The following is a 55,981-nucleotide window of genomic DNA, read 5'->3' as shown; positions in this document are numbered from 1 at the left end:
CAACACGCTTGGCCTGATGAACGGCACGCTGTCGGCCGATTTCGAGAAGGGCGGCAAGACGCTGACGCGTTCGCTCAACAGCGACCGCAGCTACAAGACGCCGGATGGCAAGGGCGAAGTGAAACTGCACGGCCGCAGCCTGCTGCTGATGCGCAATTGCGGTCATCACATGTTCACCGACGCGGTGCTGGACGAGACCGGCGAAGAGATCCCGGAAGGCCTGCTCGATGCCGCCGTCTCGGGGCTTCTTGCGATTCACGATCTCAAAGGCAACTCCAAGGTCAAGAACAGCCGCACGGGATCTGCCTATATCGTCAAGCCGAAGATGCATGGCCCGGACGAGGTGTCGTTCACCTGCGAGATTTTTGACCACGTCGAGAAGATGCTCTCGCTGCCGGAGAACACGCTCAAGGTCGGCATCATGGACGAGGAACGGCGGACCACCGTCAACCTCAAGGCCTGCATCCAGCGCGCCTCCAAGCGCATCATGTTCATCAACACCGGCTTCCTCGACCGTACCGGCGACGAGATCCACACCTCGATGGAAGCGGGTCCGATGATCCGCAAGAACGAGATGAAAGCGCAGGCCTGGATCAAGGCCTATGAGGACTGGAACGTCGACATGGGCCTGACCTGTGGCCTGCCCGGCCATGCCCAGATCGGCAAGGGTATGTGGGCCGCGCCCGACAAGATGGCGGACATGCTTGCCCAGAAGCTCGCGCATCCGCAGGCCGGCGCCACCACCGCCTGGGTCCCCTCGCCGACCGCGGCGACCTTGCACGCCCTGCACTACCACCAGGTCAACGTCATCGCGCGCCAGCAGGAGCTGACCAAGGGCGGACCTCGTGCGAAGCTTTCCGACATCCTCACCATTCCGGTGTCGAAATCGAACTGGGCGCCTGATGACGTCAAGCAGGAGATCGACAACAATTGCCAGGGCATTCTGGGTTACGTCGTGCGCTGGATCGACCAGGGCGTCGGCTGCTCCAAGGTGCCCGACATCCACGACGTCGGCCTGATGGAAGACCGCGCCACCTTGCGCATCTCCAGCCAGCATCTCGCTAATTGGCTGCATCAGGGCGTGATCACCGAAGCGCAGGTGATGGAATCCTTGAAGCGCATGGCCGTCGTCGTCGACAAGCAGAATGCGGGCGACGCGATCTACAAGCCGATGGCGCCCGCCTTCGATGGCACAGCCTTCAAGGCGGCTAGCGACCTCATCTTCAAGGGCCGCGAGCAGCCGAACGGCTACACTGAATACATTCTCACTGCGCGCCGCCGCGAAGCGAAAGCGGCGGGCTGAGCCGGATTAGTCGAACATCGAAAGCCCCGGCTCACGCCGGGGCTTTTTGTTTCGGCAGCAACGACGCACGCCCGCTTTCCGTTCTCACGCGGCTAGGTAAAGACCTCCCGGCTAGAACACCGCCAGGTATTTCAAGAGCGAGACGATGCCGACTGATCCTGCAGCTGGTGCTGGTGCTCCTGGCCATCTGCCTCGCCGTCGGGCCGATGCTGGCTGTGAGCCGGCGGGTCATCAAGCCGCTGCATGACATGCGCGACGCCATGTTGAAGGTCGCGGGCGGCGATCTTTCCGTCGAGACTGGATGCGAAGGCAGGATGGATGAGATCGGCGCGCTGGCAGGCGCGCTAGAGACGTTTAAGCAGCAGGCGGCCGACAAGCTGAAGATCGAGGCCAAGGAACGCGAGCGCAATGCCGCGGCCGCGACGCGTCAGCGTGCTATGGAGGGCCACATCGGTGAATTCGAAGGGCTCGTGCGCAAGGCACTCGATGAGCTAAGCGAGGCCTCCGGCGGAATGCGAAAGACCTCATCCGATCTCTCGGCAGTGTCACGGCAGACCAATGATCGCGTTCGGTTCGCCGAAAAGGCCTCCGGAGATGCTTCCCTGAGCGTCGACAGTGTCGCTGCTGCATCCGAGGAGCTGAGCTGCTCCATCAACGACATCAGCCATCAAGCGGCGCATGCCGCCGGCATTGCCAGCCGGGCCGTGACTCAGGCGGGGCAGACCGATAGCACGGTGCAAGGACTTGCCCGATCGGCGAGCCGCATCGGCGAGGTCGTCGGCCTGATCAACACCATCGCACAGCAGACCAATCTGCTCGCGCTCAACGCGACGATCGAAGCCGCCCGCGCCGGCGAGGCCGGGCGCGGCTTTGCCGTTGTCGCCTCCGAGGTGAAATCGCTGGCAAGCCAGACCGCGAAGGCGACCGAAGAAATCTCCGAGCAGATCGCCGACATCCAGAAGGTCGCGGACGATGCCATCAACGCGATCCAGGCCATCGGCGGCATCATCGGCGAGGTCAACGAGGTCGCCACCGCGATTGCGGCTGCCGTGCAGGAGCAGGGTGCGGCGACGCAGGAAATCACCCGCAGCACCCAATATGCGGCGCAGGGCACCAAGAACGTCTCGGACAACATCACCGGCGTAAAAGCGGACGCGGACGCCGCGGCCGCAGCCGCTGACAACGTCAAGCAGGCCTCGCAGACGCTGGAGACTCAGAGCCGCCAGCTCGGCGACCAGGTCAGCGACTTCCTGGGCAAGATCCGCGCGGCGTAACGATCCGTTAACACCTGGCATTTCCCGCGGCGGGCGCGCCTGCACGCGCACGCCGCGGGCCTCGCCCGAAGCGAATTTCGCGCGTGTTACAACTCTGTTTATTCCTTTTTGCGAAAAAATGGGGGATTGGGGGATCCATCATGCTTCGACGTGTGACCGTTTCGGCGCTGCTGCAGTCCGTCATTGCTCTTCTGGCGGCCTGCGTGGTGGCGCTGCTGGTGACCACCGCCTGGCAGTCTTGGGAACGGCTGCGTGCCACCGCCCATATCGCTGCCGTGGCCGAGGCCTCATCGAACGCCTTCAAGGCGATGCACAATCTTCGCACCGATCGCTCTTCGACGCCGCGTGTGCTGAACGGCGAAGCGCCGGTGTCGCCGGAGATCGAGAAATTCCTCCGCGGCATTCATGACGCCGAGATGCCGGCGATCCGCGCCACCGCCGCGCTGCTGCCCACGATTCCCTTTGCCGAGCAGGCCACCCTGCTCGGCAACCTGAACCGGCAGGTCGACAGGCTGGTGACGCTCCAGAGCGAAGCCTGGGACGAGATGCGCAAGCCGAAGAAGGCCCGGCGGGCCGCGCTCTCGAAGGACTATACGGACCAGACGGGCGCACTGCTGGCGACGCTGGAGGAGATCTCCGCACGCCTGACCGGCGTCATCAATCACAACGATCCCCTGATCGACCAATTGCTGTCGATCAAGCAGGCCGCCTGGCTGTTGCGCAATACCGCGGGCGAAGCCTCCGACTTAGTCGCGACCGGACTGGTCGCCACCGGGAGCCTCCCACTGGAGGCACAGCAGACCTACACCAAATTCGTCGGCGCCATCGAGAACGCCTGGAGCGGCCTCGATTCCGCAACGCTCGGCATGAAACTGTCGCCGGAGCTCGCGGGCGCGATGAATGCGGCCAAGTCCGCCTATTTCAACGCGGACTATCTGGCGCTGCGCGACCGGCTGATCGACCAGATCATGGTGGGGTCGAAGACCGACATGACGGCCGACCAGTGGACGCCGCAGACGTCGCAGCGCATGGGAACGGCGGTCGCAGTGGCCGAGCGCGCGCTCGACGAGGCGCGCGACTACGCGGCGGGCCAATACGCCGCCGCGAGCCGCGCGCTCGCGATCCAGATCGCGATGCTGGTCCTCGCCACGCTTCTGACGGTCGGAGCGATGCTCACGGTCACGCGCCGGGTCATCCGCCCGTTGCACAATATCCGCGACGCCATGCTCAAGGTCGCCGGCGGCGACCTCACCGTCGACAGCGGCTATCTCGACCGCAGGGACGAGATCGGCGCACTCGCGGGCGCACTGGAAACCTTCAAGCAGCAGGCGGCCGACAAGCTGCAGATCGAGGCGCAGGAACGTGCGCACAATGCCGGCGCGGCGACGCGGCAGCGCACGATCGAGGCCTCGATCGGAGAATTCGAGGGCCTGGTGCATCACACCCTGGCACAATTGAGCCAAGCCTCCGGCGAGATGCGCAAGACGGCCTCGGAGCTCTCCGCGGTCTCGCGCCAGACCAATGAGCGGGTACAGATGGCGGGCAAGGCGTCGGGTGATGCCTCGGGCAGCGTCGATAGCGTTGCCGCGGCCGCCGAGGAGCTCTCGGCCTCGATCAACGACATCAGCCAGCAGGCCACCCACGCCGCTGGCATCGCCAGCCGCGCCGTCAGCCAGGCCCGCGACACCGACGGCACCGTGCAGGGCCTCGCCAACTCGGCCAACAGGATTGGCGAGGTAGTCGGCCTGATCAACACGATTGCGGCGCAGACCAATCTGCTCGCGCTGAACGCGACGATCGAAGCCGCGCGCGCGGGCGAGGCCGGACGTGGTTTCGCGGTCGTCGCATCCGAAGTGAAGTCGCTGGCAAGCCAGACAGCGAAGGCGACGGAGGATATTTCGGAGCAGATCGCCGATATCCAGAAGGTCGCAGGCGACGCCATCAACGCGATCCAGGCCATCGGCGGCATCATCGGCGAAGTCAACGAGGTCGCCACCGCAATCGCCGCAGCCGTCCAGGAGCAGGGCGCAGCGACGCAAGAGATCACCCGCAGCACGCAATATGCCGCGCAGGGGACCAAGAACGTCTCCGACAATATCACTGGCGTGAAGGCTGACGCCGACACCGCGGCCGATGCCGCTGACAACGTCAAGCACGCGTCTGAACTGCTGGAGACCCAGAGCCGTCAGCTCGGCGATCAGGTCAGCGATTTCCTCGGCAAAATCCGCGCGGCGTAAGCGCCCACTCGAAACCGCACCCTACTCCTTCGCGACCACCGGCACCTGACGGAACTTCGCGCGCATCGAGTTCGGCAGTGGCGAGAAATTCATCGCGACACCGCGGCGGTCGTTGGCATTGCGATTGGCGACAACGAGGCCGTTGCTACCTGCAACGATGTCGCCCTTGCGCAAGGTCGGATCGTCCTCGGCCTTGACCGGTGCAAGCCCGGCGGAATCCTTGCCGTTGCAGGTGCAGCCCGCGACGGTCTCATTGCGGTAGCGGAAGGCATTCGGCAGATCGGAATAGGACTTTCCGCCATCGGTCGTGGCCTCATCGATGTTGCTGCCATAGACCAGCGAGGTCTCTGAAGCCGGACAGAAGCTCTTGCAGGATTGCGCCTTGCTCTCGGCATCATTTCCTTGCGCAGGGAAGTAGCGGCCGTCGCAGCCCCGCACGCAATAGGCCGCGCCGCCGCCGTAGGACGCCCGCTGGCGCGGCGCGTCGTAGCGCGGCGCATCATCGTTGGCGAAAGGCATCTGGATTTGCGGCGGCGGCCGCCTGCCGAATCCACCGAACAGCGCCGAGAAGAAATCTTCCGCATGCGCGGGCGGCGTCAGCACGAGGCCGAGGGAAGCAACCGTGAGGAGCGTCGCCGCACCGCAAGCCAGTTTGCCGATCGAACGTCTACTCATGTGTCCTCACCTCAGTCTTTAGTCGACCGACGATGCCGGGATATTCAACGCCTGGCGGCCCGATGGCAGCGTCGTCACGGCCGGGCGCTTGCGCCAGGAATCACTCCCCTTGTCACCGCCCTTTGCCATCAGCGGCGCGTTCTTCGGCAGTACCACGACCTTGGCGCCGATATTGACACGGCTGAACAAGTCGCTGACGTCTTCATTGGTGAGGCGGATGCAACCGGAGGAGACGAACTTGCCTATCGTGGTGGGATCGTTGGTGCCGTGGATGCGGTATTCGCTGGAGCCGAGATACATCGCGCGCGCACCAAGCGGATTGCCGGGGCCGCCGGCGACGAAGCGCGGCAGATAAGGCTGGCGCGCGATCATCTCGGCTGGCGGATGCCAGTCCGGCCATTCCGCCTTGCGGGTGATGCTCTGCACGCCCGACCACGTAAAGCCTTCGCGGCCGACGCCGACGCCGTAGCGCATGGCGCGCCCGTTACCGAGCACATAGTAGAGATAGGTGTTGGCGGTATCGATGACGATGGTGCCGGCCGGCTCGTTGCGGTCGAAGCTTACGATCTGACGGCGCAGCCGATCGGGCAGCGCCGCGTCCTCGTCGGCGGCCTGCGGTGCCTCGATGGTGGTACCCTGCGAATAGGTCTGGTCCTGCGGATACGCCTGCAGCTGCATCGGCGAATAGCCGAGCGTTTGCGCCTGGGCCGCGAAGGGCACCGTCAGCAAGGCTGTCGCAAAGGCAAAGGCGGTGAGCGCGCGCGGCGAAAGCCGGCGGTGGACTGCAGAGAACTTGGTCATGTGCTGCCCCGTTGGATGTGTGCATCTTGAGTGATGCGGCTTCCCAACAAACGCCACCGGGCCGACTCAAGTTCCCTGCCGAAGTGCGGCTGAGACGTCACAGTCAAGCGAGCGCGACTTCACGAAGCCGCGATGGAACCGCAGCGCTGTCAAAGTGTTTTCCCGGTCATCAATGGACAATGGGCGTGCGGGTCGGGCCTCCGTGCGGGGAGAGAGATTGTGCATGTCCTTCCCAGTGAACGTTTGATTTCCGGCAGCAGCGAAGGCACACCACTTCCCGAAAGCCGGAGCGAGCTGCCGCCAGTCATCCGCCGCACCGAGTTCGTCGCCTTTGCGCTCGCGGGACTGCTTCTGATCGCCGCGGTCGCAGTGCTCTACGTGGCCAAGGCGTTCTTCTTACCCGTGGTGATGGCGATCGTCGCGGGCACCATGTTGTCGCCGGCCGCGACTTTCCTGGAAAAGCGTGGGGTTCCGCGCGCCCTCGGCGCCGTGCTGCTCGTGATCGCGGTGACGACGGTGGTCGCGTTCGTCGTCGCGCTGATCGCGGTGCCCGCGATGGAGTGGAGCTCACGCCTCCCGGAGCTGGGCGCGCAGCTGAGGGAGAAGGCGCATCTCTTCGACCGCCCGCTGGCGCTGTTGAAGGAGCTGCAAACCATAGTCGGCGGCTCGGACGGCCTGCCGAGTCTCCCCCTGCCGAGAGTCGAATGGGTGCAGCCGACGTTGGAATTCCTGTCGCCGACCTTCGCCGAATTCCTGCTGTTCTTCGCCACGCTGATTTTGTTCATCGCGAGCTGGCGCGACCTGCGGCGGGCATTGATCATGAATTTCGGCGAACGAGACGCACGGCTGCGCACGCTGCGGATCCTCAACGAGATCGAGGTCCATCTCGGCAATTACCTGCTGACCGTCACCGTCATCAATGTCGGTGTCGGCATCGCCACCGGTATCGTCTGCGCGATCACCGGAATGCCCAATCCGGCCGGGCTCGGCGCGCTCGCGGCAGCGCTCAACTTCATTCCGATCATCGGGCCGATTGCGATGTTCGTCGTGCTGGTCGTGGTCGGGCTGGTCGCCTTCCCGACCATCGGCGGCGGCCTGATGGCGGCGCTCGCCTTTGGCGGCATCACCTTCATAGAGGGGCACTTCGTCACGCCCACGATCATCGGCCGCAGGCTGGCGCTGAACGCGCTCGCCGTCTTCATCGCGCTGGCGTTCTGGACCTGGCTGTGGGGACCGATGGGCGCGTTCCTGTCGTCCCCGCTCCTGATCGTGGGGCTGATCCTGAAGGAGCATTTGATACCGGAGAATTCGCCGCAGCTTCCGCAGGAGTAAGCGATTTTCACGAGGGAACTTCCATCACAACGAAACGTTTTCCGCAGACCTTACCGCCAACAGTTCGGAGCCTGTGATGTCAATAGCCGACGGCGAAGCCAGGATGAGAGACCGGACCGACAAAGCCACAGCAGAACGCCTCGAGAAGGATGTAGCAGCCGTGAAAAACGATATCGCCGCCCTCACCGACCAGATCACCGACGCGCTCAATACCTTTGCCAACGCGACAGGCAAGCAGGCCCGGCGTGGCTACAAGCAGGCGCGCGACAACCGCGACAACATGGATTCGACGCTCGACGATTTCTCGGAGCGCGGCAGCGCGATGATGGGCGCCGCACAGGACGCCTATGGCTCGATCGAGGAGACGCTGGAAGACGCGATCACACAGCGGCCGCTCGCGACCGTCGGTATCGCACTCGGCATCGGCTTCCTGGTCGGCATCGCCTGGCGCCGGTAAGGCAGAGGACGAAACGGTTACGGCGGCGCGCCAGCTCCGCTGCGTCTGGCTTGTCGGGATCTGAGGAGCAAGGCCGTGTTTCAGCGCATCATCGACAGCATCAGCGCATCAACGGGCACGACCATGCGGCTGACCTCGCTTGCGGCGGGTGCGGCGCTCGCACTTTTCATCACCACATGCTTCCTCTGCGCGGCGGCCTTCATCTCGGTCCTCGAAAAATACGGCCCGGTGCAGGCCTGCCTCGCGGGCGCCGGCGTCTTCTTCCTGCTCACGCTTGCAGCAGCAGGAAGTTACTGGGCCTACAAGCGGGAGGTGCGGGCGCGCGCCCGCGTCGCCGCCGAGCGCGCCGCGAAGTCGGCCGCGTCGAGCATGCTCGCCGATCCGATGCTGCTCGCCACGGGCTTGCAGATCGTCCGCGCGATCGGGGTCAAGCGGCTCTTGCCGATCCTGGCGATCGGCGGCGTCGCGCTCGGAATCATGGCAAGTCGCGCCGGCGCAACGGATGAAGCATCAGTCGAGCCGGCCGAGTAAGGGCGAGACTGCATCAAGAAAGTTGCGCCGCCGACCAAAACAGCAGGGTCGCAGGACTCCGATGGCTGGCCTCTGCGCAATATTTCATCGGTCCTGGTGAATCCGCTCTCCTTCACGCAAACGCTACTCGGACAGGCAGACGGTTGCCGCTAAAAGCATCGCCCCTGATTCCAAAAGTCATTTTCTGCAATGAAACCGTCCGTCAAGGCGAACCTAACCGCATTCCATCACGACGCCAGGCTGTATTTGACGCTCGGCATTGCCAATTGGTCGGTCTTCGTCGATCACATCCCGAACAACGTGGTCAACCTGCTGACGCTGCGAAACTTCGGCTTCAGTGGCGCCGCCGACCTGTTCGTGTTCGTGGTGGGCTATGGCGTCGCCATCATCCACGGCAGGATGACGCTGGAGCGCGGCTATGTCGTCGCCGCGACGCGCATCTTCCGCCGCGTCTGGCGGCTCTATGCCGCCTATGTCGTGCTGTTCGTGATCTATATCGACGCCATCGCCTATGTCGCCTCGCAATCGATGGCGCCGGAGATCATCAGCGACTACAACATCTCCGGGATACTCGAGCATCCGCTGCGCATCCTGGTCCAGGGATTGGTGCTGCAAGAACAACCGCTCAACCTCGACCTCCTGCAGCTGATGATTCCGCTGATGGCGTTCTTCCCGTTCGCACTGTGGGGGCTGCTGCGACGCCCGAATCTGGCGCTGGCCGCATCGGTCGCGCTGTATCTTGCCGCGCGCCGGTTCGGCTGGAATTTTCACGCCTATCCCGACCAGGAATGGACGTTCAATCCGTACTGCTGGCAGATGCTGATGGTGCTGGGCGGCTGGTTTGCCGTCACCGGCGCGTCCGGACGCGCGCTGCACAACCTGTCCTGGCTTCGCGCGCTCGCGGGCGCCTATCTCGTGTCGGCGATGGCCATCACCCTGATGCGCCATTCGCCGGCGCTGTCCGTCTATTTGCCGGATGTCGTGCTCAACGGCATCGCGCCGACCGACAGGGAAAACCTCGCGCCCTATCGCGTGATGCATTTCCTCGCGCTTGCCTTCCTCGCGACCCATCTCATTCCGGCCGACCATCCGGGGCTGCAATGGAAGCCGCTCCGGATGGTGATCAAATGCGGCGAGGAATGGCTCGCCGTGTTCTGCGTCGGCGTATTCCTCTCCTTCGCCGGCCACCTCGTCCTGATCACGGGTGTCAATTTGGTCGTGATGCAGATCGGGGTGAGCCTCGCCGGTTTCGCGGCGATGACCGCCGTGGCCTATTATATTTCCTGGTCGAAGCGCCAGGACGAGCCGGCGGCTTTGCGGCAGCGGGCCTAGCCGATCGTCGCGCGATTTCGCTAGGCCGGAGACCGCGGCTACGCTATGCGGGACGAGGCAGCCCCGCGGGAATGGCGGCCTCTACGCAAGGAGAGACCGGCTTGGTCATGGCGAAAGGCACGAGCGATGCGGCCGAGGGCGCCCCCCGGCGCGGCAGGCCACGCTCGATCGAGACCACCAACGCCATCCTCGAAAGCGCCTATACGCTGATGGCCGCGACCGGCCTTGCCGCGACCACGATCGATGCGGTCGCGCGCCACTCCAACGTCTCCAAGATGACGATCTACAAATGGTGGCCTTCGCGGGAGGCACTGCTAATCGATGCCTTTCTTCATCACGCAGCCCAGATGCTGCCACTGCCGCCGGTGAGCGCAGGCACGCCTGCAGTCCGGGCGCGGCGCCATGCCGCGGCCTATGCCGAGGCCCTGCAAGGCGAGTTCGGCAAGGTGCAGCTTGCCGTGATCTCCGAATGCATCTCCAAGACCGGCTCGGCGGAGCTGTTCTACGCCCGCTATTTGCAATTCCGCCGCGACACGCTGGTGGAGATGATCGCCGCGGGCCAGAAGGACGGCAGCATTCTCGCCGAGGGACCGGCGGAGGATCTCTACGATGCCATCTATGGCAGCCTGTTCTACCGCTACGTCTTCGGCATCGCGCCGGTCACGCCGGCCTACGCGCGCAATCTGGTCGACCTGGTGTTGCGGCCTAAGGGCTAGACCAGGTCCTGAATGCACCAAAGCCCCACGTCCATTCTCACTGGAGTATCGGTCTCATCATGATCAAACGCATCTTGCCCTACGAAGGACTGCTCCACGAAGTGGTCGAGCATGGAGACGTGCTCTACATCGGTGGCATCGTCGCCGAAGAGACGAGCCTCGACATGTCCGGCCAGGCAAACGATGTGCTTGGCCAGCTGTCGCGTCTCCTGAAGACTCTCGGGTCCGACCTTGCCAACGTGTTGCAGGTGACCGTCTTCGTTACGAATCTGAGCGAGAAAGCTGATTTCAATGCGGCCTGGAAGGCGCACTTTACAGAAGCGAATCTGCCGGCGCGCGCCGTCGTCGGCGTGGCCGATCTCGGTCCGGGCGTTAAACTCGAGATGACCGCAATCGCGGCTCGATCGGCTTCGACTTGAAACCTGCTTGCTCGCAGCAGATCTACCGCGCCGGTTTGATCGGCTGCGACAGCTTTTCCGTGCGATCGCGCTCGGTCATGTCGACAACCGTTTCCATCGGCGCGGTCAGCTCGTAGACATAGGAGACGTCGGTGAAGTAGCGCTTGGCGGCGCCGCCGAGCGCTTCGGGCGCGACCCGGTCGAGCAGGATCAAGCCGAAATCCGAATCCGGGCGGCGCGTCGCCTCGCTGGTGTTGAACTCCTCCCAGCGGAACTGGAAGACTTCGGCGCCCGCTTCACCCGTCACCGTCCAGTTTGCGGTGATGTGCGGATGCTTGCCGACCAGCGACAGGCCTTCGTCCGAGTGCGAGGCAAGCTCGAAGAACAGCAGCGACAGGCTCTGCGCGGCACGCGCGCTGACCGCGATGTCGGGGCCGCTGACGGCGATGCGATCGGCATGCGGGATGGCACGTGCTTCGAACAGACCTTTCAGCTTGACGCCTTGCCATTGACTCTCGCTGAGCAGCGACACCACGTTGGACATGGCGTGGATGCGGCCGATCAGGAGCTCGCGCGCGACGTCAATGTCCGAGCCGTGGCGTAACGTGCGTGTCACGATCGACTGGATCACCGCGAGGATGTTCTTGACCCGGTGGTTGAGCTCGTCGATCACCGCCGTCAGTCGCCGCTCGAAGCCGATCCGCACCTGGATTTCGCGGCTGAGCCGCAGATTGTTGTAAGCGACGTAACCGAACAGGCCGCAGACCATCGCGGTGATGGCGAAGCCGATCGCCGCCACGATGATCGAGGTCTGCTCGGCGCGCCGCGCCGAATTGCTCTTGGCGTAATAGCCGAGCTGCCAGTCGCGGCCGCCGAAGCTCACGGTGCGCGTCGCCGATGGAGCCGGCCCATCCGGCGTCGTCATGCGGATAGAGACGATGCCTTGGTCGTTGGCAACGAGCTCGCTGTTTTGCTTGCGCGGGTCCCTGAGCGCGACCGAGAACAACGACAGATCGTCATTGGTCAGCATCAGCGAGGCGAGCTCGTAGGAAAACGTGATGAAGCCGGCCGGCTCGGCCGCGCCCTCGGGAATCACGGGAGCGGCCACGATGATGCCGATCGGCCCGCGCCCGCTCAAGAGCGGCACCGGGTCGGAGGCAACCGACCGCTTCTCGACCCTGGCACGCGTCAACATCGCGCTGCGGACCGGGTCGTCATCGTAGCTGCGACCCGGCAGCGCCTTGGTCTCGTCGCTGCGTGGCTCGAGGTCCATCAGCACGTCGATCGGCTGGGTGAGGCTCGCCGGATTGATCGGCTTGTCGCCGTAGTCGCGGATCTGCGGCTTCGGGAAGCCGGCGGCCGCGATCGCGATCTGTGCCGCGGCAAGCTCGCTCGGCTGCAGCCGGGCGACCCAACCGGCCACCACGAAATCAGTCTTGAAGGCGTAGATCGCCGAACGCAGGGGCTCCAGCATGTTCGGCTTCAGCACCGAGGGCGCGCGAAACAGGCCTGAGGCGACACGCGCCAGCAGCTCGCGCTCGGTCAACCGGTCCTGGACCAGGCTCGCGTGAACGTCGATCGCGCGCGCCAACGCAATCCGGTCCAGCGCCAGCTCCTGGTCGTGGACACGATAAGCCGCAAGCCCGGAGAGCAAGGCTCCGAGCAGAGCGATGAAGCCGATGATGAAACCCAGCCGGACCACGCGACTACTCAGCCGGAAGCAGAAGGTCGGCAATTAACACGGAGCATATGAACGCCGCTCGAACGGCCATGTGCCGAAACAGGGTGGACCCCAGTGGCAGAGATAATGACGGAGGAGGCATCTGTACGCAACTTGGGTCGCCCAAAAAGCTTAATCCGCCCGGCCGATGGTTTGACCGGGTCGGCATGCTCCGGGCACCGGAGGTAGACAATCGCCGTGTCCGAAATTTGTTCCGCAGGCCGGCTTTTGCCTCAGACGTTAACGGCGGAAAATACCTGCGCCATGTCGCCGCGGCCCGTCAGCCCGCCTGTTTCAATCCGCACGCTTCAGCCCACCTTTGGTCTCGATGAAGCCGACGATGCGGTCGAGCCCCTGGCTCTTCTTCAGGTTGGTCATGACAAAGGGGCGCTCGCCGCGCATACGCCTGGCATCAATGTCCATCTTTTCGAGGGAGGCACCGACATGGGGGGCGAGGTCGATCTTGTTGATGACCAGAAGGTCGGAGCGGGTGATTCCGGGGCCGCCCTTGGACGGGATCTTGTCGCCCGCCGCAACGTCGATGACATAGATGGTGAGGTCGGCGAGCTCCGGGGAAAAAGTGGCAGCGAGATTGTCACCACCCGATTCGATCAGCACGAGGTCAAGCCCGGGAAATTTGGCGCGCATGTCGGCCACTGCGGCGAGATTCATCGAAGCGTCCTCGCGGATCGCGGTGTGAGGGCAGCCGCCGGTCTCGACACCGGCGATGCGATCCGGCGTCAGCGAGCCCGAGCGCACCAGGAATTCCGCATCCCATTTGGTGTAGATGTCGTTGGTGATCGCAGCGATGTCGTAGCGCTCGCGCATGGTCTTGCAGAGCAGGTCCATCAGCGCGGTCTTGCCCGATCCGACCGGGCCACCGACGCCGACACGCAAGGGGCCGTGAGATTTCGACATGCTCTCTCCTAATGTCGTCCCGGCCTTCGCCGGGACGACGATCGGTTGGTCACCAAACAACTCACGACCTGAACAGCCGTGTGTATTGCGTCTCGTGCCGCAGGCTGGCGAGATCGGCGCGGAAGGTCGAACTGCCGAGATCGTCCAGTGTCGCGTTCAGCGCCCGCTTTGCGGTCACAGCGACGGCGGCTTCCAGCCTCACCAGAACGCGCTGGCTGTCGGTCTGGCCGAGCGGAACGAGCCGGCTCGCCGCCGAGATCCAGTTGGAGACCAGCGCATGCAGGAAGGCGTGCAGCGTCGGCGCCAGCGGCACGCCGTGCATCGCGGCAACCACGCCGATGGCAATCGGATAGACCAGTGGCGTGCGGCATGCCGCGACCATGGCATCCAGGCCCTCCGCATCCCACGCCGCGCGCGTGATGTCGATGAAGGCGCGGCCCTGCGAGGTCGTCTCGACCTGCCGTTCGCGCGACGGCACGAAGGCCGCGGCAAGCTCGGCGATATCGCTCAAAGAGGCTTTCTCGCCGGCCTCCGCGGCGCGGTAAGCGTGGACCAGAAAGGTCGCATCGCAAAAGCCGGAGCCGTCGCCGAGCATGGCATCGAGCCAGTCGGTGAGCGTCGCGACGTCCGTGATGTCACCCGCCTCGACCGCCCATTCGATGCCGCTGGAATACGAAAAGCCGCCGACCGGAAACGCCGGCGATAGCCACGTCATCAGCCGGTACAGCGCCGCCGCCTCGCGCCCGGCGAGGTCGCCGGCCGTGACCAGCTCATTTGTGGTCATGAGCATGGCCGTGGTGATGGTCGGGATGATCGCAATGCTCGTCGTGGTGATGATGATCGTGCCCATGGTCATGCGCGGCATGATCGTGGCCATGGTGATCATGACCGTGATGGTCATGGCCATGGTGGCCATGATGCCCGTGATCATGTTGCGCCTGGTCATCATGGCCATGCGCATGACCGGCGTCGGCGTAAGCGCCGCCTTCGGGATCGAACGGCGCCTCGATCTCGATCACGCGCGCGCCGAGCCCCTTCACCATCGCTTCGATGACGTGGTCGCGGCGAATACGCAAGGCTTTCGTCATCAGCTGCGTCGGCAGATGACGATTGCCGAGATGCCAGGCGACGCGGATGAGGTGGTGCGGATCGCGGCCGCGGATCTCAAGCAGCGGCTCGGGTGCCGCGACCACTTCGACCAGCCGGCCGTCCTCCAGCACCAGCGCGTCGCCGCCGCGCAAGGCGACGGCGTTCTCCAGGTCGAGCAGGAATTCGAGCCCCCGCGTCCCCGTCATCGCCATGCGGCGGCGGTGCCGATCATCGAAATCGAGCACCGCCGTATCCGCGGGCGTCTCCGTGAAGCGGTGCTGCCCTTTAACCTGCGTCGCCCGGATCATGCGCTTTTACCCCGTTACCGTACTTCGACCTTTTCGGGCGTGATCACTTCGATCTTCGGTGGCGCCGTAAAACACTTCACGGCGACGCGGCCGAACGTCTTCATGTGCTCCTGGCCGCGATGCGGCACCAGCGCCTCGGCGTTCTCCCATTGCTCGACGAACACCATTTTGCTGGGATCGGTGACGCTCTCATGCAGATCATAGGCGATATTGCCGGGTTCCTTCCGCGTCTCCTTGATGCAGGCGGTGGCAGCTGCAATGAATTCGGCGCGCGTTTCGGGCTTGATGGTCAAGGTGGCAACGACGTAAATCACGAGAAATCCTCCCGGCTTTTCTTCTCAGGTTTGATACCGGGCGGGACCTTAGACCAGCAGGGATCGAACGCAAAACCGGAAAAGCCGCCCCCCGGGCCTGAAATGAGACATGCGCCCTAGACATATTCCTGGGGCATGCGTTGAGGCGCTATTTCAGTACATGAAATATCGCTGCGCCATCGGCAGCACCTCGGCGGGCGCGCAGGTGAGCAGCTCACCGTCGGCGCGCACCTCGTAGGTCTCCGGATCGACCTCGATATTCGGCGTGGCGTCGTTGTGGATCATGCTCTTCTTCGAGATTTTTCCGCGGGTGTTCTGGACGGCATAGAGATTCTTGTCGATGCCGAGCTTTCGCGCCAGCCCGCCAGTGACCGCAGCCTTCGAGGTAAAGACGACCGAGGACGCCGTCCGCGCCTTGCCGAAGGCGCCGAACATCGGCTGGTAGTGCACCGGCTGCGGCGTCGGGATGGAGGCGTTCGGGTCGCCCATAGGCGCGGCGACGATCATGCCGCCCTTGACGATGCAATCCGGCTTGACGCCGAAGAAGGCCGGCGACCACAGCACGAGATCGGCGAGCTTGCCCTTCTCCACCGAGCCGATCAGTTTCGACACCCCGTGCGCGATCGCGGGATTGATGGTGTATTTGGCGATGTAGCGCTTGACGCGGAAATTGTCGTTGTCCTTGCCCTTGTCCTGCGGCAGCGACCCGCGCTGCTTCTTCATCTTGTCAGCGGTCTGCCAGGTCCGGATGATGACCTCACCGAGACGGCCCATGGCCTGCGAATCCGACGACATCATCGAGAGCGCACCGAGGTCGTGCAGGATGTCTTCGGCCGCAATGGTTTCCTTGCGGATGCGGCTTTCGGCGAACGCCAGATCTTCCGCGATCGAGGGATCGAGGTGGTGGCACACCATCAGCATATCGAGATGCTCGTCGATGGTGTTGCGGGTGAAAGGTCGCGTCGGGTTGGTCGAGGACGGCAGCACGTTCTTGAGCCCCGCGATCTTGATGATGTCGGGAGCATGGCCGCCGCCGGCGCCTTCGGTGTGGAAGGCATGGATGGTGCGGCCCTTGAAGGCCTTGATCGTATCCTCGACGAAGCCGGATTCGTTCAGCGTGTCCGAATGCAGCATGACCTGAACGTCGTAATCGTCAGCCACCGACAGGCAATTGTCGATCGCCGCCGGCGTCGTGCCCCAATCCTCGTGCAGCTTCAGCGCACAGGCGCCGGCCTTGATCATCTCGACCAGCGGTGCCGGGCGCGAGGCGTTGCCCTTGCCGGAAATGCCGAGATTGACCGGGAAAGCATCGAACGACTGGATCATCCGCGCAATATGCCAGGGGCCGGGCGTGCAGGTGGTCGCGAAGGTGCCGTGCGAGGGACCGGTGCCGCCGCCCAGCATCGAGGTAACGCCGGACATCAGCGCATGCTCGATCTGCTGCGGACAGATGAAATGGATGTGGCTGTCGAAGCCGCCGGCTGTGAGAATCTTCCCCTCGCCCGCGATCACATCCGTGCCCGGACCGATGATGATGGTGACACCGGGCTGGATGTCGGGATTGCCGGCCTTGCCGATCGCCGAAATCATGCCGTCCTTGATGGCGACATCGGCCTTGACGATGCCCCAGTGGTCGACGATCAGCGCATTGGTGATGACGGTATCGGCCGCACCTTGCTTGTTCGTCACCTGCGACTGGCCCATGCCGTCACGGATCACCTTGCCGCCGCCGAATTTCACCTCCTCGCCATAAATGGTGAAATCCTTCTCCACCTCGATGACGAGATCGGTATCGGCGAGCCGCACCCTGTCGCCGGTGGTCGGGCCGAACATGTCGGCATAGACGGAACGCTTGATCTTCACGGACATGTCAGCCCCCATTCGTCAAATCATCACAACAGGCGTTTTGCCGTCCTCACCGTCTCATCGAACGCTGTGTCCAGTCGGGCGTTGACGCCGCGGCATCCCGCAACGACCTTTTCCGCCCAGCTCACATAGTCGGCGAGATCGTCGCGCTGCTGTTTGCTCGGATCCGGTACGATGCGCGCGCGGATGTTGCTGATCTTATCGGCGATCTTGATCAGCTTCGCGCCTGGCGATTTATGCGGGGCGTCCTCGATCTGCTTCTGCCGCCGTTCTGTCTTCGGCAGGTTCATGTCGTCGGTGCATTCGGTGACGAGCGAGGCGACGCGATCAGAAAACGTTTGCGCAAGCTCCTCGCGGCTGGTCTCGGTGTCCTCGACCGTGTCGTGCAGCCATCCGGCTGCAACGAGCTCGGCATCAGCACCGTCTGTCGCGGTCGCCAGCAGGTTCGCGACCTCGGCAAGATGATTGACGTAGGGCTCGTTTGGCCGCGCCTTGCGCGGGGTACCGGTGTGACGCTGCGCGGCGAGCTCGGCAGCTTCAGAAATGAGCTGGATTGACGACAGCATGGCAGTATCCTCCATGACCGTCTTAACCGTACCGCCACATGCTTCGTTCCTGACCGCTCACAGCTTCCCCATCACCTCGCCACGAAAACCGTAGATGGTCTTCTTCCCCGCCAGCGCCACAAGCTGGACGTCGCGGGTCTGGCCGGGCTCGAAGCGGACGGCGGTGCCGGCGGCGATATCGAGGCGCATGCCGCGGGCCTTCTTGCGGTCGAACTTCAGGGCCGGGTTGGTCTCGAAGAAATGGTAGTGCGAGCCAACCTGGATCGGGCGGTCGCCGGTGTTGGCCACGATCAGCGTCACCGTCTTGCGGCCGACATTGAGCTCGATCTCGCCGTCCTGGATGAAGAATTCGCCGGGGATCATGTTGGGCTCCTATCGGATCGGCTCGTGGACGGTGACGAGCTTGGTGCCGTCCGGGAATGTCGCCTCGACCTGGATGTCGTGGATCATCTCGGGGATGCCCGGCATCACCTGCTCACGCGTCAGCACCTGCGCGCCGGATTGCATCAGCTCGGCGACAGTGCGGCCGTCCCGGGCGCCCTCGAGGATGAAATCGGAGATGATCGCGATTGCCTCGGGATGATTGAGCTTGAGGCCCCGGTCGAGCCTGCGGTGCGCCACGATGGCCGCCATCGAAATCAGAAGCTTGTCCTTTTCTCGGGGAGACAGGTTCATGCGAAATCTCTTCCGTTCAACACGTCAATTCAGCCGGCCGTCAATTCAACCAGAGCCGCGGCAGTGCGGCGCCGGTGCGCGCCAGCACCGCCATCATGTCAGCGCGCAAACGCGCCGCATCTTGGGCACAGAACCGCGCCATTGCAAAGCCATTCCAGGCGGATATCCCGACCTCGCCGGCGAACGAGTCCGAGACGTCGCGGAGGCGATCGAGCAGCGCCTCATCGCCCGGCACAATCAGGGCCGTTCCGATTGCAGCGCCGCCCTTGGCGACCGCGGATCCCGCGAGCTTTGCGCCGATATTTCCATCGAGCCTGACAGTCTCGGCGAAGACCAGCCTGCCGCCACGGCGCAATCGCCAGCGGTCGACGAACCCGCCCTGCTCCATCCGCTCGCCCATGGCGGTGCGGCCGAACACCACAATCTCGCACAGCAGGAGCGAGGCCGCCTCATCGAGCTCGATGTCGAAGCAGCGCTGGACGCGCGCGCGGTCGAACAGGATCGTCTCCTGCGGCAACCAGGCGAGATGCGCGCCGGCGCCGGCCTTCAATGCGATGTTGATCTGCGATGCCGCCCCCGGCGCACGATAGATCTTTTCGGCGGCAGCCGTGGTCAGCGTCAGGCGCGTGGCTTCGGCAGCCGATATCTCGATATCAAAACGATCGCCACCGGCAACGCCGCCGGCTGTGTTGATGAACACGCCAGACAGGCCGTCGGTCTCCGGCGAAGGAAATCGCACGCGGAGCGAGCCGGATTCATGCAAAGCACCGCGCCGCGTCACGCCGTCGCGGGCGTGCACGTCGAAGCTGACAGCGCCGCGGGCGCGGTTGGCCTCGAACACGGTGGACGTGGCTGATAGTTCGCTGCGCATCCGTCTCCCCAGCCGGTCGCGGCAGGTTCTTCGCTTAGAGCGCCATCTGGCGGCTGATTTCGCTCGCGTCGAGATTGGTACGGTCGCAGGTGAATTTCACCGCGCCGCGATCCATCACCGCAAAACTGTCGCCGAGTTCGCAGGCAAAGTCGAGATATTGTTCGACCAGCACAATGGCGATGTTGCCGAGATTGCGCAGATAAGAGATGGCACGGCCGATGTCCTTGATGATCGACGGCTGGATGCCCTCGGTCGGCTCGTCGAGCAGCAGCAATTTCGGCCGCATCACCAGCGCGCGCCCGATCGCGAGCTGCTGCTGCTGGCCGCCGGAGAGGTCGCCGCCGCGCCGGCCGAGCATGGATTGCAGCACCGGGAATAGCGAGAACACGTCGTCCGGAATGTGCCTGTCCTCGCGCTTGAGCGGCCCGAAGCCGGTCTTGAGGTTTTCTTCGACCGTCAGGAGCGGAAAGATCTCGCGGCCTTGCGGCACGAAGCCGACGCCCTTGCGCGCGCGCTCATAAGGCTTGAGCCCCGTGATGTCGCTGCCGTCGAACACGATCGCACCCGAGGAGATGGGATACTGCCCGACCATGGCGCGCAACAGCGAGGTCTTGCCGACGCCGTTGCGCCCGAGCACACAGGTGACCTTGCCCGGCTCGGCCGCGATCGAGACGCCGCGCAAAGCCTGCGCCGCGCCGTAGAACAGGTTGATGTCCTTGACCTCAAGCATCGCTCAGCGTCCCAGATAGACTTCGATGACCCGCTCGTTGGACGAGACCTGGTCGATGGTTCCTTCCGCCAGCACCGTGCCTTCATGCAGGCAGGTGACCTTGACCCCGAGCTCGCGCACGAACGTCATGTCGTGCTCGACCACCATGACGGTGTGGGTCTTGTTGATCTCCTTGAGCAGCTCGGCGGTGAGATGCGTCTCGACGTCGGTCATCCCTGCGACGGGCTCGTCGACCAGGAGCAGCTTCGGGTCCTGCGCGAGCAGCATGCCGATCTCCAGCCATTGCTTCTGGCCGTGACTGAGGCTGCCGGCGAGGCGGTTACGGGCGTCGGTGAGGCGGATCGTCTCCAGCACCTTCTCGATGCGCTCCGACTCCGCCCTGCTGCCGCGCCAAAACAACGTGCCCTTGACGCTGTGATCGACATTGAGCGCCAGCAGCAGATTGTCCTGCACGGTCTGGCTCTCGAACACGGTCGGCTTCTGGAATTTGCGGCCGATGCCGAGCTCGGCGATGCGGGTCTCGTCCAGCCGCGTCAGGTCGGTGACGCCGTCGAACAGCACCGTTCCCTCGTCGGGCTTGGTCTTGCCGGTGATGATGTCCATCATCGTGGTCTTGCCGGCGCCGTTCGGGCCGATGATGGCGCGCATCTCGCCGGGCGCGAGCGTCAGCGACAGATTGTTGATGGCGTGGAAGCCGTCGAATGAGACGTGCACGCCGTCGAGGTAGAGCATCGCGGAGGTCGCGCGGGTATCCATCACGCTCATTGCGCCTACTCCGCCATTTTCGGTTCGGTGACGCCGTCCTCGGCCGCCGCACTTGCAGTGGTCGCGGCCGGGCGCCTCTCTTTCGACGAGTCCCGCCACGCGTTGAACGTCCCGACGATGCCCTTCGGCAACAGCAGCGTCACCAGGATGAACATCGCGCCCAGCATGAACAGCCAGTAGGGCGCGAGCGCGCCGGAGGTGAAGACCGTCTTAGCGTAATTGACGACGACGGCGCCGAGCGCCGCGCCGACCAGCGTGCCTCGGCCGCCGACCGCAACCCAGATCACGGCCTCGATCGAGTTGCCCGGCGCAAATTCGGATGGGTTGATGATGCCGACCTGCGGCACATAGAGCGCACCGGCGACGCCCGCCATGCAGGCCGACAGCGTGAACACGAACAGCTTATACGATTCGACGCGGTAGCCGAGGAAGCGGCTGCGTGATTCCGCATCGCGGATCGCGACCAACACTTTGCCGAGCTTGGAGGACACGACCGCGCGACAGATCAGGAAGCTGACGATCAGGCCGAGACAGCTCAGCATGAACAGGGCGCCGCGGGTGCCTTCGGCCTGCACATTGAAGCCCAGGATATCCTTGAAGTCGGTCAGGCCGTTGTTGCCGCCGAAGCCGAAATCGTTGCGGAAGAAGGCGAGCAGCAGGGCATAGGTCATCGCCTGCGTGATGATCGACAGGTACACGCCGGTGACGCGGGAGCGGAACGCGAGCCAGCCGAAGCAGAAGGCGAGCAGGCCCGGCACGAATAGGACCATCAGCGCCGCGAACCAGAACATGTCGAAGCCGTGCCAGTACCACGGCAGTTTCGAGTAGTTCAGGAACACCATGAAGTCCGGCAGGATCGGATTGCCGTAGACGCCGCGGGTGCCGATCTGCCGCATCAGGTACATGCCCATGGCGTAGCCGCCGAGCGCAAAGAAGGCGCCGTGGCCGAGCGAGAGGATGCCGCAATAGCCCCAGATCAAGTCGATCGAAAGTGCCAGGATGGCGTAGCAGACATATTTGCCCCAGAGCGCAACGAGATAGGTCGGCACCTGCAGGAACGAGCCCGCCGGCAGCAGCAGGTTGGAGAGCGGGATCAGGATTCCGCAGGCCGCGACGACGGCGAGAAAGATCATCGCGCCGCGGTCCAGCGACCGCGTCAGCATGTGAGGGGTCATGCTTCCACCGCACGGCCTTTGAGCGCGAACAGGCCGCGCGGCCGCTTTTGAATGAACAGGATGATCAGAACCAGGATGGCGATCTTGCCGAGCACGGCGCCGGCGACCGGCTCGAGGAACTTGTTGGCGATGCCGAGCGTGAAGGCGCCGACGAGAGTGCCCCAGAGATTGCCGACGCCGCCGAACACCACGACCATGAAGCTGTCGATGATGTAGCTCTGGCCGAGATTGGGGCTAACATTGTCGATCTGCGACAGCGCCACGCCGGCGATGCCGGCGATGCCCGAGCCGAGCCCGAAGGTCAGCGCGTCGACGCGCGAGGTGGCGATGCCCATGGACGCCGCCATGCGGCGGTTCTGTGTCACCGCGCGCATCTCGAGGCCGAGTGCGGTGTAGCGCAGCATGGCGAGCAGGATCGCGAACACCGCAAGGGTGAAGACGAGGATCCAGAGCCGGTTATAGGTGATGGTGATCTGGCCGAGCTCGAACGCGCCGCTCATCCAGGAGGGGTTGCCGACCTCGCGGTTGGTCGGACCGAACATGGTGCGAACCGCCTGCTGCAGCACCAGCGACAGACCCCAGGTCGCGAGCAGCGTCTCCAGCGGGCGGCCGTAGAGGAAGCGGATGATGCTGCGCTCGATCAGCACGCCGATGGCGCCGGCGACGAGGAAGGCGAGCGGCACGGCGATCAGCAGCGAATAATCGAACAGAGCGGGATAACGGGTGCGGATCACCTCCTGCACCACGAAGGTCGTGTAGGCCCCGATCATCACCATCTCGCCATGGGCCATGTTGATGACGCCCATCACGCCGAAGGTGATGGCGAGCCCGATTGCAGCGAGCAGCAGCACCGAGCCGAGCGACAGGCCGTACCAGGCATTCTGCACCGTGGACCAGACCGCGAGCGAGCTCTGGATCGAACCGATGGCGCTCGCCGCGGCCTTGGTGACGGAGGCCGGCTGATCGGTGCCGATGTCGGACAGCAGCGCCAGCGCTTCCTGGTCGCCGCGCACCCGGATAGTGGCGACGGCCTCGAGCTTCTGCACTTCGGTGGCGTCGGATTTGAACAGCAGGATCGCCGCGCGCGCCTCACCGAGCGCGGTTTTGACCGATCTGTTGGTTTCCTTGGCGAGCGCGCTTTCGACGGGCGCGAGCGCGGTTTCCTCGTGCGACTTGAAGACGGATTGCGCGGCCTGGAGCCGCGCTCCGAGATCGGGCGATTGCAGCGTCAGGCTGCCGATCGCGGCATCGACGCTGCGGCGCAGGCGGTTGTTGAGGCGGACGGCGCTGGCGCTGTCCGGCACGCTGGCGACCGGCTGGCCGGTCGCGGCGTCGACCGATTTGCCGTCGGTGCCGGTGACGTAAACCTTCTTGCTGTCCGGATCGGCCATCAGGCGGCCGTCCTGCAGCGCGCTGATGATCGGAAAAGCCAGCGGATTGCCGCTGCTTGCGACCACGCCGATCGCCTCTTCCGTATCGGAATAATCGTCGGTGGCGAATTTGGCGACCGCATCCTCGAACGGACCGGCAAAGGCCGGCAGCGCGAACGCAATCAGGAATAGCGAGAGTACAAAGGTGCAGAAACGGGCGGATAAATTGGCTGGCACTGTGAATCACCCCGGCAGAAGTGGGGAGAAGGCGGCGGAATAGCCGTCTTCTCCCATCGTGCAGTCGAACGTCAGATCCGGATCAGGAGCCGGAGCCGAGGCATTTGTTGGTCTTGGTGTTGAAGTTGCCGCACTTCTTGCCGACCCAGTCGCCGATCAAGTCCTTGGAGCCGTCGAGCTCCTTCGACCAGGCGTCGCCCGCAACCAGGCTCGGCGTCTTCCAGACCACGTCGAACTGGCCGTTCGCCTTGATCTCGCCGATGAACACCGGCTTCGTGATGTGATGGTTCGGCAGCATCTTGGCCACGCCGCCGGTCAAGTTTGGCGTCTCGATGCCGGGAAGCGCGTCGATCACCTTGTCCGGATCGATCGACTTCGCCTTCTCGACCGCCTTCACCCACATGTTGAAGCCGATCACGTGCGCTTCCATCGGGTCGTTGGTCGTACGCTTCGGGTTCTTGGTGTAGGCCTGCCAATCCTTGATGAACTTCTCGTTCGCAGGGGTCTTGATCGACTCGAAGTAGTTCCAGGCGGCGAGATGGCCGACCAGCGGCTTGGTGTCGAGGCCGGCGAGCTCTTCCTCACCCACCGAGAACGCGACCACCGGGATGTCCTTCGCCTTGATGCCCTGGTTGCCGAGCTCCTTGTAAAAGGGAACGTTGGCGTCGCCGTTGATGGTCGAGACCACCGCCGTCTTCTTGCCGGCCGAGCCGAACTTCTTGATGTCGGCCACGATCGTCTGCCAGTCGGAGTGACCGAACGGCGTGTAGTTGATCATGATGTCTTCCTGGGCGACACCCTTGGACTTCAAATAGGCCTCCAGGATCTTGTTGGTGGTGCGCGGATAGACGTAGTCGGTGCCCGCAAGCACCCAGCGCTTCACCTTCTCGTCCTTCATCAAATAGTCGACAGCGGGGATCGCCTGCTGGTTCGGCGCAGCACCCGTGTAGAACACGTTGCGCTCGCTCTCCTCACCCTCGTACTGCACGGGGTAGAACAGGATGTTGTTCAGTTCCTTGAAGACGGGGAGCACGGACTTGCGCGACACCGAGGTCCAGCAGCCGAACACGACGGCAACCTTGTCCTTGGTGATCAACTCGCGCGCCTTCTCGGCGAACAGCGGCCAGTTCGAAGCGGGGTCGACGACGACGGCCTCGAGCTTCTTGCCGAGCACGCCGCCCTTCTTGTTCTGCTCGTCGATCAGGAAGAGGATGGTGTCCTTCAGCGTGGTTTCGCTGATGGCCATGGTGCCGGAGAGAGAATGAAGGACCCCGACCTTGATGGTGTCGTCCGCGGCCTTCACGCCGGAAATGGAAGCCAGGCCGAGCATCAGTCCGGCGGTCGCGACGAGAACGCCACGGCGGCTAAATGACGCCGCTATATCGTGAATGGATTTGTTAAGCATGGATGTATCATCTCCCTGACGCAGACGTGAAAAGACGCTGCGAAACGGCCCCACGGCCGCCTGCGATTAACGGAATCGCAAGAACCATGCCATGGGCCGGACACCTGCCAAGCGATTGATCAATCTAGATAATTTTATCGCAATCAAACTTTCGGCGCAGCGTCTTTGCTCAAAATTTGAGCAGATAAAATGTACGCTTCTGCGGCAGGCAGATTATTTTATGAGCAAGCCGCCGCCTCTGGCTAAAATTCCGGCATAACTATTTTTGCACCGCAATCGACGCCAGATAAACGCCTGCCTTGAAAGCGCCGCGTCAATGTTCCATATGGAGGAGAGATCGTTTGCGAATCGAGCGGTCGTTGCGAGCCGCGTGTTCTTAAGCCCGTATGGGCGTCTGGCTTGCCCCATATCTCCCAAGCCATCCGACACCCCAAACACGCAGGTGTCTTCTCGACACCCCTTTGCGCGTGCCCCGCTGACTGCGCCGGGCGCCCGCTTTTGACATGAAAAGAGCCCTCTTTTGACTTCCTTTCAGGACTTCGGCCTTGCCGAACCCATCGCGCGTGCCCTCGCCGAAGAGAACTACGTCACCCCCACCCCCATCCAGGCCCAAACCATTCCGCTGGCATTGACCGGCCGGGACGTCGTCGGCATCGCCCAAACCGGTACCGGCAAGACCGCGTCCTTCGCGCTGCCGATCCTGCACCGCCTGCTCGAGCACCGGATCAAGCTGCAGCCCAAGACCTGCCGTGTGCTGGTGCTGTCGCCCACCCGCGAGCTTTCGGGGCAGATCCTCGACAGCTTCAACGCGTATGGCCGCCACCTCCGCCTGAGCTCGACGCTGGCCATCGGCGGCGTGCCGATGGGCCGCCAGGTCCGCTCATTGATGCAGGGCGTCGAGGTTCTGGTCGCCACCCCCGGCCGGCTGCTCGACCTCGTGCAGAGCAACGGGCTGAAGCTCGGAAGCGTCGAATTCCTCGTGCTCGACGAAGCCGACCGCATGCTCGACATGGGCTTCATCAACGACATCCGCAAAATCGTCGCCAAGCTGCCGATCAAGCGTCAGACGCTGTTCTTCTCGGCCACCATGCCAAAGGACATCGCCGAGCTCGCCGACTCGATGCTGCGCGACCCCGCGCGCGTCGCAGTGACCCCGGTCGCCTCGACCGCCGAGCGCATCAACCAGCGCATCATCCAGGTCGACTTCGCCGCCAAGCCCGCCTTCCTGACCAAGCTTCTGAAGGACGAGCAGGTCAACCGCGCGCTGGTCTTTACCCGCACCAAGCACGGCGCCGACAAGGTCGTGAAGACGCTTGAGCGGGCCGGCATCGCCGCCAGCGCGATCCACGGCAACAAGTCGCAGAACCACCGCGAGCGCACGCTCGCCCTGTTCCGCTCGGGTGACATCCGCACGCTGGTCGCCACCGACATCGCCGCCCGCGGCATCGATGTCGACGGCATCACCCATGTCATCAATTTCGACCTGCCCAACGTGCCCGAGACTTATGTCCACCGCATCGGCCGCACCGCGCGCGCCGGCGCCGAAGGCACCGCGATCTCGCTGGTCGCAGGCGGCGAGGAGCTCAGCTATCTCCGCGACATCGAGCGGCTGATCAAGGTGGCGCTGACGCGGGAAGATCACCGCACCGATGCCGGCCGCCGCGATGCGGGCGCTCCCCCGCAGCAGCAACGGCAGGGCCGGCCAGGCGGCCGCCCGGGCCAGCGTCCGCAGGGCGCACGGCATGGTGAGGGACGGCGTACCGACGAAAGGCATGCCGACGGACGCCACCACAGCGCCGGCAAGCAGGGCGACGGACGGCCCGGCGAAGGCCGGAATGGCGAGACACGGCATGCTGACGGAAGGCGTGTCGAAGGAAGGCCTGGTAATGGCCCGAAGTCCTCGAAGGGGTCTGTCCGTCGTCGCTCCGGTGGAAAGATGCACACTTCGCCAACCGACCGCCCGGAACAGCGTTCTGCGCATAGCGCCGGGAAACCTGATGGGATACAAGGCGTGGCCTTTTTGCGCCGCGAGAGTCGGCCAAATGGCCAACCGACCCGCAAACCCCATTCGCACTAGCCGTCCACGACCTGGAGAAATTCATGGCTAAGGAAGAGCTGATCCAGTTCGAAGGACTGGTCACCGAAATCCTCCCCGACGCACGCTACCGCGTGCAACTCGACGCCGGACACGAGATCGTTGCCTACACCGCCGGCAAGATGAAGAAAAACCGCATCAAGACGCTGGCGGGAGACCGCGTGACGGTGGAAATGTCGCCCTATGACCTGGAAAAGGGCCGGCTGATTTTCCGTCACAAGGACGAACGTCCCAGCGGGGCGGGCGGACCTCCGCGTCCCGGACAGCGCGGCGGCCAGTTCCGTCGCCGCTAAAGGCCATCCACACGCGAACGCGAACGTAAAATGCCGACTTGTATGCTGATCCGCCGTGGAGATCACGGCGGATCAAAAAATCGTGCGCGTCAGGATTGTTTTGGTGCCTTGTTTCCAATAAAATCAGCTAATCGATTTTCGGCCGGACGACATTAGCATCCACCGGTACAGCCGGTTCAGACACGCTGACGACCCTTCCAGAAATTCGATCTAACCTGCCTGCGCGAGCGGGCTCTTACATTGTGTTATCTGAGAAGGAACTACCCCCATGAGCATGGGAACCGTGAAGTGGTTTAACGCGACCAAAGGCTTTGGCTTCATCCAGCCCGACGATGGCGGCCAGGACGTCTTCGTACACATCAGCGCCGTCGAACGTGCCGGCCTTGGCTCGCTGCGCGAAGGCCAGAAGATCTCCTACGAGATCGTCGCCGATCGCCGGTCCGGCAAGTCGGCTGCCGACAACCTCCGCGACGCAGGCTGATCTCCAGCGCGCCCTGCGGGGCGCGCCCGGATCAACGCAAGCGCACTGAACAACGGAAAAGGCCGTGCGGGATGCACGGCCTTTTTCATGTCCGAAGAGCGGATACGCTCAGTAGGTCGTGCAGGCCGTGTCCGGGCTGTAGTAGACGCAGAACGACTGGCGTGGGCGGGTATAGGCGACGTCGCTCAGCGTGATCGCGCTCTTGAGCACGTGGCCGACCGATGGTGTGTATATATAGCTGACCTCGCTGAAGATCAGATAGGTGCCGGCGATCGCGAGCGTCGTTGGAATTGAGACCAACGACTTCTGGGTCCGCGGCGCCGCCCCCTTGCTCCACTGAACATGCGCCGTCTGTGTCGAATCCACATAGAGTTCGGTGATCGTTGCCGACACCGACGTCGCGGAATATGGCGTCAGCATAGCGGTCGAGGCAGCGAAGAAATTGGTCATGTCGGTATCGGCGACCGACGTCGACTGCGAGGTGAGGTCCGACAGCGTCCGCGCCATCAGTGTCACCTTGCGATCGATCGCCACAGCCGACGAGAATTCGACCGTGCCGAAGAACATCACCAGCATCAGCGGCACGATCACCGCGAATTCGGTGGCCGCGAGCCCCGTGCCATCAGCAAGGAATTCGTACGCGGAGAAACGGGTCGCCCGCCAGAATTTCGCAATCGTCTGCATCGCTCCGCCGATCCGTTGCTCTTAGTAAGGCTCGTTCTTGAACGCGGCCGTGGCCACGAGCAGCTTCTTGCTGGTGCTGCCGCAGCCAATGTTGTAGCCGAGTCCGGTCACGAACAGCGGCCACTGATAGAACAGCCGGACCACCACGATGTCGCCGGCACTGCCCGCGCTGTAGTTCATGTTGGTGTCGAAATTGCAAGCCGCGTCGAGATGGGTCGGCAGCGTCACCGCCGAGAAAGACGAGAAGCTGGTGACCTCGACGTATAGGCTGTTGCAGTCGAACAGCGCCGGGACCTGGCTACAGACGTAACTCTTGAACGTCGCTTGCGTGCAAGGCGTGGCAACGCCGCCCACCGCGCAGACCGTCACCGAACCCGACTGCGCCTGGCCGGTCAGCACCACGCGCGCAGAATTCTGCGTGATGGTCTCGAGCACCTGGCCTGAGAAGAACACCAGCGCGGTCTCGATGATGGCAAACAGCAGCGCGAAGAAGATCGGCGCGACCAGCGCGAACTCGACCGCTGCGGATCCGCGGCGATTGCCGCGAAATCGGTGCGGTGCGGTCCAGAGCGTGTACCATGAAGGTGCAGGCGATGGCATCGCGTCAAATTCCCCAACGGCAGCGATCTCTGCTCCGATCAGTAGCGGAAACTGATTGTTTAAGTGTTTCAGGCGATCCGCGCCGGCCGGGCCGAGTCATTAAGATCGGGTTACCGACGCCAGCCCGCGGACGCAGCAAGAACCGAAAGCCCGCCGCACACGACAGCGTCGCGCAGGACCGCAAGGTCCCGCGCGTTGGCCTCTCGGCTGATCTTGCTAGTTCGTCTTGGCGGCAGCGCCGCCATTGCCGTTGCCGCTGGCGTTGCTGCTCAGCGAACCGGCCTGCCCCATCGTGGCGTTGAAGTAGCCCTCGCTGTCGCCGAGCGTGACGCGGCGCTGGCAGAGCGGCATGCAGCTATAGGACTCCCGCTCGACCCCGCGATAGACAGTGACCAGCCGGTCGCTCGGGCCTTCGACCTGGATCTGCCGATCGACCAGGATTTCACCGCCGCGGTCGAGCGCGATGAAGTTGGTGGCGCCGTAGCCTTTGCCGGTCACGACGATCATCCCGCCGGGCTGGAGCGTGACGTCGGCGATCATGGGATTGCCGACCACGATCGTCGCCACCTTGCCGGGCAGCCGCACGAGCTTGGCCTGGTCGACATTGACCGCGATGGTATCGACGGTCGGCTCGGCGAGGCCAATAGATGGCGAAGCCAGCACGGCAGCCGCAGCCACGAGACAGACGCGCGCATGACGGCGCAGAAACTCTTTACGCATACTCTTACCCCGGGACGTCACAAACCGGCGGAATCGATCGGGAAGCGGAGCCGGCGCCCGACCCGGTTAACCTGCCCGCAATTCGTGAACGTTCCGCAAATTCGGCAAGTATTGTTTGAACGGATCGGCATTTTGTCTCTTTGGGACCCCGGATGCTGTCCTGGAGCGTTTTCGAGCGAAGTGAATACCGGCTCGCGTGAAGAAAACGCGTCAGAACAAAGATCTGGAGCCTCCGTTCCGATTCGATCGGAACGGAAAAAGCTTTAGTGGCGGAACGGATAGGCGAGTTGGCCCGCGATCTCCTTCGGCATGGTCGCTTCGTCCTTGCCGTAATCCTGCGGCAGTTCACTCTTCGGCATGCGGAAGGTCCCGAACAGCACGTCCCAGATCGGGAAGGTGCCGGCGAAATTGGTGTCGCCGCCTTCTTCGAGCGAGGTGTGGTGCCAGCGGTGGAACACCGGCGTCGCCAGTACATATCGGAAAGGCCCGAAGCTCCAGTTCAAGTTGGCGTGCACGAACGCCGAGTGGAAGGTCGTGAACGGGCCGACCCAGATCATCACGTTCGGCGAAATGCCGGCCATCAACAGCACGACGTCGACGCCGATCGTGCCGAGCATCAGATTGACCGGGTGGAAGCGGGCCGCCGAAATCCAGCTGATCTCCTCGGAGGAGTGATGGATCGCATGGTATTTCCAGAACCCGCCGCCGTGAAACAGCCGGTGCAGCCAGTACAGCATGAAGTCGGCCAGCACCAGGAACAGCACGCCCTGCACCCAAAGCGGCAGTTGCGACAGCGGGCCGTGGCCATTGTCGTAGAAGGCGATCAACTCGTCAGCGCCATGGATGTTGAAGACGATGCCCGCGGTGACGATCAACAGTCCGATCCGCATGGTGCGGGCGAACACCGGAACGAAGAACCAATAGCAGATGTCGGTCACGATCTCCCGCTTGCGCCACCACGAAGGACCGGGATTGCAGGCCCAGAAATGTTCGAGCACGGTGAACACAACCGCGAGCATGAAAGTAACGGGGATCACCTTCTCGATGGTTTCGCCGAGCATCAGGGCGACTTGCATGGGCAGGCTCGACATCATTGCTTCTCTTCCAGGCTGCTGATCCCACTTACGCCTACTCCGTGAAATTTAAGGGAGGGTGAAGTTGACGGCGCGTTCGGAGCTGGGGCGCATTGCAGCGGTCGCCTTAAGGTGAAATTCACTCTGGCCAAAAGCATCGCGCAAGGCGCGGGTTTGACTGATCGAATTAACTTCGCCGAAAGAGCTCGGCTCACATGGTCGTCGCGTCAATACAGCGCCGAACGAGGCGACCTCAACCAGATGGAGTTTAGTTCATGAAGAACCTGATTGCGCGTTTCGCTAAGGATGAATCCGGCGCCACCGCCATCGAATACGGTCTGATCGCCGCCGGCATCGCGCTGGCCATCATCACCGTCGTCAACAACCTCGGCTCCACGCTGAACACCAAGTTCGGTTCGATCAGTTCCTCGCTGAAGTAAGCCGACCGACGGACGACCGCAAAAGCCCCGGACCTCCGGGGCCTTTGTTTTTGTGGACAGTGTGGGTTCCAGTGGCGTTGCGTAAGCAAAGAACCGATGCCGCGGTTGCGGCGAACGAGGCGGACACGGCGCATATCGACGCGTCGGCCTACTGGGTCTGCCTTGCGCTGCTGCTCGCCATGGTCACGCTTGCATTGCGCATCGCCAGCATATGGTGAGACCGCCGGTATCCGGTGCTAGTTCCGAGGCTGCCACGGCCGTTGTCGGTTTGTTTAGCACTGCCGGCTAGCATGCGCCGACGCCTCGATCCGGCGACAGACCCAGGCCTCAAGACGCAGCCCATGATCCTCGACCTCGCGCGCCTTATGCTCTTCCCGGCCCTGATGGCGTTCGCAGCCGCCAGCGATCTCTTCACGATGACGATCTCGAACCGCGTCTCGCTGGCACTGGTCGCGGGCTTCTTCGTGCTCGCCTTCGCCGGTGGCATGGCACCTTACGAGGTGTTGAGCCATGTCGGCGCCGGCACACTTCTCCTTGTCGTGGCGTTCACCTGCTTTGCGATGGGTTGGATGGGTGGCGGCGACGCCAAGATCGCAGCGTCCGTGGCGCTCTGGTTCGGCTTCGCGCAATTGATGGACTTTCTGCTCTACGCGTCGCTGTTCGGCGGAGCGCTGACGCTGCTCCTGCTCCAGTTCCGGCAATGGCCGTTGCCTTACGGACTTGCGGGCCAGGCCTGGCTGGCGCGGCTGCATGCCAAGGAGAGCGGCATTCCCTACGGCATCGCGCTCGCGATTGGCGCTCTGATGATCTACCCCGAGACCGACTGGGTGAGAGCGATCGACCTCGCTCACCTCGCATTACGCTGAACGCCCGGTATCAACCCGGCGTTAAGGCGATTTAGATACGCCTCATTAACCATGCTTTGACGAATAGCTGGTCAACTGCCGATTACGGCGGCGGCAGCGTCGCGGCGTATTGTGGAAAGTGAAGCGTATGAATAGGGCACGCATAGTCGTCCTGACGGTCGCCATCTGCGCCGGCGGTATCGCCGCGTATCTGGCGAGCGGCTCGGACTCTGCGCCGCCTCCAACGGCTCCGGTCGCGCAGCTTCCCACCACCGACGTGCTGGTCGCCAAGAACGACATCGGCCTCGGGCAGACCGTGAAGCCGGAAGACGTGCAGTGGCAGACCTGGCCGACCGCGACGGCCAGCTCCACCTTCATCCGCCGCAGCGAGCGCCCCGATGGCGCAACCCAGGTCACCGGCTCGATTGCGCGCGCCCCCTTCATCCAGGGTGAGCCGATCCGCGACCAGAAGCTGGTCAAGGCCGATGGTTCCGGCTTCATGGCCGCCATTCTGCCGAGCGGCATGCGCGCCATCTCCACCGAAATCTCGCCGGAGACCGGCGCAGGCGGCTTCATCCTGCCGAACGATCGCGTCGATGTGCTGCTCACGCGCCGCCTCAAGAACCCGGACCAGAGCGCCGGCGCCTCCGATATCGTCACGTCCGAGATCATCCTGGCCAATGTCCGCGTGCTGGCCATCGACCAGGCGCCGAAGGAAAAGGACGGCCAGAACTCGGTGGTCGGCAAGACTGTAACCTTGGAACTCAATCCCGCACAAACCCGGCAGCTTTCCTCGTCCCGGCAGGCTGGAACGCTGTCGCTGGCGCTGCGCAGCATTGCCGACGTCAAAATGAGCGAGATCACGCTCGATGAATCCGCGCAGAAAAGCGACGGCGTTTCGATCATCCGGTACGGCATTCAGAGCCAGGCGACGAAGGCACGATGAGGACAGTCGATATGAAATGCAGGGCAGATCTGGCGACGATGCGGACCTCGATGGTTCGCGCCCTGTCGTTCTCGGCCGCTCTCGCGCTGACACTGAACCCCGCGCTGACGCCCGTGATTGCCGCAGATTACCGTCCCGCCACGCCGGTCACGGCCGACGGCCAGATGAATGCGCGCTTCCTCTCGCTCGGCGTCGGCAAGTCGATCGTGATCGACCTGCCGCGCGACATCAAGGACGTCCTCGTCGCCGATCCCAAGATCGCCAATGCGGTGGTCCGCTCGTCCCAGCGCGCCTACATCATCGGCGCCTCGGTCGGCCAGACCAACATCGTGTTCTTCGATTCCGCCGGCCAGCAGATCGCCGCCTATGACATCGCGGTCAAGCGCGACCTCAACGGCGTGCGCGCGGCGCTGAAGCAGATCCTGCCGAATTCCGACATCCAGATCGACGGTCTCGGCGACGGCGTCGTCCTGAGCGGCACGGCTGCCAATCCGATCGAAGCGCAGCAGGCCAACGATCTCGCAGCCCGCCTCGCCGGCGGCGCCGACAAGGTGGTGAACTCGATCGTGGTCCGCGGCCGCGACCAGGTCATGTTGAAGGTGACGGTCGCCGAAGTCGCGCGCAACATCGTCAAGCAGCTCGGCATCGACCTTACTGCAAATCTGAACTACGGCACGTCGGTGGTGAGCTTCAGCAACTCCAACCCGTTCACCGCCCTAGGCAAGAATCTCGTCGACGGCAACAGCCTGACTACGAAGTTCGGCGCCACTCCCTCGGTACAGGCGACCCTGCGTGCGATGGAGACAGCCGGCGTGATCCGAACGCTGGCCGAGCCGAACCTGACCGCGATCTCCGGTGAGTCCGCGACATTCATCGCCGGCGGCGAATTTCCGGTGCCGGCAGGCTATGCCTGCGATCCCACCACGCATGTCTGTACCACCCAGATCAGCTTCAAGAAGTTCGGTATCTCGCTCAACTTCACGCCCGTGGTGCTGAGCGAAGGCAAGATCAGCCTCCGCGTGATGACCGAGGTGTCGGAGCTATCGAACGAAAATGCGATCACGCTGTCGCAGGCCGTGACCTCGACATCGGTGAACTCGCTGACGGTGCCCTCGATCAAGACCCGCCGCGCCGAGACCTCGCTGGAAATTCCCTCCGGCGGCGCGATGGCGATGGCCGGCCTGATCCAGCAGCAGACCAAGCAGGCCATCAGCGGATTGCCAGGCCTGATGCAGCTCCCGATCCTCGGCACGCTGTTCCGCAGCCGCGACTTCGTCAACAACACGACCGAGCTCGTCGTCATCGTGACGCCCTACATCGTGCGCGCGGTGGCGCAAAAGGACCTGTCGCGGCCGGATGACGGTTTCTCGGCGCCCGCCGACCCGCAGGCCGAGCTGATCGGCAACATCAACCGCATCTACGGCGTGCCCGGCAAGACCGAGCCGGCACGCAACTACCGCGGCACTTACGGCTTCATCACCGACTAAGGCGGAACGGGGACATAGTTATGACCACAACACGACCCCAGACCCGCCACCTCGCCGGCGTGCTCGTCGGTATTGCGCTTGCGCTCGGTGGCTGCCAGCACGACGAGGTGGCCACCGCTTCCATTCCCGACGATTACAAGAAGCGTCACCCGATCGCGATCGAGGAACAGAACCGCTCGATCGTCGTGTTCGTCGGTCACGCCCGTGGCGGCTTGACCGCAGCCCAGCGCGCCGACGTGATGGGCTTGGCATCGACCTGGCTGCACGAGGGCACCGGCGCCATTCACATCGACGTGCCGTCTGGAACGCCGAATGCGCGTCCGGTCGCGGAATCGATGCATGAGATTCAGGCGATGCTGGCGGCGGCGGGCGTTCCCCCGCGCGGCATCATCGCCCGTCCCTACCAGCCGGAAGACAAACGTTTCCTGCCGCCGATCCGGATGACCTATTCTAGGATCGCCGCGGTCGCGGGCCCCTGCGGCCTGTGGCCGGAGGATCTCGGCCCTTCGATAAAGAACAAGAGCTGGTTCGAGAACAAGGACTACTACAATTTCGGTTGCGCCTATCAGCGCAACCTTGCGGCCATGGTCGACAATCCGTCGGACCTCGAGCAGCCGCGGCCTGAAACTCCGAGCTATACGGCGCGGCGCATCACCCTGTTCGAGAAATACCGCAAGGGGACGCCGACGGCGATCATCTATCCCGAGGCCGAAAAGGCCAAACTCAGCGACACCGGCAAATGATCAGCTACGCGCGCCAGACTCAGGAAGAGCAGCCGGAGGCCCCGTCGCCGGTCGAGGAGCATATTGCGCCCGCGCCGCGTGTCTCGGTCCAGGCTTTCTGCGAAACCGTGGAGACCGCCGCCGCCGTGCAATCGGCCGGCGAGGATCGCCGTCTCGGCAAGGCTCATCTGAAGATCCAGATGGGCGGCATGGCGGCTGCAATCGAAGCCTATCGCTCGGCACCTACGCCGAACGTGATCGTGCTCGAGAGCGACGCCCGCAACGATTTGTTGACCGGGCTCGACCAGCTCGCCACGGTCTGTGATGCCGGCACCCGCGTGGTCGTGATCGGCCGCATCAACGACGTCATGCTCTATCGCGAACTGGTGCGCCGCGGCGTCAGCGACTACGTGCTCGGGCCGGTCGGCGCAATCGACGTCGTGCGCTCGATCTGCAATTTGTTCTCGGCGCCGGAAGCCAAGGCGGTCGGCCGTATCGTCGCCGTGGTCGGCGCCAAGGGCGGCGTCGGCGCCTCCACCGTTTCCCACAACGTCGCTTGGGCGATCGCGCGAGACCTCGCGATGGACGCAGTGGTCGCCGATCTCGACCTCGCCTTCGGCACCGCCGGGCTCGACTACAACCAGGACCCGCCGCAGGGCATCGCGGACGCTGTGTTCTCGCCCGATCGCGTCGACACTGCCTTCATTGACCGCCTGCTGTCGAAATGTACGGACCATCTCAGCTTGCTGGCGGCGCCGGCGACGCTCGACCGGGTCTATGATTTCGGTACCGACGCCTTCGACTCAGTATTCGACACGCTGCGCGCCACCATGCCCTGCATCGTGCTCGACATCCCGCATCAATGGTCGGGCTGGACCAAGCGCGCCCTGATCGGCGCCGACGACATTTTGATCGTGGCCGCCCCTGATCTCGCCAATCTGCGCAACACCAAGAACCTGTTCGATCTCCTGAAGGCCGCGCGCCCCAATGATCGGCCCCCGCTGTACTGCCTCAACCAGGTCGGCATTCCCAAGCGCCCGGAGATCGCCGCGACCGAATTCGCCAAGGCGATCGAGAGCCAGCCGGTCGTCTCGATCCCGTTCGAGCCGCAGATCTTCGGCGCGGCCGCCAACAACGGCCAGATGATCGCGGAGATCTCCGCCAACCACAAATCGATCGAGATGTTCCTCCAGATCGCCCAACGCCTGACCGGCCGCAGCGAGACGAAGAAACAAAAGTCGTCCTTGCTTTCACCGCTGATTGACAAGTTGCGGGGAAAATAGGTCGCCGCATGGAGTTGTTAAGTGTTCGGTAAGCGTAGCGGAACAGACACCGACCCTCGGGCTCCCAAGCCCGGTGCCGTGTCGCCAGAGCCTGCCTCGGCTCCGGCGCCGACGGTGTCGCGCGCGCCGCCCCCGCCGGCCGTTGCCTCGCCGCCGCTAGCCCCCTCGCGGCCCGCTCCGGCCATGGAGACCCGCCGCTCGGACAATTATTACGAGGTCAAGGCGACCATCTTCGGCGCGCTGATCGAGGCCATCGACCTCGCCCAGCTCGCCAAGCTCGATTCCGAGTCCGCGCGCGAGGAAATCCGCGACATCGTCAACGAGATCATCGCGATCAAGAACATCGTGATGTCGATCGCCGAGCAGGAAGAGCTGCTGGACGACATCTGCAACGACGTGCTCGGCTATGGCCCGCTGGAGCCGCTGCTCGCCCGCGACGACATCGCCGACATCATGGTGAACGGGGCTGGCACCGTTTTCATCGAAGTCAACGGCAAGATCCAAAAAACCGGGATTCGGTTCCGCGACAACCAGCAGCTTCTCAATATCTGCCAACGCATCGTCAGCCAGGTCGGCCGGCGCGTCGACGAATCCTCGCCGATCTGCGACGCACGCCTCGCCGATGGCTCCCGCGTCAACGCCATCGTGCCGCCGCTCGCGATCGACGGTCCTGCGCTCACCATCCGCAAATTCAAGAAGGACAAGCTGACGCTGGACCAGCTGGTCAAGTTCGGCGCGATCTCGCCAGAAGGCGCGGAAATCCTCCAGATCATCGGCCGCGTCCGATGCAACGTGCTGATCTCCGGCGGTACCGGCTCGGGCAAGACCACCCTGCTCAACTGTCTGACCAACTACATCGAGCACGACGAGCGCGTCATCACCTGCGAAGACGCGGCCGAACTCCAGCTCCAGCAGCCTCACGTGGTGCGGCTCGAAACCCGCCCGCCCAACATCGAGGGCGAAGGCCAGGTCACCATGCGCGAGCTGGTGCGAAACTGCCTGCGTATGCGTCCCGAACGCATCATCGTCGGCGAAGTCCGCGGACCCGAGGCCTTCGACCTGCTGCAGGCCATGAACACCGGCCACGACGGCTCGATGGGGACGCTGCACGCCAACAATCCCCGCGAAGCATTGTCGCGCTGCGAATCGATGATCACCATGGGCGGCTTTTCGCTGCCCTCGCGCACCATTCGCGAGATGATCTGCGCCTCGATCGACGTCATCGTCCAGGCCGCGCGCCTGCGCGATGGCTCGCGCCGCATCACCCACATCACCGAGGTGATGGGCATGGAGGGCGATACCATCATCACCCAGGACGTCTTCCTCTACGACCTGGTCGGCGAAGACGCCAACGGCAAGATCATCGGCAAGCACCGCTCCACCGGCATCGGCCGACCGAAATTCTGGGAACGGGCGCGCTATTACGGCGAAGAGAAACGCCTTGCCGCTGCGCTCGACGCCGCGGAAGTGGCACCGACGACGTGAGCAGGTCAGCGCAACCATGAACATGCAGGTCCTCGCCCTCGCCTTCCTCGCCACCGCCGCCGTCGGCGGCCTCGCCTGGGTCTTCCTCTATCCGCTGCTGTCCGGCGAACGGAAGGCCGAAGGCCGCCGCGCCTCAATCTCGCGCGCCGATGCGCCCGCGGCCAAGCAGGCCGAGAAGAGCCAGCGATCACGCCGTGAGCAGGTCGAGAGCTCGCTCAAGGATCTCGAGGCGAGGCGCGCGCAGGAGAAGAGCGTTCCGCTTCACATCCGCTTGTCGCAGGCCGGGCTCGACTGGACGCCGCAGAAATTCTGGATCGTGTCCGCCGTCGTGGCGGGCCTGTTCTTCTTCGGCGCGCTGTTCGGCGGCGGCGGTCTGCTTGGCGCTGCCGGTCTCGCCTTTGCCGGAGGCTTCGGCCTACCCCGCTGGGCATTGGGTTTCCTGAAGAAGCGCCGCGAAAACCAGTTCCTGAAAGCGCTGCCCGACGCCGTCGACGTCATCGTGCGCGGCATCAAGGCCGGCCTGCCGCTGTTCGAATCCATCAAGGTCGTCGCCGCCGACGCGCCGGAGCCGCTGCGCAGCGAGTTCCTCCAGATCATCGAAACGCAAGCGATCGGCATGCCGCTCGGCGAAGCCTGCACGCGGCTCTACGATCGCATGCCGCTGCCGGAAGCCAACTTCTTCGGCATCGTGGTGTCGATCCAGCAGAAGTCGGGTGGCAACCTCTCCGAAGCGTTGGGCAACCTCTCCAAGGTACTGCGCGATCGCAAGAAGATGAAGGAAAAGATCCAGGCGATGTCGATGGAGGCCAAGGCCTCGGCCGGCATCATCGGCTCACTGCCGCCGATCGTGATGTTCCTCGTCTACCTGACGACGCCCGGCTACATCTCGCTGCTGTGGACCCATCCCACCGGCCAGCTGATGCTGGTCGGCTGCGTCGTCTGGATGTCGATCGGCATCATGGTGATGAAGAAGATGATCAACTTCGATTTTTGATGGTGCCGTATGGTTGATTTGCTCATCACGAAGCTGCACGACGTCCACTTCATGACCATGTTGCTGGCGGCCATCGCCGCCAGCGCCACCGTGTATACGCTGGTGATGCCGCTGTTTGCCGGCGAAGGCCTCTCCAAGCGCATGAAGGCGGTGGCGAGCGAGCGGGAGCGGATCCGGCAGCGCGAGCGCGAACGCCTCAACAAGAGCGAGAAGGTCTCGCTGCGCCAGACGCCGAAGCAGCTGGTCTCCAGGGTCGTCGAGGACTTCAACCTCACCAAATGGCTGGCGCAGGAGGCCGCGCGCGACAAGCTGATCATGGCGGGCTACCGCGGTCATGCCCCTTACGTCACGTTCCTGTTCGCCCGCATGGTGGCCCCGCTCGTGCTGTTCGTCGGCTCGATCGCGTACGTGTTCCTGATTGCCCATATGGACCGTCCGATGCCGATCAAGATCGGTATCTGCGTCGGCGCGGCCTATGCCGGCCTCCAGGCACCAATGCTGTTCCTCAGGAACAGGATCTCGAAGCGCCAGCTCTCGATCAAGCGCGCCTTTCCGGATGCGCTCGACCTGCTGCTGATCTGCATCGAATCCGGCATGTCGGTGGAAATGGCGTTCCGCAAGGTCGCCACAGAAATCGTGGGGCAGTCCATCGCGCTGTCGGAGGAATTCACCCTGACCACCGCCGAGCTGTCCTATTTGCAGGACCGCAAAGTGGCGTACGAAAACCTGGCGAGGCGCACCGGGCTCGAAGGCGTCAAATCAGTGTGTCTGGCGCTTCAGCAGGCGGAACGCTACGGCACCCCGCTCGGCCAATCCCTGCGCGTCATGGCGCAGGAAAACCGCGACATGCGCATGAACGAGGCCGAGAAGAAGGCCGCGGCGCTGCCGCCGAAGCTGACGGTGCCGATGATCCTGTTCTTCCTGCCGGTGCTGTTCGTCGTCATTCTCGGGCCGACCGGCATCAAGATCTCCGAGCTGCATTGAGGCGCGGCGGGATCGGACCCCCACGACAAAAAGCGCGAAAACAACCCCATGCACAGTAGCCGGGCAATGCTGGCTCGCGTCGGTGTGGATCGTGGAAAGCGTCTGAAGCGCCGATGGAAATGCGCGCGATGGCGCAAGCGGCGATGGATCAGTCGGACTGGCTGAGCGAGGCGACCGGCGTCCGCTTCGGGGCGCCGCGCGAGCCATCGTTGCGGTTCAGCATGTCCTTGAGATAGGCGACATTGGCCTCGGCCTGGTCCGGAGGCAGGTCGGCCCTGACGATGGTTTCGGCCTCGGCAAAGCGACCCTGGAGGCCGACCACCAAAGCGAGGTTCTGCCGCACCCGGGCGCTTGCGCGCGGCGAAGCGTAAGCCTGCCGCAGCGCTTCCTCGGCTTTCGGTAGCTGCTTCGTCAGCATGTAGGACAGGCCGAGATTGGAGAGCACGCCGGGATCGCCGGGGGCGATCTTCAGCGCGCTCGCATAATAGGCGCGCGCCTCGTCGTGACGGCCCATCTGGTCGAGCGTGGTGCCCTGCACCGAGAGCAGGCGCCAGTCCGGATTGTCCGGCGAATGCGCCTTCGACAGCACGTCGAAGGCCTGCTGGAAATTGCCGTTGTCGGCGAGCGCGCGGCCGTATTGGGCAAGCAGCGGCTTGTAGCCGGGATTGGCGAGGGTCGCCTGCTCGAGCACGGCGGCGGCCTGGGCGCGCTGGCCGTTGGCGCGCAGGGCCTGGCCATAGGCCAGCGCCGCGGCGGCGTCCTTGGGATTGGCACGGTAGCGCTCGCCGTAGGCCTCGGCGGCTTGGGCAGGATCGGCCGGGGCGGCTTCCGCCTTCGGACCGATCGAGCCGGTGACGTCGGAGAGCTTTGACATTGCCGTGCAGCCGCCGAGGCTCGCGGCCACCAGCGCGATCAGCGAGGCGGAGGCAAGAAGCCGGGCAGGACGGAACCGTTGACGCATGACGCTTTGACTCTCGAGCCGATTGATCGAGCCGAACGCGCCAGCAATAGACTGTTAACCCTAATGGCCGGTTAACGCGGGAGTCCGCGGCCTTCCGGCGATATCGCGCCGCCCAGGCCTAGATCGAGGCCGAGCAGCTTCACCTGATCGTTCAGGTCCCGCAGCAATTGCAGCCGCTGTCGCACCCGCCCCTGAACATCGTCGCCGTCACACGGCGGCATTGGCCATCGACGCAGGAGATCGTCACGATTGACCAGGCGATCGGCACGAAGTTCGTCGAGCGTGGCGCGGTCGATGCCCAGCATTTGGGAGGATTGTCCGATCAGCTGGCGAAGCAGCGCCCTCACTTCTGCCAGTGCCGCGGCGTCGGGCCACTGTGCCGACCTTGCGAATCTGCCGTCGAGATCGGCCCAGGCATGAGAGGTGACGAGATAGCTGTAGAGATTGTCCGCCCAGCTCTGCCCGCTGTCATCGTAGAATGCGCGGCGCGACAGCAGCCGACGGACGAGCCGCAGGACCTGATCTCGCTTCAGCGACGCGCATGAGGCGATCTCGATCGCCGACTGGACGGCAGGATCGCGGGACAAATCTCGCCCCACCGGGAGGCTGATGAGTCCATCCGGCAGATTCGAATCGAGCGGCCTGAAGCCGCCATCGTTGCGCGGCCGCGAATAGCGCGCGATTGCGAACCCATATTCGGGCCGCTCGGCATCAGAGGTCGGGCCGAAATGGATGATGTTGAAGCCGGCGGCGTCGCCCCCCTGCCCGGTGGACGACGGACAGGAGAGCACATAGATCGTGCGCCAGAAATCCTCGCCGCCGCTCCGGGGCGCGCGGGGATCGGGGATCGAATACCGGGTGAGCCCCTCGACATGCCGGTGCCCGTGCAGGACCAGATTGACGTTGAGCGAGGTGGCCGCTTCGAGAAAGGTCGCCGGCGCGGCGAGATACATCAGCGGCTCGTCGGGGACGCCGAGAAACCGCTTGCCCTCGCCGGTCGCCTGCGGCAGCGGATGATGATGCAGCGCCAGCACACGCACCAGATTTTCCGCGGGCTCGGAATAATCGGCGCGTCCGGCCGAGCCAATGCTGCCCGCGAGCTCGACGCTCAGCCGGGCAGAATGCGCGACCATCGCATTGTAGGCCCGCTCGTCGATATTGCCGCTGGCAAGTGTCGTCAGGCTTGCACTGTTGGAATCGAGCAGCACCAGGTCGAGGCCGGCCTGGCGGTAATAGATGCTCCTCGAGGTCCGCGGCAGGTGCAGATAATCGTAGGCGTCGTGCCGGCCGCCGCGCTGGCTCGGACGCTTGACATCGTGATTGCCGGCCACCGCCTGGATATCGGTGAACAGGCCGGTCTGCCGGAGCGACGCGATGACCGCGAGCGCTTCGTCGAGCGCTCGCGGTGTCGGGTCGTCCACGAGGTCGCCCGTGATCAGCAGGATGCGGTCGGACACATCCGCGAAGCCCGCCATCCGCTCGCGCAGCGCGCCGGTGAGGGTCTCGATCGTGGCAAGCAGCCGGCCTGACCCGTCCAGATGCAGGTCGGATATCTGCGCAATGACAAACGATCTATCCATGTTGCGCCGCTGATTGCGAATGCTGCGTCGCCAAACGATTGAGAGAAATGGCTTCAACGAAGAGGTTCAGATTGGCATCAACCGAATCCAGCAGCGATCTTGCGCTCGATACGTGCAGACGCGCACCGCACAACTTAAAATATTCGCCAATAATGCCACAACCGTGGCGCTAGTAAAGCCCCGCAACAATTGCTCTCGTGAACTAGAGCGTCTTCCAGCGAAGTGGATACCGGTTCGCGTAATGAAAATGCGTCAAAACAAGAATCTAGAGCCCCGTTGCGATCCATCGGAACGGAAAGGGCTCCAGGGTTCTCAACGAAGATACGTGATCAGCTCGCACAATGTTTCGCCCGGCCCGATCAATATTCGACGGCGAGACGCTTGCGGATTTCATCGATGCGCTTGTCGAGCGCATCGAACCGCGCGTGAACCGAACGGTCGTGGAGGTAGAAGACATAGCCGCCGGCAAGGAATGCGAAGACCCAATGATGATGCTCGACATAGCCAAAAACCGCCTCGATGGCCTGGCCAATGAATGTGACCACACTCCACACAAATTCCATTGCAATTCCTCCCGGCGCTTCGTCTGCGATGACCGGCGTTCTCTGCGCGCCTGGCCAAAGCTGCCGGAACCTAGCATGGCGTCTTCCTTGCGAGTAGCGGCTCACTGCGTGGTGACCGCAAAGCCGATTGCAGCCACGACAAATCTCTGCGAAGTCTCCTCCGACCGAATGACCCGTTTGATCTGACGAGCCGGACCCGCCAATGCCTTCCGTCTTCGCGACCTCCTCGACCGCCATCCCGATCACCTTCGTCACGAAGTCGAGCTGGGATCAGGTCGCCGAGACGCTGCCGCCGGCGCAGCGCCAGTTCGCCACGGCAAGCGCCTTCGCCGCCAAACCAGGCGGCTATCTCGCGCTGCCCGCGCCCGACGGCGCGATCGCGCAAGTGCTGTTCGGGCTTGAGGACGACGGCGCCAGATCGCGTGATCCGTTCCGGCCCGGCGCCCTGCCCGGCCTGCTGCCGCCGGGCACCTACCGCTTTGCCAATGCACCGCACGATGCACGACTGGCGGCCCTCGCCTTCGCGCTCGGCAGCTACCGTTTTGCGCGCTACCGCAAGGCTGATAGCCCCAATGTCCGGCTGGTGCCGCCGGAGGGCGTCGACCCGGTCGAAATCAACCGCATGGCGGATGCCGCGATGCTGGCACGCGATCTCATCAATACGCCCTCGAACGACATGGGCCCGGCAGAGCTGGCGGCCGCCGCGCAAGACCTTGCCGCCGAGTTCGGCGCAAGCTTCACCTACACCATCGGCGAGGATTTGAAGGCGAATTTTCCGCTGATCTACGCCGTCGGCATGGCCTCAGACCGCGCGCCGCGGCTGATCGACATCGTCTGGGGCGACCCCTCCCATCCCAAGGTCACGCTGGTCGGCAAGGGCGTCTGCTTCGACACCGGCGGGCTCGATCTGAAGCCGTCGAGCGGCATGCTGATCATGAAAAAGGACATGGGCGGCGCTGCCAACGTGCTGGCGCTGGCGCGCATGGTGATGGACGCGAAGCTGAAGGTGCGGCTGCGCGTGCTGATTCCGGCGGTGGAGAACGCGGTCGCCGGCAATGCCTTCCGCCCGCTCGACATTTTTACGTCGCGCAAGGGCATCACGGTCGAGATCGGCAATACCGACGCGGAAGGCCGTCTGGTGCTCGCCGATGCGCTGGCGCTGGCCGATGAGGAGACGCCCGAGCTGCTGATCGATCTGGGCACGCTAACCGGCGCCGCGCGCGTCGCGCTGGGACCTGATTTACCGCCCTTTTACACCAATGATGAGACGCTTGCCGCCGACGTCGCGCGCTGCGCGGCGAAGGAGAACGATCCGATGTGGCGCATGCCGCTGTGGCCGCCTTACGATGCGTGGCTGGACTCCAAGACCGCCACCATCACCAACGCGCCGTCCGGCGGCTTTGCCGGCTCGATCACCTGCGCCCTATTCCTGCAACGCTTCGTCGAACAGGCCAGAAGCTGGTTGCATGTCGACATCTATGGCTGGACGCCGTCGGCAAAACCCGCGCGTCCCGAGGGTGGCGAGTGCCAGGCCGCACGCGCCATCTACGCATTGCTGAGCGAACGCTATGCATGACCCGCGGCTGACAGCGGCGCGGGGCGACCTCGCCGCGAAATATCTCGAAGGCAAGGTGAAGGCCGATCGCTTCGTCACCGGCGAGGAGTTCGAGGTGGTCGCACCGATCGCGCCGGTCCGCGAGCAGCCGTCCTCGAACGCGATGCTGATGACCGAAGCGTTGCGCGGCGAGCGCGTGACGATCTACGACCGCAACGGCGAGGGCTGGGCCTGGGGCCAGCTCGGTGGCGACGGCTATGTTGGCTGGCTGCCGGACGCCGCGCTGACGAAGCCTGCGGCCGCACCGACACACAGGGTCAGCGCGCTGCGGACGCTTGCCTTTCCCGGTCCGTCGATCAAGCTGCCGCCGGCCGACACCCTGGCGCTGGGATCGAAGCTCACGATCACCCGCGAGGATAGCAGCTTTGCCGTCACGCGCGAAGGTCTGTTCCTGCCGAAAGCCCATCTCTCAACGCTCGACCATCGCGAGCCGGACTACGTCGCGGTCGCCGAGCGCTTCGTCGGCACGCCCTATCTCTGGGGCGGCAAGAGCAGCCTCGGCATCGACTGCTCCGGCCTCGTCCAGGTCTCGCTGACGGCCGCAGGCATCGGCTGCTCGCGCGACAGCGACATGCAACAGGCTGGGCTCGGTCGCGCGCTGGAGCCGCATAAGCGAAGCAACTTGCTGCGCGGCGATCTGATCTTCTGGAAGGGCCATGTCGCCATCGTCCGCGACGGCTGCACGATAGTTCATGCCAACGCCCATCACATGGCAACGGTGATCGAGCCGATCGAGCCGGCCATCGCGCGGATCAAGGCGGCCGGCAGCGAGATCATCGCAATCAAGCGGCTCTAGCCGCGTCGTCGAAATGCGTCGCATCTGCCTTACTCCCGGAAGGCGACATTGAAGGCGCCGTGGTCCGTGTCTGCTTTGGGCGAAGCGACATCGCCAGCTCCGTCTGATAAAGTGACGAAATCCATCTGGTGTTAACGACAGTCGCGCGGATGGAACGTAGATGCGGGGTATCGAAATTGGCAGGCATCAATTCTGAGGAGTTGGTAGACTTTCGACGCCAATGGTTCGGCTCCGTCTATGAGATCGCGGATATAGAGTACCAGCATCGAACGTGGCTCACGCCGCCAACCAGCAGTCCGCACTGGTCGTACGTAGAGTTTTGTTGCTCATATCCTGACGTCGATCAGCTCCAATTTGGGGCGGACCTTGGACATCTAACCTCCAAAGAATTCGAGTTATTGGCCTCACTTCACGAGGCGCTCGTTTCCTACAGAGCGACGAATGACTATGACCATCTCGCGATCCTGAACGACCCGGGTTGGCACGATGTGGTCGCGCATGCTGAACTAATTCGACAGCAGCTCCTCATCCTAGAGGTGGATGCTGTCGAGCGAAGTTACCTGATGGGACGGATGCGCGACATATGAGCGGCGTTTGGTGATGGCCGCAATCGGTCATTTTCGTCCCTCCAGATGATCCAATTGAAGCAAAGTTCACTTTCAATTGTTTGCAGGCGGACGTAGGTTGAGAAGGTTGCTCGCCCGAGAATGACTGGCCTCATCAATTGAGGAAGTCACCATGACCCGATGTCCCAAGCTCCAATGGGGGCCTCGCCGAGCGCGTACCGTGGAATAAGGGGAAGATCGTTGGCGCGAAGCCGGCTTTGACACTCCAGCGCAGATAGCCTGAAGTCTCGTCCGTTTCCCCGATGGGAACACATGCACGATCATTGGCGCAACCCGTCACTCGAAAGGCAACCCGCCCCAGCTGATAGGCACCTCGCAGCGCAGCTACGGAACAACGTTACAACTCGGAGATTTGCGGAACGAAACGCGCCGTCAGTCTTTCTCTGGCAGTTGGGAGGTGCCCATGAGTTCTCAAGCCAGAGAAGGCGCGTGTGCGTTCGCTTGGCGGAACTACTTGCTGCTCCACAACGGCGTCAGCGAGAATGACGACAGGCGTTTCGCCCTCTACCGCTACATCGCCAATCTTCGCGATACCGGCGAAGACGATTTCAATCTCATGCAAATGGCCGCGGTCGCCTACTTGAAGAAACTGGATGAATTGCATGACGACCAACGTGCCCAACTCGCGGCCGATCAAGTTTTTGCCGAGTGCTTGGAAGCACGCAATTCACAACCCGAGAGGTGACTTTAGGTCCAACACAGAAGGAGCGAGCAACCATGACAGACCAGACCGCTACTCCAAACCGTATCGCGAACGACCCGCAAAGGCGCGTCGCCGCAGCGACAGCAATCGGCATGAATGCGTTGAAGCCGATGATCCGCTTTCAGGTCTCAATGCTGAGAATGTGGGCGGATAGTATTGAGAGGCTCGCGGGCAATTACGAAAAGAAGTTGGAAGAAACAGCGACCACGGCCGAGCAACGATCCGACCAGGAACGCGCCGCATAGATCAATGCGATTAGCGGGCGTAAGCGAAACCGCTTGCTGCGCGGCGATTTAATCTTCGGGAAAGGCCATGTCGCCATCGTCCGCGACGGCAGCACCATGGGTCCACGCCAACGCGCAACGATGATCGCGCCATCGAACGGGTCATTGCGCGGATCAAGGCGGCCGGAAGTGAAGGCGTGGCGATCAAGCCGCTCTAGCCGCGCCGTCGAAAAGGCATCGCGTCTGCTTTACTCTCGGAAGGCGACGTGAACGCCCGGATCTGTTGGTAAGGAGGACGGGAGTGGCAACGGATTGGGGTGGTCATACCGGAGTTAGTGTAGCTCCGTTGTATGCCGAGATTAGCGGTCCACCCGGCCGGCGATCACGCCATAGGCATCGCCCAATCGAGTGGAGTTGACGCTGTCGGGAAGTCCAATGCCGTTGAGAACGGCGTTGACGTCCTGCCTCGACCCGCTCAAGTGAATGTAGCCGGCTTCGCCTTCGATACCGAGCACGAGATTACTGCCATGCTTCTGCCAGTTGTAGCCGACAGTGCCGCCTCCAATGAAGCTGCTGCCAAGGCCGTAACTTGTGTCTAAACGGTTCGGGCCGTCATAGCGGCCAGCCGCGCTTAGGGGCTCACTCGCCGAAGCGTTGCGGTCGGCACCGGTGCCGCCCACGAAACCGCCGATGTAGAAACCGGTCCAGTTGTAGACCGCGGACGGGGGTGGTGCTTTGACCGCCATGTCTGCTGCATACGAAGCTGTTGGGATCAAAATAGCTGCAGCAACGAAAAATATTTTCATTTGTGCCCCATGCTCGGCGGAGAACATGATCCGGGTAATTACGAGCGCTGATTGATACAGCTGATTGATACAGATGTGTGGGTTGCAACAATCTGTCCCGGCGGTTCCACCTGCGAAACGTTCCCAGTGCGACAATTGGAGCATGCTTTGACTCCTACCTGGATGAGTCCTGCAAGCGCGCTTGAGGTCAGGACCGGGAGCTGGCGAGTGTGGCTTGACCGCTACAGCCAATGGGCGTGACTCCACGTACACTCCAGGTAGGTCCGAAGGCGTTCGCGGCCCGGGTGGGAGAATTTAACATGAAGAAATTTGCGTTTGGTGCGCTTGGACTGGTTGCAGCGCTGGCGGCATCGGCAACTGCTAACGCTGCGGATCTCGCGGCACGTCCTTACACCAAGGCCCCGCCCATGGAAGTTGCGGCTTACAATTGGAGCGGCTTCTACCTCGGCGTGAACGGCGGCGGCGGCTGGACTCGCAGCTGCTGGGACATTCTTGTGCCCGGTGGAGCGGTGGCACCTGAGGGCTGTAACAACGTTAGCGGCGGCACGGTTGGTGGTCAGATCGGGTATCGCTGGCAGGCCGCTAGCTGGGTGTTTGGCTTGGAAGCGCAGGGCAACTGGGCTGATTTCACCGGCTCGCGTGTGAGCGATCAGTTCATCCTGGTGCCCGGAGATGCGACCCAACGCACCAGCGTGCGCGGCTTTGGTCTGTTCACCGGCCAAGTTGGTTACACTTGGAACAACGTGCTGCTCTACGTAAAGGGCGGCGCGGCCGTCACCGATAATCGTTACGAACACCGCGTAGTTGCAACGGGTGCGGTGTTCGACTCGGCTAGCGACACGCGCTGGGGTGGCGTCGCTGGAGTCGGACTAGAATACGGGTTCACTCCGAACTGGTCGGTCGCCGTTGAGTACGACCACTTGTTCATGGGCGACCATACCTTGACGTTGACGAACGCCGCTGGCCTGGCCTCGACGGTTGACCGGATCCGTCAGGACGTCGATGTCGCAACCGTTCGCCTGAACTACCGCTGGGGCGGCCCCGTGGTGGCGAGGTACTAAGCTTCCGAACAGCAGGGGACCCAAGGCCGGCTCAAAGCCGGCCTTGTTTTTAGAAGACCCTCGTCGGGTGTGCACTGGCGATGGTCATTTCAGGCTCATGACGGGGACCCTGTGTGGGGCTCGCGGCTGTCCGCTTTGGTCAGGAGCACCCGTCAACGCAGCCATCGCACAACGCCCGCTCTACCGCGGACAGCCGACAGCCGACATAGCGGCGGCCCTTTCGTTGTTCAGCTGAGGGCCACAAGCGAGCCGGCTCAGGCCGAGCCATGTCCGGTTAATCTCAGCGAGCCGACCGACGGATGAGCCATGCGGTCTTCGGCAACGGGTCACGAGCGGCGATCACGCTCGGGCCGACTCGTGTCCGCTTGATCCCGGCGAGCAGACCTACGGATGGAGCCTGCAGCTTGCGGCAACGGGCCAATAGCCGGTTTACGTCATGCGCAGGACGAGGCGGCGCCGATCCACGAGCTAAACTCGTCCACTTCCTCGGAGGAAGATCACAGGCCCCTTTGGCAGAAGATATCCGCCAGCGCCTCAAATATAGCCGGCGCACGTTCGACACGGGCAATCGTTCGTGCGCCTTCGATGGCGGCGACCAATGCGGCTGCGCTGGAGGATGCGCGCGCGGGAGCGAAACCGCACCCCCGGAGATGCTCTGCAATAATTCCGGTCAACTCGACAAATCCGCTTGCGACCCGTTTGGTCAGCTCAGCGTCCAGCACGGACATCTCACTCACCAGATTTTGCATGAGACATCCATACTGGAAGTCGGAGGCAATCATTTCGGCCGCGATTGCCGCAAAAATCTGATTAAAAAAATTCGGAGCATCGCCTGTCGTACTCGCTGAGATATGCCGGAACGCCGCAGCTCTATTCGCGAGATAAAGATCGATCGTTTCCTCTGCCAGTTGGGTTTTGCCGCGCGGAAAGTGAAAGTAAAACGATCCTTTAGGCGAGCCGCTTTCTTCAATGATCTGGCTCAGTCCAGTCGCAGCGTAGCCTTGGATGCGAAATAGCCGTTCGGCGGTGGCAATCGCGCGAGCGCGGGCGTCAGTTTTGCGGGCCATGTCGTAAAATACCACGCCTCGCTTGACAGCACTATGGCGATCGCCATAGTATGATCGCCATAGTAAATGCAGCGCGCAATGCCACGCTATCAAATCGTAAACTGAGCAGGTGGGTCACTCTATTTGGAGGTTTGCTTTGTCCCTGTCCATGTACGAGGCCGCCGTTCCCGGCATGGTGCGCGCGCTGAAGAATCTCGACGCCATCCTCGACAAGGCAATGGCCTACGCCGAGGGCAAGAAGGTGGACCCGAGCGTCCTCATGGGCAGCCGGTTGGCCATCGACATGCTGCCCTTCTCGACCCAGATCCATCGCGCCACGGAAACAGCGAGGGGCGGCGCGGCGCGCCTGGCCCAAATGGACATCCCAAGGCTCCCCGACGAGGACAAGACCGTGGCGGACCTGAAGGACCGCCTCGCCAAGACTATCGCCTTCCTGGAGAGCGTGCCGACGGAGAAGTTCGCGGGGGCCGAGGATCGCACCGTCACCCAGAAGCTCGCCGGCAACGACATGACCTTCCCCGCCAAGCAGTATCTGTTCGGCTTCATGATCCCGAATTTCTACTTCCACGTCACCACCGCCTACGCGATCCTGCGCCACAACGGGGTGGAGATCGGCAAGATCGACTTCCTCCGCGGCATCTGAGGCGAACGTCGCGGAAGCGCGTCGCGACGGCGCCCCCGTTGCGCCCGCCCGAACTAGCGCTCTACTTGCCTGAACGATAGGCGTCGCTCCCATCCGGACATGAATTGGGGCGACAGCCCAATCAAGGCGTCCTGCAGGGAGAGCGGCTGCGCCAATCTGCGGCCCCACATACAAGGCTGCGAACGTAGTCCTGGCGATAGGGCCGACATAATGAGCGAAAGAGAAATACCGCTCGGTCGAATCCGTTTTGGGTAAGGAGAAGTTCCCCGTTGCCCGATAGCGTCGGTTTAGCTTGGGCTGCCGATTAGCAGCGTAAACGGCGACCGGGTACTGACGGCCCGTTCAAAGCGAAAGCGTGCTGCCGCAAAAAGAGCTTCGAATTCCTTTTGTGTACGCTCGCGACCGCCAGTCATCACCATCATAGTCATGTCGCTATAGTTGACGTCCGGTTGATTTGGCGGGGTGAGAAGATGCTCGATCACAATGAGATGCGCCGACGATGACATCACCGAGCGGCAGCGGCCTAAAATCGAAACGACACTTTCGTCGCTCTCATCCATCAACACGGATTTAATAAGGTAGGCATCACCGCCCGTCGGCGCGCTCTTGAAGACGTCGCCGCCTACGATCTCACAGCGATCTGCAACGTTCGCCGCTGCGAGCAGTTCCTTTGCTTTGACGACGACATGCGGCAGATCGAACAGGATGCCGCGCGTGCCCGCATGTTGCGCTAGGATGGCAGCGAGCAGTGCCCCCTGTCCGCCGCCGATATCGACAATAACTTTGTACGCCGAGAAATCGTGAGCAGAGGCAATCGCATTGCCTCCCGAACGCGACAGCTCGCTCATGGCCGCGTCGAATATTCCGGTTTCTTCGGGCCGTTCCCCACGCCACTCCCACAAGTTCGCATGGTGCAACAGCTCAAACGCGCTCTTTCCGGTTCTTACGCTGTCGGCTAGATTTGCCCATGATTGCCGGACATAAGGTCGGCCGACATAGCGCGCCCACGCCGATCGAGAGTTCGGCGATTCCGACCTCAGGCATTCTCCAATCGGCGTTAGTCGAAAATGCCGCTCAGGCTGCTCTTCCAAGAGACCTACTGACGCGAGGGCATGTAGCAGCCGATATAGGGACGCGGGATCGCATTCCAGCCTGCGCGCGACAACGTCACTATGGAGTGTTTCGTCCTTCAATGCGTCTGCAATACCAAGCTCAGCCATTGCCGAGATGACTTGCGACACTTGAAACCCACTGATGAGCTTCATGAGTTCGATGACAGGGGTCTGTGCGACCATGTTCAATCCCCAAGATAATGTCCTAAAGCAACTTAGCCGTTTCTAGCTTGAGTTGTCACTGTCGCGAATGGGTCGTTGTCCGTTTTGAGTCAAAAGCAGCCGATTGCGACGGAACCGAACAAATTCCCGTTTATCCGCGAAAGCCGACCTTTCGGGATTCCGGATTTGCGCTTTCGCCTTCACTCTTCGAGCTTCGGCGGACAAAACGCACGCCCGAAATAATCGGAAAAGCTACGTCGCGACCGAGCCGTTGCCTGCCGTGTCGAGCCGGAACGCCGCCGCAAACAGCGCGCGGGTGTAATCGGTCTGCGGGTTCTTGAAGAGTTCGGCAGCCTGCCCCTCCTCCACCACCTTGCCGCCGCGCATCACGATGAGATGGCTCGCGAGCGAGGCGACGACGCGCAGATCGTGCGAGATGAACATGTAGGTGAGGTCGCGCTTGCGCTGCAATTCACGCAAGAGGTCAACCATCTGCGCCTGAATGAGCATGTCGAGCGCGCTGGTCGGCTCGTCCAGCACGACGAAATCCGGCTCCAGCACCACCGCGCGCGCGATGCTGATGCGCTGGCGCTGGCCGCCCGAGAATTCATGCGGGTAGCGATAGCGGGTGTCCGGCTTCAGCCCGACATCCTCGAGCGCCTTGACGACGCGTGCCTCGCGCTCCTCGCGCGACAGCTTCGGTTGATGCACGGAGAGGCCTTCAGCGACGATGTCGGCGACCGACATGCGCGGGCTGAGCGAGCCGAACGGGTCCTGAAACACGATCTGCATGTCGCGCCGAAACGGCCGCATCTCCTTGAAGCGCAGGCCCTGGATGTCCTTGCCCAGGAACACGATCCGCCCGTTGGAGGAGATCAGCCGCAGCAGCGCCAGCCCCAGCGTGGTCTTGCCCGAGCCGGATTCGCCGACGACGCCAAGCGTCTCGCCCTTGCGCACGGCAACGCTGACGCCGTCGACCGCCTTGATGTGACCGACCGTCTTGCGCATCAGGCCGCGCTTGATCGGAAACCACACTTTCAGATCATCGGTCGACATCACCACCGGCGCATCCGGCTGCGGCGGCGCCGGATCCGGCTTCGGCTCGGCTGCGAGCAGATCGCGGGTATAGGGATGTTTCGGGGTCTTGAAGACCTGCTCGACCGGCCCCTGCTCGACGATCTCGCCGCCCTTCATGACACAGACGGTGTCGGCGATACGGCGCACGATGCCGAGATCATGGGTGATGAAGAGCAGGCTCATGCCCAGCCGCGCGCGGATCTCGGCGAGCAGCGCCAAGATCTGCGCCTGCACGGTGACGTCGAGCGCCGTGGTCGGCTCGTCCGCGATCAGCAAATCCGGCTCGTTGGCGAGCGCCATCGCGATCATCACGCGCTGGCGCTGACCGCCGGAGAGCTGGTGCGGGTAGCTGTTCAGCCGGGTTTCCGGCTCGGGAATGCCGACCTGGGTCAACAGCTCCAGTGTCCGCCTGCGCGCCGCGGCATTGCTGGTCGGATTGTGCAGCTGGATGATCTCGCCGATCTGCGCCTCGATCGTGTGCAGCGGGTTGAGCGAGGTCATCGGCTCCTGGAAGATGATGGAGATGTCGCTGCCGCGGATCTCCCGCATCTCTCGCTCCGACTGGTCGATCAGCTCGCGTCCCTTGAAGCGAATGCTGCCCGAGGGATGCGAGGCATTCGGATAAGGCAACAGCTTCAGGATCGAGAGCGCGCTGACCGACTTGCCGGAGCCGGATTCGCCGACCAGCGCCAGGCATTCGCCGCGCTTGATCTGGAACGAGACCTTGTCGACCGCGAGCGTGGTGGCGCCGCCCTGGCGGAAGGCCACTGAGAGGTCGCGCACGGCGAGCAAGGGCTGGTTGATCGCGTCCATCACGTCCTCACTTGAACGTCTTGCGCGGATCGAAGGCGTCGCGCACGGCTTCGCCGACGAAAATCAGCAGCGACAGCATGATCGCGACCGAGAAGAAGCCGGTGAAGCCGAGCCACGGCGCCTGCACGTTGGATTTGCCCTGCGACAGCAGCTCGCCGAGCGAGGGCGAGCCGGGCGGCAGTCCGAAGCCGAGGAAGTCCAGCGCCGTCAGCGTCATCACCGAACTCGAGACGATGAACGGCAGGAACGTCATGGTCGCGACCATCGCGTTCGGCAACAGATGCCGGAACATGATCACCTTGTTGGAGACGCCGAGCGCGCGCGCCGCCTGGATGTATTCGAAATTACGCCCGCGCAAAAATTCCGCGCGCACGAGGCCGACCAGCGACACCCATGAGAACAGCAACAGGATCCCGAGCAGCACGAAGAAGCCGGGCACCAGCACAGACGACAAAATCAGCAGCAGATAGAGCGACGGGATCGCCGTCCAGATCTCGATGAAGCGCTGGAACGTCAGATCGATCCAGCCGCCGAAATAGCCCTGGATGCCGCCGGCGGCGACGCCGACGACCGAGGAGACGATGGTGAGGCAGAGGCCGAACAGCACCGAGATGCGGAAGCCGTAAATCAGTCGCGCGACAACGTCGCGACCCTGATCGTCGGTGCCGAGCCAGTTGTATTCGAGGTCGCGGCAACTCTTCAGCCCCTTCTTCTCGACCACGGGCTTGCACTGGGCTTCCGTCAGCATCCAGGTCGGCGGTGACGGCGCAGGCGTCGGCAAATCGAGATTGTGGGTGTCGTAGGAATAACGGATCAGCGGCCAGACGATGCTGCCGCCCTTGTCCTTGATCAGCTTTTGCAAATAGGGATCGCGGTAGTCGGCCGCGGTTTCGAAATCGCCGCCAAAAGTCGTCTCCGAATAGGTGACGAAGGCCGGCCAATAGAGATGGCCGTCATATTTGATCAGGAACGGCCGGTCGTTGGCGATCAGCTCGGCAAACAGCGACACCACGAACAGGACCATGAAGATCCAGAACGACCAGTAGCCGCGCCGGTTCGCCTTGAAGTTTTCCCAGCGCCGCCTGTTGAGCGGCGACGGCGCGAACGGCTTGCGTGTAGCCGGCACGGCTTCGCCGAGCGGAGAGCCCGTGGTCGTCTCGATCGGGGTTGGGGCGGTCAGCGCCATCAGACCTCCCTTGCCTCGAAATCGATCCGCGGATCGATCCACATATAGGTCAGATCGGAGATCAGATTGACCACGAGGCCGACCAGCGAAAAGATGTAGAGCGTGCCGAACACGACCGGATAGTCGCGGTTGAGCACACTCTCGAAACTCAGCAGCCCGAGCCCGTCCAGCGAGAAGATGGTCTCGATCAGGAGCGAGCCGGAGAAGAAGGCGTGGATGAAGGCACCCGGAAAACCCGCGATCACGATCAGCATCGCATTGCGGAAGATGTGGCCATAGAGCACCTGGGTCTCGCTGCAACCCTTGGCGCGCGCGGTCATGACATATTGCTTGCGGATCTCATCGAGGAACGAATTCTTCGTGAGCAGCGTCATTGTCGCAAATGCGCTCAGCCCCATCGAGATCAGCGGCAGGGTCAGATGCCAGAAGTAATCGATGATCTTCCAGTACCAGGGAAACTGCGACCAGCCGTCCGAGGTCAGGCCGCGCAACGGAAAAAGATTCCAGAAGGAGCCGCCGGCAAAGAGAATGATCAGCAGGATCGCGAACAGGAAGCCCGGGATCGCGAAGCCGATAATGATGATCGCCGAAGTCCAGGTGTCGAAGCGCGTGCCGTCCTTCACGGCCTTGCGGATGCCGAGCGGAATCGAGATCAGATAGGTGATCAGCGTCAGCCAGATGCCGAGCGAGATCGAGACCGGCAACTTCTCCTTGATGAGCTGGATCACGCTGACGTCGCGAAAATAGCTCTTGCCGAAATCGAAGCGGGCGAAATTCCACACCATCAGC

Annotated in this window: 57 protein-coding genes and 1 pseudogene (2 of these 58 running past the window's edge); 28 read left to right on the top strand and 30 right to left on the bottom strand. The window is 63.2% G+C overall.

The annotated features are described in order from the left end of the window. The 3 genes and pseudogenes from JJE66_RS14595 to JJE66_RS14585 form a co-directional block, all read left to right on the top strand. A protein-coding gene (locus JJE66_RS14595) for a malate synthase G (RefSeq protein WP_200514928.1) crosses the window boundary here: on the top strand, positions 1-1,303 show its 3' portion. Its footprint begins 863 nt before the window's first position; the window shows 1,303 of its 2,166 coding nt (coding positions 864-2,166); its start codon lies off the left edge, out of view; its stop codon occupies positions 1,301-1,303. A gap of 152 nt (positions 1,304-1,455) precedes the next feature. Further along, a pseudogene (locus JJE66_RS14590) lies at positions 1,456-2,577 on the top strand (methyl-accepting chemotaxis protein); the annotation flags it as partial. Between the two features lie 140 nt (positions 2,578-2,717). Then, positions 2,718-4,814, top strand: a complete 2,097-nt coding sequence (locus JJE66_RS14585) for a methyl-accepting chemotaxis protein (RefSeq protein ID WP_200514927.1) — start codon at positions 2,718-2,720, stop codon at positions 4,812-4,814. 21 nt (positions 4,815-4,835) lie between these two features. Here the strand turns inward: JJE66_RS14585 and JJE66_RS14580 are convergent, their stop codons facing one another. Beyond that, complete coding sequence (locus JJE66_RS14580; protein WP_200514926.1) at positions 4,836-5,489, bottom strand: DUF2865 domain-containing protein; 654 nt, start codon at positions 5,487-5,489, stop codon at positions 4,836-4,838. Between the two features lie 18 nt (positions 5,490-5,507). Continuing rightward, positions 5,508-6,290 (bottom strand): L,D-transpeptidase, encoded by a 783-nt coding sequence (locus tag JJE66_RS14575; RefSeq protein ID WP_200514925.1) that lies wholly within the window; start codon positions 6,288-6,290, stop codon positions 5,508-5,510. 219 nt (positions 6,291-6,509) lie between these two features. On the opposite strand from JJE66_RS14575, the gene JJE66_RS14570 reads away from it, so the two are divergent. From JJE66_RS14570 to JJE66_RS14545, 6 genes are all read left to right on the top strand, one after another. Further along, positions 6,510-7,622 carry an AI-2E family transporter gene (locus tag JJE66_RS14570; protein ID WP_200514924.1) on the top strand — a complete coding sequence of 371 codons (1,113 nt, stop codon included), beginning with the start codon at positions 6,510-6,512 and terminating at the stop codon, positions 7,620-7,622. Positions 7,623-7,698: 76 nt separating this feature from the next. Then, a complete protein-coding gene (locus JJE66_RS14565) occupies positions 7,699-8,079 on the top strand; it encodes a YqjD family protein (protein WP_200514923.1) in 381 nt (126 codons plus the stop codon). A 75-nt stretch (positions 8,080-8,154) separates the two neighbouring features. Beyond that, positions 8,155-8,610 carry a hypothetical protein gene (locus JJE66_RS14560; protein WP_200514922.1) on the top strand — a complete coding sequence of 152 codons (456 nt, stop codon included), beginning with the start codon at positions 8,155-8,157 and terminating at the stop codon, positions 8,608-8,610. A 189-nt stretch (positions 8,611-8,799) separates the two neighbouring features. Next, entirely contained in the window at positions 8,800-9,942 is a 1,143-nt protein-coding gene (locus JJE66_RS14555; RefSeq protein ID WP_200514921.1) for an OpgC domain-containing protein, read from the top strand. A 107-nt stretch (positions 9,943-10,049) separates the two neighbouring features. Then, positions 10,050-10,658, top strand: coding sequence for a TetR/AcrR family transcriptional regulator (locus JJE66_RS14550; protein WP_200515366.1), 609 nt, complete (start codon positions 10,050-10,052; stop codon positions 10,656-10,658). A 59-nt stretch (positions 10,659-10,717) separates the two neighbouring features. Continuing rightward, entirely contained in the window at positions 10,718-11,077 is a 360-nt protein-coding gene (locus JJE66_RS14545; protein WP_200514920.1) for a RidA family protein, read from the top strand. Between the two features lie 22 nt (positions 11,078-11,099). Here the strand turns inward: JJE66_RS14545 and JJE66_RS14540 are convergent, their stop codons facing one another. The 15 genes from JJE66_RS14540 to urtA form a co-directional block, all read right to left on the bottom strand. Continuing rightward, positions 11,100-12,758, bottom strand: coding sequence for an HWE histidine kinase domain-containing protein (locus JJE66_RS14540; RefSeq protein ID WP_200514919.1), 1,659 nt, complete (start codon positions 12,756-12,758; stop codon positions 11,100-11,102). 312 nt (positions 12,759-13,070) lie between these two features. Continuing rightward, positions 13,071-13,694: an urease accessory protein UreG gene (gene ureG / locus JJE66_RS14535; RefSeq protein ID WP_200514918.1), complete on the bottom strand. Its 624-nt coding sequence runs from the start codon at positions 13,692-13,694 to the stop codon at positions 13,071-13,073. 61 nt (positions 13,695-13,755) lie between these two features. Further along, the gene (locus tag JJE66_RS14530) at positions 13,756-14,484 is read right to left on the bottom strand and encodes an urease accessory protein UreF (RefSeq protein WP_200515365.1); all 729 of its coding nucleotides are present in this window, start codon (positions 14,482-14,484) and stop codon (positions 13,756-13,758) included. Continuing rightward, a complete protein-coding gene (locus tag JJE66_RS14525) occupies positions 14,465-15,091 on the bottom strand; it encodes an urease accessory protein UreE (RefSeq protein ID WP_200514917.1) in 627 nt (208 codons plus the stop codon). Before JJE66_RS14525 ends, JJE66_RS14530 begins: the two co-directional genes overlap by 20 nt. 14 nt (positions 15,092-15,105) lie before the next feature. Continuing rightward, a complete protein-coding gene (locus JJE66_RS14520; RefSeq protein WP_200514916.1) occupies positions 15,106-15,405 on the bottom strand; it encodes a putative quinol monooxygenase in 300 nt (99 codons plus the stop codon). A gap of 153 nt (positions 15,406-15,558) precedes the next feature. After that, on the bottom strand, positions 15,559-17,274 hold the full coding sequence (ureC, locus tag JJE66_RS14515) for an urease subunit alpha (protein ID WP_200514915.1): 1,716 nt from the start codon (positions 17,272-17,274) through the stop codon (positions 15,559-15,561). Positions 17,275-17,297: 23 nt separating this feature from the next. Beyond that, complete coding sequence (locus tag JJE66_RS14510; RefSeq protein ID WP_200514914.1) at positions 17,298-17,837, bottom strand: HD domain-containing protein; 540 nt, start codon at positions 17,835-17,837, stop codon at positions 17,298-17,300. 57 nt (positions 17,838-17,894) lie between these two features. Next, complete coding sequence (locus JJE66_RS14505; protein WP_200514913.1) at positions 17,895-18,200, bottom strand: urease subunit beta; 306 nt, start codon at positions 18,198-18,200, stop codon at positions 17,895-17,897. A 9-nt stretch (positions 18,201-18,209) separates the two neighbouring features. Beyond that, positions 18,210-18,512 carry an urease subunit gamma gene (locus JJE66_RS14500; RefSeq protein ID WP_200514912.1) on the bottom strand — a complete coding sequence of 101 codons (303 nt, stop codon included), beginning with the start codon at positions 18,510-18,512 and terminating at the stop codon, positions 18,210-18,212. Positions 18,513-18,552: 40 nt separating this feature from the next. Further along, on the bottom strand, positions 18,553-19,383 hold the full coding sequence (locus JJE66_RS14495) for an urease accessory protein UreD (protein WP_200514911.1): 831 nt from the start codon (positions 19,381-19,383) through the stop codon (positions 18,553-18,555). Positions 19,384-19,417: 34 nt separating this feature from the next. Next, positions 19,418-20,113 (bottom strand): urea ABC transporter ATP-binding subunit UrtE, encoded by a 696-nt coding sequence (gene urtE, locus JJE66_RS14490; RefSeq protein ID WP_200514910.1) that lies wholly within the window; start codon positions 20,111-20,113, stop codon positions 19,418-19,420. Between the two features lie 3 nt (positions 20,114-20,116). Continuing rightward, positions 20,117-20,878, bottom strand: a complete 762-nt coding sequence (gene urtD, locus JJE66_RS14485; RefSeq protein ID WP_200514909.1) for an urea ABC transporter ATP-binding protein UrtD — start codon at positions 20,876-20,878, stop codon at positions 20,117-20,119. A 5-nt stretch (positions 20,879-20,883) separates the two neighbouring features. After that, the gene (gene urtC, locus JJE66_RS14480) at positions 20,884-22,053 is read right to left on the bottom strand and encodes an urea ABC transporter permease subunit UrtC (RefSeq protein ID WP_200514908.1); all 1,170 of its coding nucleotides are present in this window, start codon (positions 22,051-22,053) and stop codon (positions 20,884-20,886) included. Beyond that, positions 22,050-23,660, bottom strand: a complete 1,611-nt coding sequence (urtB, locus tag JJE66_RS14475; protein ID WP_200514907.1) for an urea ABC transporter permease subunit UrtB — start codon at positions 23,658-23,660, stop codon at positions 22,050-22,052. The genes urtC and urtB overlap by 4 nt, the downstream gene beginning before the upstream one ends. Positions 23,661-23,742: 82 nt before the next feature. Beyond that, the gene (urtA, locus tag JJE66_RS14470; protein WP_200514906.1) at positions 23,743-25,065 is read right to left on the bottom strand and encodes an urea ABC transporter substrate-binding protein; all 1,323 of its coding nucleotides are present in this window, start codon (positions 25,063-25,065) and stop codon (positions 23,743-23,745) included. Positions 25,066-25,585: 520 nt separating this feature from the next. Between urtA and JJE66_RS14465 the strand changes: the two genes are divergently transcribed. The 3 genes from JJE66_RS14465 (at position 25,586) to JJE66_RS14455 (ending at position 27,934) form a co-directional block, all read left to right on the top strand. Further along, positions 25,586-27,142: a DEAD/DEAH box helicase gene (locus JJE66_RS14465; RefSeq protein ID WP_200514905.1), complete on the top strand. Its 1,557-nt coding sequence runs from the start codon at positions 25,586-25,588 to the stop codon at positions 27,140-27,142. 23 nt (positions 27,143-27,165) lie between these two features. Further along, on the top strand, positions 27,166-27,453 hold the full coding sequence (gene infA, locus JJE66_RS14460; RefSeq protein ID WP_148755275.1) for a translation initiation factor IF-1: 288 nt from the start codon (positions 27,166-27,168) through the stop codon (positions 27,451-27,453). Between the two features lie 268 nt (positions 27,454-27,721). Next, positions 27,722-27,934 (top strand): cold-shock protein, encoded by a 213-nt coding sequence (locus JJE66_RS14455; RefSeq protein WP_027530211.1) that lies wholly within the window; start codon positions 27,722-27,724, stop codon positions 27,932-27,934. A 108-nt stretch (positions 27,935-28,042) separates the two neighbouring features. Here JJE66_RS14455 and JJE66_RS14450 read toward each other — a convergent pair whose 3' ends face one another. The 4 genes from JJE66_RS14450 to JJE66_RS14435 all read right to left on the bottom strand — a co-directional run bounded on the left by JJE66_RS14450 (position 28,043) and on the right by JJE66_RS14435 (position 31,029). After that, complete coding sequence (locus tag JJE66_RS14450; RefSeq protein ID WP_200514904.1) at positions 28,043-28,618, bottom strand: TadE/TadG family type IV pilus assembly protein; 576 nt, start codon at positions 28,616-28,618, stop codon at positions 28,043-28,045. A gap of 21 nt (positions 28,619-28,639) precedes the next feature. Next, positions 28,640-29,218 (bottom strand): TadE/TadG family type IV pilus assembly protein, encoded by a 579-nt coding sequence (locus JJE66_RS14445; RefSeq protein ID WP_200514903.1) that lies wholly within the window; start codon positions 29,216-29,218, stop codon positions 28,640-28,642. Positions 29,219-29,434: 216 nt separating this feature from the next. After that, positions 29,435-29,938: a pilus assembly protein N-terminal domain-containing protein gene (locus tag JJE66_RS14440; protein ID WP_200514902.1), complete on the bottom strand. Its 504-nt coding sequence runs from the start codon at positions 29,936-29,938 to the stop codon at positions 29,435-29,437. A 263-nt stretch (positions 29,939-30,201) separates the two neighbouring features. After that, a complete protein-coding gene (locus JJE66_RS14435; protein WP_200514901.1) occupies positions 30,202-31,029 on the bottom strand; it encodes a sterol desaturase family protein in 828 nt (275 codons plus the stop codon). Positions 31,030-31,286: 257 nt separating this feature from the next. Between JJE66_RS14435 and JJE66_RS14430 the strand changes: the two genes are divergently transcribed. From JJE66_RS14430 to JJE66_RS14385, 10 genes are all read left to right on the top strand, one after another. After that, on the top strand, positions 31,287-31,451 hold the full coding sequence (locus tag JJE66_RS14430; RefSeq protein WP_018646598.1) for a Flp family type IVb pilin: 165 nt from the start codon (positions 31,287-31,289) through the stop codon (positions 31,449-31,451). Positions 31,452-31,528: 77 nt separating this feature from the next. Next, positions 31,529-31,669 carry a hypothetical protein gene (locus tag JJE66_RS14425; protein ID WP_200515408.1) on the top strand — a complete coding sequence of 47 codons (141 nt, stop codon included), beginning with the start codon at positions 31,529-31,531 and terminating at the stop codon, positions 31,667-31,669. Positions 31,670-31,792: 123 nt separating this feature from the next. Continuing rightward, positions 31,793-32,317, top strand: coding sequence for a prepilin peptidase (locus tag JJE66_RS14420; protein ID WP_200514900.1), 525 nt, complete (start codon positions 31,793-31,795; stop codon positions 32,315-32,317). A gap of 127 nt (positions 32,318-32,444) precedes the next feature. After that, a complete protein-coding gene (cpaB, locus tag JJE66_RS14415; protein ID WP_200514899.1) occupies positions 32,445-33,242 on the top strand; it encodes a Flp pilus assembly protein CpaB in 798 nt (265 codons plus the stop codon). 11 nt (positions 33,243-33,253) lie between these two features. Beyond that, positions 33,254-34,729: a type II and III secretion system protein family protein gene (locus JJE66_RS14410; protein ID WP_200514898.1), complete on the top strand. Its 1,476-nt coding sequence runs from the start codon at positions 33,254-33,256 to the stop codon at positions 34,727-34,729. 20 nt (positions 34,730-34,749) lie between these two features. Next, positions 34,750-35,472: a CpaD family pilus assembly protein gene (locus tag JJE66_RS14405; protein ID WP_200514897.1), complete on the top strand. Its 723-nt coding sequence runs from the start codon at positions 34,750-34,752 to the stop codon at positions 35,470-35,472. Continuing rightward, positions 35,469-36,734, top strand: a complete 1,266-nt coding sequence (locus JJE66_RS14400; RefSeq protein ID WP_200514896.1) for an AAA family ATPase — start codon at positions 35,469-35,471, stop codon at positions 36,732-36,734. The genes JJE66_RS14405 and JJE66_RS14400 overlap by 4 nt, the downstream gene beginning before the upstream one ends. A gap of 21 nt (positions 36,735-36,755) precedes the next feature. Continuing rightward, the gene (locus tag JJE66_RS14395; RefSeq protein ID WP_200514895.1) at positions 36,756-38,219 is read left to right on the top strand and encodes a CpaF family protein; all 1,464 of its coding nucleotides are present in this window, start codon (positions 36,756-36,758) and stop codon (positions 38,217-38,219) included. Between the two features lie 16 nt (positions 38,220-38,235). Beyond that, positions 38,236-39,213 (top strand): type II secretion system F family protein, encoded by a 978-nt coding sequence (locus JJE66_RS14390; protein WP_200514894.1) that lies wholly within the window; start codon positions 38,236-38,238, stop codon positions 39,211-39,213. A gap of 9 nt (positions 39,214-39,222) precedes the next feature. Further along, the gene (locus JJE66_RS14385; RefSeq protein ID WP_200514893.1) at positions 39,223-40,197 is read left to right on the top strand and encodes a type II secretion system F family protein; all 975 of its coding nucleotides are present in this window, start codon (positions 39,223-39,225) and stop codon (positions 40,195-40,197) included. Positions 40,198-40,345: 148 nt separating this feature from the next. Here the strand turns inward: JJE66_RS14385 and JJE66_RS14380 are convergent, their stop codons facing one another. The 3 genes from JJE66_RS14380 to JJE66_RS14370 all read right to left on the bottom strand — a co-directional run bounded on the left by JJE66_RS14380 (position 40,346) and on the right by JJE66_RS14370 (position 43,301). Continuing rightward, entirely contained in the window at positions 40,346-41,158 is an 813-nt protein-coding gene (locus JJE66_RS14380) for a tetratricopeptide repeat protein (protein ID WP_200514892.1), read from the bottom strand. A gap of 71 nt (positions 41,159-41,229) precedes the next feature. Further along, a complete protein-coding gene (locus JJE66_RS14375) occupies positions 41,230-42,738 on the bottom strand; it encodes a metallophosphoesterase (protein ID WP_200514891.1) in 1,509 nt (502 codons plus the stop codon). Positions 42,739-43,097: 359 nt separating this feature from the next. After that, a complete protein-coding gene (locus JJE66_RS14370; protein WP_200514890.1) occupies positions 43,098-43,301 on the bottom strand; it encodes a hypothetical protein in 204 nt (67 codons plus the stop codon). A 202-nt stretch (positions 43,302-43,503) separates the two neighbouring features. On the opposite strand from JJE66_RS14370, the gene JJE66_RS14365 reads away from it, so the two are divergent. The 4 genes from JJE66_RS14365 to JJE66_RS14350 all read left to right on the top strand — a co-directional run bounded on the left by JJE66_RS14365 (position 43,504) and on the right by JJE66_RS14350 (position 47,286). Continuing rightward, positions 43,504-44,877, top strand: a complete 1,374-nt coding sequence (locus tag JJE66_RS14365) for a M17 family metallopeptidase (RefSeq protein WP_200514889.1) — start codon at positions 43,504-43,506, stop codon at positions 44,875-44,877. Further along, positions 44,870-45,712: a C40 family peptidase gene (locus JJE66_RS14360; protein ID WP_200514888.1), complete on the top strand. Its 843-nt coding sequence runs from the start codon at positions 44,870-44,872 to the stop codon at positions 45,710-45,712. The genes JJE66_RS14365 and JJE66_RS14360 overlap by 8 nt, the downstream gene beginning before the upstream one ends. Positions 45,713-46,741: 1,029 nt before the next feature. Then, positions 46,742-47,023: a hypothetical protein gene (locus tag JJE66_RS14355; protein WP_200514887.1), complete on the top strand. Its 282-nt coding sequence runs from the start codon at positions 46,742-46,744 to the stop codon at positions 47,021-47,023. Positions 47,024-47,055: 32 nt separating this feature from the next. After that, positions 47,056-47,286, top strand: a complete 231-nt coding sequence (locus JJE66_RS14350) for a hypothetical protein (RefSeq protein WP_200514886.1) — start codon at positions 47,056-47,058, stop codon at positions 47,284-47,286. A gap of 338 nt (positions 47,287-47,624) precedes the next feature. Here JJE66_RS14350 and JJE66_RS14345 read toward each other — a convergent pair whose 3' ends face one another. Next, positions 47,625-48,215: an outer membrane protein gene (locus JJE66_RS14345; RefSeq protein ID WP_200514885.1), complete on the bottom strand. Its 591-nt coding sequence runs from the start codon at positions 48,213-48,215 to the stop codon at positions 47,625-47,627. A gap of 155 nt (positions 48,216-48,370) precedes the next feature. On the opposite strand from JJE66_RS14345, the gene JJE66_RS14340 reads away from it, so the two are divergent. After that, a complete protein-coding gene (locus tag JJE66_RS14340) occupies positions 48,371-49,132 on the top strand; it encodes an outer membrane protein (RefSeq protein ID WP_200514884.1) in 762 nt (253 codons plus the stop codon). Between the two features lie 497 nt (positions 49,133-49,629). On the opposite strand, the gene JJE66_RS14335 is transcribed toward JJE66_RS14340, so the two are convergent. Continuing rightward, entirely contained in the window at positions 49,630-50,199 is a 570-nt protein-coding gene (locus JJE66_RS14335; protein ID WP_200515364.1) for a TetR/AcrR family transcriptional regulator, read from the bottom strand. Positions 50,200-50,335: 136 nt separating this feature from the next. Between JJE66_RS14335 and JJE66_RS14330 the strand changes: the two genes are divergently transcribed. Further along, complete coding sequence (locus tag JJE66_RS14330; protein ID WP_200514883.1) at positions 50,336-50,842, top strand: DUF1993 family protein; 507 nt, start codon at positions 50,336-50,338, stop codon at positions 50,840-50,842. A 287-nt stretch (positions 50,843-51,129) separates the two neighbouring features. Here JJE66_RS14330 and JJE66_RS14325 read toward each other — a convergent pair whose 3' ends face one another. The 4 genes from JJE66_RS14325 to JJE66_RS14310 form a co-directional block, all read right to left on the bottom strand. Beyond that, complete coding sequence (locus JJE66_RS14325; protein ID WP_200514882.1) at positions 51,130-52,137, bottom strand: methyltransferase; 1,008 nt, start codon at positions 52,135-52,137, stop codon at positions 51,130-51,132. Between the two features lie 231 nt (positions 52,138-52,368). Continuing rightward, positions 52,369-54,006 (bottom strand): ABC transporter ATP-binding protein, encoded by a 1,638-nt coding sequence (locus JJE66_RS14320; protein ID WP_200514881.1) that lies wholly within the window; start codon positions 54,004-54,006, stop codon positions 52,369-52,371. A gap of 7 nt (positions 54,007-54,013) precedes the next feature. Continuing rightward, entirely contained in the window at positions 54,014-55,192 is a 1,179-nt protein-coding gene (locus tag JJE66_RS14315; protein WP_200514880.1) for an ABC transporter permease, read from the bottom strand. Beyond that, on the bottom strand, positions 55,192-55,981 hold the 3' portion of the coding sequence (locus tag JJE66_RS14310) for a microcin C ABC transporter permease YejB (protein ID WP_200514879.1). It continues 320 nt past the right edge of the window; the window shows 790 of its 1,110 coding nt (coding positions 321-1,110); the start codon falls outside the window, past its right edge; it ends in the stop codon at positions 55,192-55,194. The genes JJE66_RS14315 and JJE66_RS14310 overlap by 1 nt, the downstream gene beginning before the upstream one ends.

The organism is Bradyrhizobium diazoefficiens (assembly GCF_016612535.1).
Lineage (GTDB): Bacteria > Pseudomonadota > Alphaproteobacteria > Rhizobiales > Xanthobacteraceae > Bradyrhizobium > Bradyrhizobium diazoefficiens_C.
The sequence above is the reverse complement of the archived record's forward strand: the minus strand, read 5'-3'. Positions and strand labels throughout refer to the sequence as shown.

What these genes read in the sequence shown, in the direction of transcription:
- JJE66_RS14420 (WP_200514900.1), top strand. Translation starts at nt 31,793, where the DNA reads ATGATCCTCGACCTCGCGCGCCTTATGCTCTTCCCGGCCCTGATGGCG.
- JJE66_RS14565 (WP_200514923.1), top strand. Translation starts at nt 7,699, where the DNA reads ATGTCAATAGCCGACGGCGAAGCCAGGATGAGAGACCGGACCGACAAA.
- JJE66_RS14440 (WP_200514902.1), bottom strand. Translation starts at nt 29,938, where the DNA reads ATGCGTAAAGAGTTTCTGCGCCGTCATGCGCGCGTCTGTCTCGTGGCT.
- JJE66_RS14405 (WP_200514897.1), top strand. Translation starts at nt 34,750, where the DNA reads ATGACCACAACACGACCCCAGACCCGCCACCTCGCCGGCGTGCTCGTC.
- JJE66_RS14365 (WP_200514889.1), top strand. Translation starts at nt 43,504, where the DNA reads ATGCCTTCCGTCTTCGCGACCTCCTCGACCGCCATCCCGATCACCTTC.
- JJE66_RS14345 (WP_200514885.1), bottom strand. Translation starts at nt 48,215, where the DNA reads ATGCTCCAATTGTCGCACTGGGAACGTTTCGCAGGTGGAACCGCCGGG.
- urtC (WP_200514908.1), bottom strand. Translation starts at nt 22,053, where the DNA reads ATGACCCCTCACATGCTGACGCGGTCGCTGGACCGCGGCGCGATGATC.
- JJE66_RS14320 (WP_200514881.1), bottom strand. Translation starts at nt 54,006, where the DNA reads ATGGACGCGATCAACCAGCCCTTGCTCGCCGTGCGCGACCTCTCAGTG.
- JJE66_RS14315 (WP_200514880.1), bottom strand. Translation starts at nt 55,192, where the DNA reads ATGGCGCTGACCGCCCCAACCCCGATCGAGACGACCACGGGCTCTCCG.
- JJE66_RS14355 (WP_200514887.1), top strand. Translation starts at nt 46,742, where the DNA reads ATGAGTTCTCAAGCCAGAGAAGGCGCGTGTGCGTTCGCTTGGCGGAAC.
- JJE66_RS14500 (WP_200514912.1), bottom strand. Translation starts at nt 18,512, where the DNA reads ATGAACCTGTCTCCCCGAGAAAAGGACAAGCTTCTGATTTCGATGGCG.
- urtA (WP_200514906.1), bottom strand. Translation starts at nt 25,065, where the DNA reads ATGCTTAACAAATCCATTCACGATATAGCGGCGTCATTTAGCCGCCGT.
- JJE66_RS14545 (WP_200514920.1), top strand. Translation starts at nt 10,718, where the DNA reads ATGATCAAACGCATCTTGCCCTACGAAGGACTGCTCCACGAAGTGGTC.
- JJE66_RS14555 (WP_200514921.1), top strand. Translation starts at nt 8,800, where the DNA reads ATGAAACCGTCCGTCAAGGCGAACCTAACCGCATTCCATCACGACGCC.
- JJE66_RS14370 (WP_200514890.1), bottom strand. Translation starts at nt 43,301, where the DNA reads ATGGAATTTGTGTGGAGTGTGGTCACATTCATTGGCCAGGCCATCGAG.
- JJE66_RS14530 (WP_200515365.1), bottom strand. Translation starts at nt 14,484, where the DNA reads ATGCTCATGACCACAAATGAGCTGGTCACGGCCGGCGACCTCGCCGGG.
- JJE66_RS14385 (WP_200514893.1), top strand. Translation starts at nt 39,223, where the DNA reads ATGGTTGATTTGCTCATCACGAAGCTGCACGACGTCCACTTCATGACC.
- JJE66_RS14360 (WP_200514888.1), top strand. Translation starts at nt 44,870, where the DNA reads ATGCATGACCCGCGGCTGACAGCGGCGCGGGGCGACCTCGCCGCGAAA.
- JJE66_RS14505 (WP_200514913.1), bottom strand. Translation starts at nt 18,200, where the DNA reads ATGATCCCCGGCGAATTCTTCATCCAGGACGGCGAGATCGAGCTCAAT.
- JJE66_RS14585 (WP_200514927.1), top strand. Translation starts at nt 2,718, where the DNA reads ATGCTTCGACGTGTGACCGTTTCGGCGCTGCTGCAGTCCGTCATTGCT.
- JJE66_RS14575 (WP_200514925.1), bottom strand. Translation starts at nt 6,290, where the DNA reads ATGACCAAGTTCTCTGCAGTCCACCGCCGGCTTTCGCCGCGCGCGCTC.
- JJE66_RS14495 (WP_200514911.1), bottom strand. Translation starts at nt 19,383, where the DNA reads ATGCGCAGCGAACTATCAGCCACGTCCACCGTGTTCGAGGCCAACCGC.
- JJE66_RS14580 (WP_200514926.1), bottom strand. Translation starts at nt 5,489, where the DNA reads ATGAGTAGACGTTCGATCGGCAAACTGGCTTGCGGTGCGGCGACGCTC.
- JJE66_RS14350 (WP_200514886.1), top strand. Translation starts at nt 47,056, where the DNA reads ATGACAGACCAGACCGCTACTCCAAACCGTATCGCGAACGACCCGCAA.
- JJE66_RS14435 (WP_200514901.1), bottom strand. Translation starts at nt 31,029, where the DNA reads ATGTCGAGCCTGCCCATGCAAGTCGCCCTGATGCTCGGCGAAACCATC.
- JJE66_RS14390 (WP_200514894.1), top strand. Translation starts at nt 38,236, where the DNA reads ATGAACATGCAGGTCCTCGCCCTCGCCTTCCTCGCCACCGCCGCCGTC.
- JJE66_RS14380 (WP_200514892.1), bottom strand. Translation starts at nt 41,158, where the DNA reads ATGCGTCAACGGTTCCGTCCTGCCCGGCTTCTTGCCTCCGCCTCGCTG.
- infA (WP_148755275.1), top strand. Translation starts at nt 27,166, where the DNA reads ATGGCTAAGGAAGAGCTGATCCAGTTCGAAGGACTGGTCACCGAAATC.
- urtE (WP_200514910.1), bottom strand. Translation starts at nt 20,113, where the DNA reads ATGCTTGAGGTCAAGGACATCAACCTGTTCTACGGCGCGGCGCAGGCT.
- ureG (WP_200514918.1), bottom strand. Translation starts at nt 13,694, where the DNA reads ATGTCGAAATCTCACGGCCCCTTGCGTGTCGGCGTCGGTGGCCCGGTC.
- urtD (WP_200514909.1), bottom strand. Translation starts at nt 20,878, where the DNA reads ATGAGCGTGATGGATACCCGCGCGACCTCCGCGATGCTCTACCTCGAC.
- cpaB (WP_200514899.1), top strand. Translation starts at nt 32,445, where the DNA reads ATGAATAGGGCACGCATAGTCGTCCTGACGGTCGCCATCTGCGCCGGC.
- JJE66_RS14445 (WP_200514903.1), bottom strand. Translation starts at nt 29,218, where the DNA reads ATGCCATCGCCTGCACCTTCATGGTACACGCTCTGGACCGCACCGCAC.
- JJE66_RS14430 (WP_018646598.1), top strand. Translation starts at nt 31,287, where the DNA reads ATGAAGAACCTGATTGCGCGTTTCGCTAAGGATGAATCCGGCGCCACC.
- JJE66_RS14400 (WP_200514896.1), top strand. Translation starts at nt 35,469, where the DNA reads ATGATCAGCTACGCGCGCCAGACTCAGGAAGAGCAGCCGGAGGCCCCG.
- JJE66_RS14335 (WP_200515364.1), bottom strand. Translation starts at nt 50,199, where the DNA reads ATGGCCCGCAAAACTGACGCCCGCGCTCGCGCGATTGCCACCGCCGAA.
- JJE66_RS14375 (WP_200514891.1), bottom strand. Translation starts at nt 42,738, where the DNA reads ATGGATAGATCGTTTGTCATTGCGCAGATATCCGACCTGCATCTGGAC.
- JJE66_RS14525 (WP_200514917.1), bottom strand. Translation starts at nt 15,091, where the DNA reads ATGATCCGGGCGACGCAGGTTAAAGGGCAGCACCGCTTCACGGAGACG.
- JJE66_RS14450 (WP_200514904.1), bottom strand. Translation starts at nt 28,618, where the DNA reads ATGCAGACGATTGCGAAATTCTGGCGGGCGACCCGTTTCTCCGCGTAC.
- JJE66_RS14455 (WP_027530211.1), top strand. Translation starts at nt 27,722, where the DNA reads ATGAGCATGGGAACCGTGAAGTGGTTTAACGCGACCAAAGGCTTTGGC.
- ureC (WP_200514915.1), bottom strand. Translation starts at nt 17,274, where the DNA reads ATGTCCGTGAAGATCAAGCGTTCCGTCTATGCCGACATGTTCGGCCCG.
- JJE66_RS14510 (WP_200514914.1), bottom strand. Translation starts at nt 17,837, where the DNA reads ATGCTGTCGTCAATCCAGCTCATTTCTGAAGCTGCCGAGCTCGCCGCG.
- JJE66_RS14410 (WP_200514898.1), top strand. Translation starts at nt 33,254, where the DNA reads ATGAAATGCAGGGCAGATCTGGCGACGATGCGGACCTCGATGGTTCGC.
- JJE66_RS14550 (WP_200515366.1), top strand. Translation starts at nt 10,050, where the DNA reads ATGGCGAAAGGCACGAGCGATGCGGCCGAGGGCGCCCCCCGGCGCGGC.
- JJE66_RS14340 (WP_200514884.1), top strand. Translation starts at nt 48,371, where the DNA reads ATGAAGAAATTTGCGTTTGGTGCGCTTGGACTGGTTGCAGCGCTGGCG.
- JJE66_RS14325 (WP_200514882.1), bottom strand. Translation starts at nt 52,137, where the DNA reads ATGGTCGCACAGACCCCTGTCATCGAACTCATGAAGCTCATCAGTGGG.